We start from the raw sequence: 56,823 nt of genomic DNA, 5'->3' as shown, positions 1-56,823 counted from the left end.
TGATGCTGCTGGACGAGCCCTTCTCCGCCCTCGACGCCGGCCTGCGCGAAGCCATGCGCGACATGGTCGGCGACGTGCTCAGCACCGCCGGCATCACCACCATCCTCGTTACCCATGACCAGGCCGAGGCGCTGTCCTTCGCCGATCACCTCGCCGTCCTGCGCGACGGCGTCGTGGTCCAGGCCGGTCCGCCCCAGGATCTTTACCTGCGACCCAAGGACGCACAGACCGCTCGCTTCCTCGGCGATGCCATCATCCTGCAGGCCCGTCTCGAGGACGGTTTCGCCCACACCATTCTGGGCAGCGTCCCCACCGACACGCCTAGCCGTCGCGGCAACGCCACCATCATGCTGCGACCCGAGCAGCTGGAGCTGACCTCGGCCGGCCAGACCGACCCTTCATCCACCACCAGCCTGGGCCGCATCGTTGGCCGCACCTTCCGCGGCTCGACCTGGCGGCTGCTGATCGAGCATCTGCCCGCCAGCAGCGCGGGCCTGCGCTTGCCCAGCCTGGCGCTGGAAACCTCGAGCATTTTCACCATCGAGACCCCCAGCCTCGCCCCGCTGGAGATCGGCGCGACCGTGGGCATTCAAATCGTTGGCACGGCTCATATTCTGGCCTGATCACGCAGTTGTCGTCTGCGCACCCTAACGTTACCGCAAATTAAATGTTCAGCGCCCGGCACTTGAGGCATGATTGCGTCGTGGGCCTCCCTCCGGCGCCGCAACACTCATCGGTACAAGGATTTCCCTGCGTTGATACGTCAATTGCTGATCTGTCTGGTTATCCTGGTGCTGGCCGTTGCCGGGTGGGTGCTGTTCGTCCCCGGCGCCGAGCAGACGCTCGCCAGCATGGGCATCACCCTGCCGATTTCGGCACCGGCGCAGGGCGCCGAGACGCAGGTCGCCAGCATTGCGCCGCAGGGTGCCACGCCGCCGGGTGCTCCGGGCCAGCAACCGGGCGCGCAGCCCGGTGCCCGTCCGGGCGGGCAGGGCGGTGGTCGCGGCGGATTTGGCGGCCGTGCCCGCACCTCCTCGGTGGTCACCAGCCCCGTCGTGATGGCCACCATCAATGACAGCCTCTCGGCCATCGGGCAGGGCAATGCCGTGCGCTCGGTCACCGTGACTGCGCCTGCCGGCGGCACGCTGGAAGACCTTTTGGTCGCCCCGGGCGATCACGTCACCGCCGGCCAGATCATCGGCCGCCTCGATGCCGCCAGCGAGCAGATTGCCTTCGACAAGGCCACGCTGGCCAACACCGATGCCCAGTCGACCTTGACCCGCAATCTGGGACTGGCCCAATCCAACCTCGTCGCCAGCTCCGCTCTCGCCACCGTACAACTCGCGGCCGACAACGCGCGTCTCGAACTGCGCGATGCCGAAGTCGCCCTGCAAAAACGCACCATCACCAGCCCCATCGCCGGCACTGCCGGCCTGATGCAGGTGACGCCCGGCAATTACCTCTCGGCGCAAACCGCCGTCACCACCATCGAGGATTCGTCCTCAATCCTGATCACCTTCTGGGTGCCCGAGCGCTATGCCACCACCGTCGATGTCGGCATGCCGGTGACCGCCTCGGCCATCGCCCTGCCGGGCCGCTCGTTCGCCGGCGTGGTCAGCGCCGTCGATAACCGCATCGATCCCGAAAGCCGCACCCTGCAGATCCAGGCCCGCATTCCCAACGAGGACAATGCCGTGCGCCCTGGCATGTCCTTCACCGTCGCGCTGCAATTTGCCGGCGAACAATTCCCCGCCGTCAATCCGCTGTCGATCCAGTGGTCGGCCGATGGCTCCTATGTGTGGGCCTATGTGGATGGCAAGGCCCACAAGGTCATGGCGGAAATCGTGCAGCGCAACAGCGATGGCGTGCTAGTGCGCGCCGATATCAAGCCCGGCGATGCCATCATTTCCGAGGGCGTGCTGCAATTGAGCGAGGGCACTGCCGTCACCCTGCTCGACGGGCCCGGGAAAGAGGCGCCGGTTGAGGCCGCCGCCGCTCCCGCCAAGCCCAACAGTTAGGCCGCGCTCATGTCCATCCAGCAGCAGAACCAACGCGGCGGCATGCTGGCGGCGCTGTTCGTGCGCCGTCCGGTCCTGGCTTTGGTCATCAATGCCCTGATCATGGTGGGTGGCCTCGCCGCCATTCTGGGCGTCGAGATCCGCGAATTGCCCAGCGTCGAGCAGCCGGTGCTGTCGATCAACACCACCTTTACCGGCGCTGCCGCTGAAACCGTCGATCGCGAAATCACCGCTGTCGTCGAGGGTGCCGTCGCCCGCGTCCAGGGCGTGGCGGGGATTTCCTCGACCTCGTCCACCGGCCAGAGCCGCGTCACGCTGGCCTTCAACGACGGCACCAACCTCGATGCCGCGACCTCCGACGTGCGCGACGCCCTCAGCCGCATCTCCCGCGACCTGCCCGACAGCGTGGACGATCCCACCATCGTCAAGGCCGACAGCAACGCCCAGGCCTCCATCCAGCTGGCCGTCACCTCCGACACCATGAGCATCGCCGACCTGAGCAAACTGGTCGAAAACGACATCTCCGAGCGCCTCGCCGCGGTCCCCGGTGTCGCCGATGTGCAGGTCAACGGCACGCGCGATACCGTCTTCGAAATCGATGTCGACCAGGACAAGCTGGCCAGCCTGGGCCTGACTGTTGCCGATATCCGCACAGCGCTTGCCACCATCGCCTTCGATTCCCCAGCCGGCTCGATCAACGGCGCCAACCAGAATATCTCGGTGCGCGCCGTCGCCGACGTCAACACGCCCGCCGAGTTCGAAAACCTCATCATCAAGGGCAAGACCCGCCTGGGCGACGTTGCGACCGTGGTGTTCGACGCTGCCGCCAGCACGTCGGGCTTGCGCTCGGATGGCAAGCCCGGCATTGGCCTGGGCATTGTGCGGCAGGCGCAGTCCAATTCGATCGAGATTTCCAACGGCATAAAGGCCGCCGTCGCCACGTTGAACGAAATCCTGCCACCGGGCGTCGATATCAAGATTTCCAGCGACGAATCCGTGTTCATCGAAGGCGCCTTGCATGAGGTCGAGGTCGCGCTCGGCGTCGCGCTGATCGTGGTGACCGGCATCATCTACCTGTTCCTGCTCGATTGGCGCGCCACGCTTATCCCCGCGCTCTCGATGCCGATTGCCCTGCTGGGCGCTGTCGCTGGCATCTATCTCGCGGGTTTTTCGCTCAACATCCTGACCCTGCTCGCCTTGGTGCTGGCCACCGGCCTTGTGGTGGACGACGCTATCGTTGTGCTCGAAAACATCGTCCGACGACGTGGCATGGGCGCCGGCAACCGCGCCGCCGCTGTGCTGGGCACCCAGGAGGTGTTCTTCGCGGTCATCGCCACCACGCTGACCCTGGTCGCGGTCTTCGTGCCGCTGTCGTTTCTCCAGGGCCAGACCGGGCGGCTGTTCCGCGAATTCGGCTTCACGCTGGCCATCGCGGTCCTGGCGTCCTCCGTCGTCGCTCTAACGCTGGGGCCGATGCTGGCCTCGCGCCTGCTCAAGTCGGGGGAAGACACCAGGCATCACACCGGCGGCCCGCTCGGCTGGATCGGCCGCAAGCTTGGCGGTCTCTACCGCCGCACGCTGCATCTGGCGCTGAACAGTCCCATGGTGATCCTGCTGATTGCCGCGATTTTTGCCGCTGCCTCCTATGGCATATTCACCCAACTGCGCCAGGAGATCACGCCCAACGAGGATCGCGCCCAGATCAACCTGCGTATTTCCGCTCCCTCCACGGTCAGCCTCGATTTCGTCCGCTCGCAGATGCAGCGTCTCGAGGGCCTGCTGCAGCCCTTCGTCAAAAGCGGCGAGGTCAATTCCATCTTCGTGCTGTCCGGCTTCGGCAATGGCGGCTTCATCAGCCTGCGCCTCGCGCCCTGGGATCAGCGCGCTCGCAGCCAGGCCGAGATCGTTACCGACATCAACAAGATCCTGCCCCTCGTGCCGGGCATTCGCGCTTCGGTGCAGCAGGGCAATAGCCTTGGCATTCGCGGTGGCGGCAACGGCCTGCAATTCGCGGTTGTCGGCGACAACTACGCCGATCTGGCCACCACGGCCCAAACCGTAGCCGACAAGCTGGAGGAAAATCCGGCCTTTGGCGACGTTTCGGTCAATTACGACACCACCCAGCCCCAACTTACCCTGACCATTGATCGCGAGCGCGCCGGCGCGCTGGGCATCGACATCAATGGGCTCGCCACCACGCTGCAGGCGATGATCGACGGTGCCGATGTGGGCAACGTCTTCATCAATGACTCCAGCTATGACGTGCGCATGGTCTCGACCAAAAGCCCGATCAACGACCCCCATGATCTGGAAAGCATCTTCATCAAGACCGCCGATGGCCGCTACGTGCCGATGTCCACCATCGCCACCATCGTTGAAGCCCCGATTTCCCCAAATCTGGGCCGCGAAGGCCAGCGGCGTGCCGTCACCGTCACGGCAAGCCTCGATGGGCTGGCGCTGGGCGATGCCTATACCCAGGCCGTGCAACTCGCCAAACCGCTGCTGCCCGAAGGCACCGCGATCATTCCGCTGGCCGAGGCCAAGACCATCGGCGAAGCCAACAATGGCCTGCTGATCACCTTCGGCTTTGCCATCGTCATCATCTTCCTGGTGCTCGCGGCGCAGTTCGAAAGCGTCTGGAGCGGCATTATCGTCATGGTCACCGTGCCGTTCGGCATCGCGGCCTCGATCTACGCCCTGTTCCTCACCGCGGGGAGTCTCAATATCTACAGCGAGATCGGCCTGGTGCTGGTTGTCGGCATCATGGCCAAGAACGGTATCCTGATCGTCGAATTCGCCAACCAATTGCGCGATCGGGGCTTCAGCGTGCGTGAAGCGATCGAGGAAGCCGCCAATATCCGACTGCGACCGGTGCTGATGACCATGATCGCCACCATTCTGGGCGGCGTGCCGCTGGTGCTGGCCAGCGGGGCAGGGGCCGAGGCTCGCCAGGCTTTGGGCTGGGTCATCGTCGGCGGCCTCTCCATCGCCGCCATCTCGACGCTTTATCTGACGCCCGTCGCCTACCTATTGATGGCCCGGTTCTCCAAGGCCCATATCGAGGAACAGCAGCGCATCACCCGCGAGCTGGATGCCGCAGGCCAGTTGGAAGCACCAGCTGCGGCGGCGGAGTAGTCTTCCTTCACCTCTCCCCCAAGGGAGAGGTGAAGAAAACCCACCCTCCGTTAGAACGTCCTTCCAACATCTCCCCCCATTACGCACAAACATAACTCGACTGGATCGATAGAGTAATGGAAACTTAATGAATGCAGGGCGGTCCCCGTCTGGCTGGAACGATCAATGTGGAGGAACTCGCAGTGATTCACTTTTTCGGAATTCTTGAGCTTGGCAACCGCCGCCGCGTGACCGATGCCGAAGCCCCCAACAAGACCAGCCTGTTCAGCTTCGGCGATGAACTGCCCACGCGCGACGAGCTGCTGACGCCAGCCGAGCAGGATGCCCTGATCCTGACCGGGAAGCAGCCTGAAGACTCCGCCGAAGAGCGCCGGTTCACGTATTCACTGGCGTTCCACTCGCATTGAAATCATTGAGTGGGGCACCATGAGCGCCTCCCAGCATGGCCGTCCATCGGTCACCATTATCGGCGGTGGCGCCAGCGGTGTGCTGCTGGCTGCGCACCTGCTGCGTGATCCGGATACCGATATCCGAGTCACGCTGATCGAGCGGCGCGGCCAGTTCGGGCAGGGGGTCGCCTATTCGGCCCGCTCGCGCGATCATCTGGTCAACGTCCCCGCCAGCGGCATGAGCGCCTTCGCCGATGATCCCGAGCATTTCTGGCGCTGGCTGCAAACCAAGGGCTATCCCCAATCACAGGGCCCGTGGGTCTTCGCCCCCCGCCGCCTCTATGGCGCTTATCTGGGCGACGTCCTCGCCGCTGCCGGCCAATCCTATCCCGGCCGACTGATCGTCCTCACCGAGGAAGTCCTGTCGGTGCAGCAGACCAAGTCCGGCGTCGAAACCGTGCTCGCCAACGGCACCAGCGTCATTAGCCATCACGCCGTCCTCGCCGTCGGCCACGAAACCCAGCCCGCCCGCGGCCGTGGGCTCGCCGTCACCGTCGGCTCCGATCGCGATACGCCGATCGACCGCGACGCCGAGGTGATGATTCTCGGCTCGGGCCTCTCCATGGTTGACGCCTGGCTGACCCTGGCCCAAGCCGAGCATCGCGGCCCCATCCTGGTGGTCTCGCGCAACGGCTTCCTGCCCAAGGGCCACAAGAACACCACCCCGCTCAGCATCGACGCCGCCGACGTGCCCTTCGGCACCAATATCAATTATCTGCTGGCCTGGTTCCGCGACCTCGTCGCCACCACCATTGCCGACGGCGGCGACTGGCGCCAGGTCGTCGACGGCCTGCGGCCCTACAACCAGCGCCTCTGGCAAAGCTGGTCTCTGCACTCCAAGCGCCAGTTCCTGCGCCATCTGCGCCCTTGGTGGAACATCCACCGCCACCGCCTGCCGCCCGATCTGCATCAGCGCATGACCCGCGCCGTCGCCACCGGCCAGGTGCAGTTGATCGCCGGCAATTTCACCGGCATCGAGCGCCACGGCTCTGGCGTCCGCGCCACCATCCGCCGCCGTGGCACCAGCGAACTGCATACCCTGGACGTGGCCCGCGTCTATGATTGCGGTGGCGTCAGCGTCGATGTCGCGGCCAGCTCCAATCCGGTGATCCGCGACCTCGTCGCCACCGGCCACGCTCGGCCAGATACGCTGCATATCGGGCTGGATGTTTCGGACGATTGCGCCGTCATCGACGCCGACGGCAAAACCTCGCCACGCCTGCTGGTCGCCGGGCCGCTGACGCGCGGCAAATTCTTTGAAATCGAAGCCATCCCCGACATCCGCCTGCAATGCGCACGGATTGCGAAGCGATTGCTGGAAGCTAAATTGCAGGACTTGGGGTAGGTGCAAAGCCCCCTCATCCGCCCTTCGGGCCCCTTCTCCCACGAGGGGAGAAGGGGGGCACTGTGGCTAAAACAGGCTCGGAGCCATCCCTCGCCCCTTGTGGGAGAGGGACAGATTATTCTGCGTTCAGCAGAATAATCAGGGTGAGGGGACCTTAGCGCGGGCTGCCTCGCGCTCTACAGCAACGTCATCATCATCGCGCCGGCCACAGCCACGATGCCGAACGCCGTCAGCCCCGCAACCAGCACCATCATTTGCGCGCGCTGCACATGCCCCGCCACGCGCGCCTTGCTGCGAACCGCCTGAACGCCGTCGTCTATATCTGCCATCGGATTGTCCCCTCGGAACCGGCACGCGATGTGCGGTCATTCGAATGGGGTAGCCGCCTTGAAAGGCTGTTTCTCACCCTGCCCAGGCAACGTAGTCCCGCCCGAGGAGGTGCGGATAACTTCCCGGCAACGCAGTTAATTTACATAAAATGCCACAGGTTTAAATCTTGTATGGTAGTTGTTGATCTGCCCGCCGGATCGTGGCAAAACCTGGCCATGACCTTCCCAGCCCATCTGCATCCCGATCGCTTGTTCCCCGCCGCCGAGCCCGCCCGCTCCATCGCGCGCGAGCTTTATCCCGCAGTCAAGGACCTGCCGCTGATCAGCCCGCATGGCCATACCGATCCGGCTTGGTTCGCCAACAACCAGCGCTTTTCCGATGCCGCCAGCATGTTCCTCACGCCCGATCACTACGTGTTGCGCCTGCTGCGTAGCCGGGGCCTGAGCTATGACGATCTCGGCGTGCCCCGCAAGGATGGCAAAGCCGTTGCCGATGGTCGCGCCGCCTGGCGCCTGTTCGCCGCCAATTATCACCTGTTCGCCGCGACGCCGTCTAAGCTCTGGATCGATCATTCGCTGCAATTCGCCTTCGGCATCGATACCGAATTGACGCCTGACACAGCCGACGCCATCTTCGACACCATCGGCGCCCGCCTCGCCGATCCGGACCTCTTGCCGCGCGCCATTTTGGACCGCGCCAATGTCGAGGTCATCGCCACCACCGAATTTGCCCTCGATCCGCTCAAGCATCACCAGTCCATGCTGGCCGATGGCTATATCGGCCGCGTCCGCACCACCTATCGCCCCGATGACGTGACCGACCCCAGTCGCGCCGCCATCGTGGAAAACCTGCAGCGCTTCGGCGAGATCACCGGCGAAAATATCGCCACCTGGTCCGGCCTGATCGACGCCCACCGCAACCGCCGCGAATATTTCCGCCGCTTCGGCGCCGTCGCTACCGACCACGGTGTGCCGACGGCCATGACCGCCGACCTACCGCTGGTGGAAAAGCAGGCGCTGCTCGACAAGGTGCTGTCAGGCCGCCACGACGCCGCCGATGCTGAACTGTTCCGCGCCCAGATGATGACCGAAATGGCGCTGCTGTCGGTAGAGGATGGCATGGTCATGCAGATGCATGCCGGCTCGCGCCGCAATACCGATCCGCTGTTGATGAGTGAACGCGGCACCGATCTCGGCGCCGATATCCCCGGCACTACCGACTACGTCAACGGCCTTCGCGCGCTGCTCGGTCGCGCCGGCAATGAGCCCAATCTGCGCCTGATCATGTTCGTGCTCGACGAAACCACCTATGCGCGCGAGCTGGCGCCGATGGCTGGTTATTGGCCATCCCTGATGATCGGCCCGCCCTGGTGGTTCCACGATAGCCCGCAGGGCATTCGCCGCTATCTCGATCAGGTCGTGGAAACCGCCGGCTTCTACAATCTCGCCGGCTTCAATGATGACACGCGCGCTCTGCTGTCGATCCCCGCCCGCCACGACGTCTGGCGCCGCGAAATCTGCGGTTTCCTCGCCAACTGGGTTGCGGATCATCGGTTGACGCGGTCATCCGCTGAGGAGATCGCCAAACACCTGAGCTATCAGGCGGCCAAGGACGCCTATCGGATCAAATGAAGGCAGGCTGCCTTTCTCACCTCTCCCTTCGGGGGAGAGGTCGACCCATTTGGGTCGGGTGAGGGGGCCTTTCTAGACTTCGGTGTTTGGGGAAGGCCCCTCACCCGTCGCTACGCGCCGACCTCTCCCCCAAAGGGAGAGGTGAAGAACTCAACGCGCCTTCCACAGCACCACGATCAACACCACAATGCCGATCCCCAGCAGCGCCAGCAGTCCGCCGGCGCTGGTGGCGAGCTGTCGCCCGAACGAGCGGTGCACTTCGTCGGCCGCCACGATGTCCTGGTATCCGCGTTTGGCGCCGTGCTCATCCGCTGTCTGCTGCATCATGATCAGTCCCTCCCTGGGCTCTGTCTTGCGTCAGCACAGGCTAGTCCCATCAGGTTAACCGGCATTTGGCCCGCCTCGGCTTCCTGCCGTTAAGGTTGCCATCGTCCAAAAAGCTATCCTTACCCAAGTGCAAACAGGCCGCAGCCCGATCAAGTTTTGCGTGATATTGTGCGCAAAGGTCGACGGCAGGCGCCATTTTGCTTTAATGGCGCCATGATGAATCAGTCGCCCATCGAAACCGCCCTGAATCGCGCCATGATCCGCTGGTCGCTCACCAAGTCGACCCCGATCGCCGACAGCCAGAGCAGCGCCATCTTCCGCGTAGAGCAGAATGGCCGCAACTTCGCCGTGCTTAAAATCCTCAAGCCCATCGCGGCCGAGGAAGAACGCCGCGGCGCCGCGCTGATGAACTGGTATGGCGGGGAGGGCGCCGCCACCGTTTTCGATATCCACGGCGATACCATTTTCATGGAATGGCTCGATGGCGGCACGCTGGGCGACGCCGTCCGCGCCGGCCACGACGATGAAAGCACCATCGCGCTGGCGACCCTCGTCGCCGGCCTGCACCGTCCCCGCGCCGGCGCGCCCGAACACCTGCTCGAATTGCGCCCACGCTTTCAGGCCCTGTTCGACACCGATGTGCGCCAATGGCCCCACACAGCGCGCGATCTTTATGCCCGCGCCTGCGGCATCGCGCTCAAGCTGTTCGACAAGCCGTTTGCCAGCATTCCCCTGCATGGCGACTTGCACCACGACAATATCATGTCCTCCGATCGCGGCTGGCTCGCCATCGATCCGAAGGGCCTGCTCGGCGACGCCAGCTACGAAGTCGCCAATGTGTTCCGCAATCCCTATGGCGCCAGCAATCTCGTCACCGATCCGCGCCGCATCCAGGCGCTGGCCGATGCCTTCGCGGCCCGCCTCGGCTTCAACCGCAAACGCGTCCTCGGCTGGGCCGCCGCCCATTCGGCCCTCAGTGCCTGCTGGGATCTGGCCGCGGGCAATCCTATTACCGTCGACCTCGCCGTTCTGCCGCTACTGCTTAGTGCCTATGATCAAGCCTAGCCCCCAACCGGATGCTTACATGCTCGACCTGACCCGCCGCAGTTTCCTCGTCCTCGGCGCAGCCACCGCCCTCAGCGCCTGCGCCACCACCATCCCCATGCTGCCGGCGGCCTTGAACGCCTCGCCGGATACGCTCACGCATCAGCAGATCATCGCCGCTATTAATACGGTGCGCGCCGCCAATGGCGCTCCCGCCTGGAGTTACAACGCGCAGCTGGAAGACGCCGCCCGCGCCCAGGTCCGCCTGATGGCCTCGAGAAACACCATGAGCCACAATCTCGGCGTTACCCTGCGCCAGCGCGTCACCACCGCCGGCTATATGGGCGCCGTGGGCGAAAACGTCGGCAAGGGCTATCCCAGCCTGCAGGGCGTGATCGAAGGCTGGTTGAATTCCCCCGCCCACCGCAAGACGCTGTTGTCACCAAAGTTCGTCGAATTCGGTTTGGCGACCACGACAGCATCCAGCGGCAAACGCTACTGGGCCATGATTGCCGGCGGCAGTTTTGATGCTTGGCGGGTGTATCAGTAGTCGACGCTGGCCTTGTGGCTCAAGCAACCGCGACGTCTTCCCGCGAAAGCGGGAACCGACTCTTCCTGCCACGCCCTCGTGGTACGAGGGTCGTAAGAACTCCCGCCTCACCATGAGGACTACTGCCAAATCACGATTTCCCAGTAGCCCTCATGGTGAGGTGCGAGCCCTTCGCGAGCCTCGAACCACGAGGGCGTGGCAAAATCTAAGGAAGCACTACTGCAACAACGTCCTTCGCACCGCCAAATCCCACCCCTTCACCTTCCGCTTCCGCTCCGCCGCCTCCATCTTCGGCACGAACTGCTCATCCCTTGCCCAACTCGCCGCAAACGCCTTCGCGTCCGGCCACACCCCGGCTCGATACCCCGCCAACCATGCCGCCCCCAGCGCCGTTGTCTCCAAAATCATCGGCCGGTCCACCGGCGCGTCGAGAATGTCCGCCAGAAACTGCATGGTCCAGTCCGACGCCACCATGCCGCCATCCACCCGCAACACCGTCTCGCCGCCAGCCTTCCAGTCCTTGCGCATCGCTTCCAGCAGATCTCGCGTCTGGTAGCAAACTGCCTCCAGCGCCGCCTTGGCGATTTCCGCCGGCCCCGAGTTCCGCGTCAGCCCATATATTGCCCCGCGCGCTTCGGCATCCCACCACGGCGCCCCCAGCCCCACAAAGGCCGGCACCATGTAGACGTTCTGGCTCGGGTCGGCGGTCAGCGCCAGCGGCCCGGTTTCCTTGGCCTCTTTCACCAGCTTCAGCCCATCGCGAATCCACTGCACGGCCGCTCCGGCGATGAAGATCGAGCCTTCCAGCGCATAGGTCGTCTTGCCGTCCAGCCGATAGGCAATCGTGGTCAGCAACCGGTTTTTGCTCCGCACCAGGTCCGCCCCGGTGTTCAGCACCGCGAAACACCCGGTGCCATAGGTGGATTTCATCATCCCCGGCGCAAAGCATGCCTGCCCGATTGTCGCCGCATGCTGGTCGCCCGCCACGCCCAAAATCGGGATCGCCGCGCCAAACAGCGCCTCCTCGGTCACCCCGAAATCGTCGGCACAATCCTTGACCTCGGGCAGCAGCGCCGCCGGCACGTCGAGCAGCTTGAGCAGCGCCTTGTCCCAGCTATTGGTCTCGATATTGAACACCAGCGTCCGGCTTGCATTGGTGGCGTCCGTCGCATGCACTTTGCCGCCGGTCAGCCGCCAGATCAGAAAGCTGTCGACCGTCCCGAACGCTAGCTCGCCGGCCTCGGCCCGTTTGCGCGCGCCCTTCACATTATCCAGTAGCCACTTGACCTTGGTGCCCGAAAAATACGGGTCCAGCAGCAGCCCCGTCTTCTTGCTCACCATCTTTTCGTGGCCCGCCTTGCGCAGTTTCGCGCATAGCCCCGCCGTCCGCCGATCCTGCCACACAATGGCATTATGAATGGCCTTGCCGGTCGCCCGGTCCCAGATCAGCGTGGTTTCGCGCTGGTTGGTAATCCCGATTGCCGCAATATCCGTGGCCTCGAGCTTGGCGTTCGTGAGCGCTGTCTTCACCGCCCAGACCACCGAGTCCCAGATTTCCTCCGGATCATGCTCCACCCAGCCATCCTGCGGAAAATACTGGGTAAATTCCTTCTGACCACTCCCCGCAATGGTCCGGTCCGCCGCAAACACGATCGCCCGGCTCGACGTCGTCCCCTGGTCGATCGCCAGAATATATCCGCTCATAATTCCTCCCACCGCGTCCTACCCTCTCCCCTTGCGGGACTTCGAGCCGCCTTGCCAATCGATCCTGTGGATCGATTGCAGGCAAGAAGGCCGCGAGAGCTATGCTCGAATGGCTAACAGCAATTCTGCGTTCAGCAGAATTGCAGGGTGAGGGGTACTGCACCATCTCATGCTTGGTGCTGTCGAAAGCACCCCCACCCAACCTCCCCTGTGAGGGGGAGGAGCCTCTCCACTCTTAAAACTCAATCGCGCCCATCCACCAGCAGACTCCTCCCCCTTGAGGGGGAGGCAGGGTGGGGGTGCCGTTTAGCCCCGATCTCTCGTGGCCAAATACCCTTCCAGTCGCTCCACATCCTCCGGCCCGACCCTTAGCCCGATCTTCGTCCGCCGCCACAGCACATCCTGCGCCGTCCGCGCCCATTCATTGGCCACCAGGTAATCCACCTCGCGCCCATACAGGTCCGCCCCGAAATGCGGCCCCAACGCCTCCAGTGACCCAGCATCCCCCAGGATCACCCGCGCCCGCGTCCCATACAATCGCGTCAACCGGTACGCCAGCTTCGGCGGCAACCACGCATAGTCCTTGGCCAGCCGCCGCACTTCGGCATCGAACGCCAGTGGCTCGAAATCGCCGCCCGGAAACTTTGCGACCTTCGTCCAGGCCGGGCCCTTCTTGCCCAGCACGTCCTCGATCTTTTCCAGCACAGATTCGGCCAGCCGCCGCGATGTGGTCAGTTTGCCGCCAAACACATTGATCGCCGCGCCGTCGGCCTTGCTGCCATCCACCTTGAGCACATAATCGCGTGTCGCTTCTTGCGCCGCGCTCGCGCCGTCATCGAACAGCGGCCGCACGCCCGAATAGGTCCAGACAATCTCGTCGCGCGTCACCGGCTTGGTGAAATATTCGCTCGCCGCCGCACACAGGTAATCGATCTCGTCATCGCTGATTTTGACGTCCTTGGGATCGTCCTTGTAGTCGAGGTCGGTGGTGCCGATCAGCGTGAAGTCCTGCTCGTAGGGGATGGCAAAGATGATCCGCCCGTCGGCGTTCTGGAAAATATAGCAGCGGTCGTGGTCATAGAGCTTGTTGACGACGATGTGGCTGCCCTTGACCAGCCGCACATTGGGCCCGCCATTCTTGCCCATCACGCCATTGATGACGCCATCCACCCACGGCCCCGCCGCGTTGACGATGAGCGCGGCGCGAACCTTGGTCACCATACCCGCCTCGTCATGCATTTCGATCGCCCATTGTCCCCCATCCCGGCGCACGCTGGTCACCTTGGTGCGCACGCGGATTTCAGCGCCCCGGTCCGCCGCGTCGCGGGCGTTCAGCGCCACGAAGCGCGCATCGTCCACCCAGCAGTCCGAATATTCGAACCCGGTGCGGTAGTCGCCCTTGAGCGGCTTGCCGGTCTCATGCGTGCGCAGGTCCAGCGTCTTGGTCGGCGGCAATAGCCGGCGGCCGCCCATATAGTCATACATGGCCAGCCCGGCGCGCAGCACCACGGCCGGCCGCAGCCCCTTGTGATGCGGCAGCACGAACCGCAGCGGCTTGATGATATGCGGCGCATTGGCCCACAGCACTTCGCGCTCCGCCAGTGCCTCATGCACCAGCCGGAATTCGTAATGCTCGAGATAGCGCAGCCCGCCATGCACCAGCTTGGTCGCTGCCGACGAGGTGCCGGATGCGAGATCGTTCATCTCCGCCAGCATCACCGAATAGCCGCGCCCCACCGCGTCGCGGGCGACGCTGGCCCCATTGATGCCCCCGCCGATGACGAAAATATCGAAAGTCTTGTCACCAGCCATTTGTACCCTGTCTCCGCGCCTTGAAGGTTTCGTTTTATAGGCGAATTGCGCTCAATCCGAAAGATTTTAGTTTCGTTCTCCGACACGCGTCGGGCCTATGCGCTGCCAACAACGCATCTTCCATACTAGTGCCATTGACCCAATTGTCAGAGGGGGTTAGGGCAGGGCGTCTTTCGGCCCCGGGTCCCGGCCATGCTCAGCATACTCAGCGTTATTGCCCCAATTTTCGCGCTGATGGCGTTTGGCTTTGGCGCCGTGCGCTTCAAGCTGTTCCCAGCCGAGGGCATCAAAAGCCTAATCGCTTTCGTGAACAACTTTGCGACGCCCTGCCTGCTGTTCCACTCCATTCTCACCAGCGATTTCCGCTCGGCCTTCAACCCGTCCATCATCGGCCCGTTCTATATCGGCGCGCTGATCTGCTTCGCCGTCGGCATAGTCATCGCCATCAAGCTGTTCGGCAATCGCCCGGGAGAAGGTGTTTCGGTCGGCTTTTCGGGCACCTTCACCAATACGGTGCTGGTCGGCCTGCCGATCATCCAGCGCGCCTATGGCACCGACGCGCTTCCGGTAACGCTCTCCATCATCGGCCTGCACGGCGCCATCCTGCTAACCGTGGGCATGGTCACCATGGAACTGGTGCGCCGCGATGGCCAGCCGCTCGGCAAGACGCTGATCGTCGCTGCCCGCCGCGTGCTCTCCAATCCCCTGATTTGGGGCATCGCCGCCGGCTTCCTCGCCTCCGCCATCAACCTGCAACTGATCGAGCCGGCCGAAGCCTTCCTCACCATGATGAGCCAGGCCGTCGTCCCCGCCGCCCTGTTCGGCATCGGCGGCGCGCTCAACGAATACCGCCTGTCGGAGAACTGGAAACAAGCTCTGGTCGCCTCCCTGATCAAGCTGATCCTGCATCCGGCGCTGGCCTATATCCTGATGATCTGGGTGTTGCACGTCCCCATGGACATCGCCCGCTACGGCATCCTGCTGTCCGCGATGCCCGCCGGCGTCAACGTCTACGTCTTCGCCACCTACTACCAGCGCGGCGAAAGCGTCGCCGCCAACACCATCCTCATTGCCACCGTGGCCTCGGCGGCGACGATCACCGCGTGGTTGTATGTCCTGAGTTTATGAGGCAGCTCCCATGCAGGTCTATCGCCGGCGGGAATGGTCGGATGCTGCAGTTCTGTTCTTGCTCGGACCCGGTGGCGCCGGCAAATCGACCTTGGGCAAAGCCCTGTCCGCGCATTTGGGTTGGCCCCTGATCGACCTGGATCTGGCTTTTTGCGAGCAGATCGATATCATCGGCCCCTTCATCGCGCGCCATGGCTACGAGCGTTACCGCGCGCAGAACCTGCAACTAGCGGAGCGGCTGGTTGCCTCCGCGCCGCGACCGGCTGTGTTCGTCACCTCATCGGGTTTTTTGGCTGCCGACCAACAATCGAACGACTATCGCAACGCCAAGGCTCTGATTGCCACCGGCTATACCGTCACCGTGCTGCCGTCGCTGGACGTGGAGCAGGCGACCCAAATTGTCGTCGCCCGACTGCTCGTCCGCGGATTTGGCTTCACCCACGCCACCGAAGAGCCGAAATTCCGCACTCGCTTCGCGATCTACAAGGACGAAGGCGATGCCCAGCTCATTGGCGTCGCCCCGGCGCCTGAAATGGCCGCTATGCTGGCGCGTGAGCTTAACATTCAGACGCCCTAGCTGACCACTTCGACGCTGACGCCGATCTCTTTCGGCCCATCCCCTGCCGGCACCGCCCGCAGCGGTTGCGCAGAGAGCCCGTCCAGCCCCACGGCCAGCCGCACATGCCGATCGGTCGGGCACAAGCCCAGCATGGCGTCGAAACCGACCCAGCCCAGCGCTTCGTCATAGGCCTCGGCCCAGGCATGAAACGCGGCCGGATCGTCCTCGTCGCCCACCAGATAGCCGGTGATATAGCGCGCCGGAATATCCAGCGCCCGCGCCGCGCCGATAAAGGCATGCGCATAATCGGTCGCCGGGGGCCTTGGCAGATCGGGCGGCGCTTCCTCGCCCTCCGCTGCGGTCGGGCCACCCTGCGACTGGCTCTGCGATTGCCCGCTCTGCGTCTGGCTTTGGTTCTGTATTACGGCCGTGGGGCTATGCAGCACCTCGCCCACCCGCGCCATCAGCGCATGCAGCACGTCGATGCGACTGTCCTTGCTGCCGCGGAACCTGCCGTAAAGCGATACCGGCGCCTTGGTCAGCGGCGTCACCCGCTTGAACAAGGCCGGCACCGGCCCGGGTCCAACCCGGCCGAACACGCCATGCCGGTCCACCGTGGTCACCACGCCCTCGACCGTCACTACCAGTTCGCCCTCTGGCGGCCGCTGGTTCACTAGATGCACGCTATTGCCATAGGCGTCGGTGAAGCGGCCGGCATTGCCGATCCCGGCCATTTCCACGCTCCAGCTCTCCACCGTCTGCGTCGGCCCGCTTTGCGGCGTCAGCAGCAAGTGCAGCACCGCATTGGGGCTGCCCGGTAGGGGGGTGGTGCTCAATTGGTGGCGAATGGAAATGCGCATTTGTCTCAATAAAAGTTGTAGCTGGCCGACAGGCTTTCGGAGACCGCATTGTTGCGCGCGATGAATTCGGTCAAAAACTCATGCAGCCCATGGGCGAAGATGGTCTCCATATTGGTCCCCTCCACCATGGCCCGCAACTTCGCCGCCGCCTCCTGGCAGCCCTCGCGCTTGCCGTAGATGTCCGCCAAGCTATCCAGCGTTTCCTCGATATAGCGCGCGCAAAAGATCAGCGAACGCGGCATTTCGGGCCGCAACATCAGGAAGTCGGCGATGTTATGGGCCTTGTAGCGGTCGTGATAAACGTGCCGATAGCTGCGATGCGCCGATGCCGCCCGCAGGATCAGCGTCCATTGCTGGATATCGAGATCGCCGCCCACCATCTTGGCGCGCGGCAGCAGCACGTAATATTTCACATCGAGAATGCGCGCCGTATTGTCCGCCCGCTCGACGAAATTGCCCGCCTGTGAGAAGGCGAACCCGTCATCGCGCAGGATCGTCCCCAGCAGCGCGCCACGGAACTCGTGGCTCAATTGCTTGACCCAACTGAGCAGCCCCAAAAGCTTCGCTCCCCGCACGTCGCGCGGCTTGATCTGGGCAAATTCCAGCCACCCGGCATTGAGGCTTTCCCACATGTCGATGGTGATCGCCGTGCGCACCGACCGCGCATTCGTCCGCGCCGCCAGCAGGCAGGAATACACCGATGACGGGTTTTCCGGGTCGAACATCATGTAATGTGCGACCGTATCGAGGTCCGCCTGTCGGCCGGTGGCTTCGAACGCCTCGTCCACCTCCGCCGCCCGCATCATCGAGACCAGATGCTCGCTCGCTCCGCCCTCGCGCCGCGAAGTCAGGCTCATGCGATAGCCCACCTCGAGCAGGCGAGCCATGTTCTCGGCCCGCTCCACATAGCGCGATAGCCAGAACAAATTTTGTGCCGTCCGTCCGAGCATGCTCAATCTTCCAGCACCCACGTATCTTTCGTGCCGCCACCCTGGCTTGAATTGACCACCAGCGAGCCCTTCTTCAGCGCCACGCGGGTCAGTCCGCCAGGCGTGATCCGCACTTCCTCGCCCATCAGCACATAGGGCCGCAAATCCACGTGCCGTGGCGCGATGCCCGCGTTGACGTACGTGGGGCACGTGCTGAGTGCCAAAGTCGGCTGCACGATGTAATTGTCCGGCCGCGCCTCGATCTTGCGCTTGAATTCGGCATGCTGCGCCTTGGTCGAAGTCGGCCCCACCATCATGCCGTAGCCGCCCGAGCCGTGTACTTCCTTGACTACCAGGTCGCCGATATTGGCCAGCACCCAGTTGCGCTCTTCTTCATCCACGCAATTATAGGTCGGCACATTGTTCAACAGCGCCTTTTCGCCGAGATAGAACTCGATGATCTCTGGCACATATGTGTAAACCGCCTTGTCGTCGGCGATTCCGGTGCCCGGCGCATTGACCAGCGTCACATTCCCCGCCCGGTAGGCATCGAACAGGCCCGGCACGCCCAGCATGGAATCCGGCCGGAAGGTCAGTGGATCGATATAGTCGTCATCGATCCGGCGATAGATCACGTCGACCCGCTCCGGCCCGGTCGTCGTGCGCATGTAAACCTTGCCGCCATCGACAAACAGGTCCGGCCCTTCGCACAGTTGCGCGCCCATCTGGTCGGCCAGGAACGAATGCTCGAAATAGGCTGAGTTATAAATTCCCGGCGTTAGCACTGCGATCGTGGGCGCCCCGCTCACATTGGCCGGTGCTACGCTTTCCAGCGTCCGCCGCAGGTTTTCGGGATAATTGTCGACCGGCGCCACCTTGATGCGCGAAAACAGGTCCGGCGCCAGTTGCATCATCGCCTCGCGGTCCTCCAGCATATAGCTGACCCCGGACGGCGTGCGCAGATTGTCTTCCAGCACGTAGAATTCGTCCGGTCCCACCCGCACGATATCGGTGCCGATAATGTGGGCATAGACCCCGCGCGCCGGCTCCAGCCCCATCATTTCGGGGCAAAACGCCGAATTCTGCAGGATCAGCTTTTCCGGAATCCGCCCCGCCTTCAGAATTTCCTGGCGGTGGTAGATGTCATAGAGGAACGCATTGAGTGCCCGCACCCGCTGTTCGATCCCCTTGGAAAGCTTGCGCCATTCCATGGCCGAAATGATCCGCGGGATCACATCGAACGGGATGACTTTTTCGGTGCCTTCCTCCGAGCCATAGACCGCGAAGGTGATGCCCAGCTTGCGGAAAATCGCTTCGGCATCCGATTGCATCAGCGTCAGCGCCTTGTCGGGCTGCTCGTCGAGCCATTGGGCCAGCGCCCGATAGGGTTCACGGACCGAACCGTCCGCATTGTGCATTTCGTCAAACGGCGTTGTATCGCCCATTATGCTCCGAAGGTAATACGGCTCATCCATCGCCTTCACATTGCTACACATTTGTAGAGCGGCGTCCAGCCGGTTACTTGAACAGAACCTCTGCTCTGCCCATCTGCAACGTGAGTGCCGAGCGGCGCCCTTGAGTTTTGCGGTCTTTGGTCTTTCCGGTTTTGGGTGTTCGGCGCTCTCCCGACTTTCAGTAAATGGAGAGACTAATGACTGAATACGTAACCTTTGCCGTGCACGAACCAAAGTGCCCCGCTTGCAACAATCCCCACCTATCAGCCCGCCGGCCATTCCCCGGCGAAAGCGATGCAAAAGTACGCTGCGATTACTGCGGCGCGACGAGCCCGTCCGAGCTGTGGTTTGACTATACAGTGGACAATGACGGCATCGAGGATATGCCAGAACGCTAACCCAAGAGCGAGCTGGCGGCGTGACTGCGTGCAGTCAGCTCGCGCGTCTCGAATAACGGTTGCCTACTCGCTCTTCACGCCTATGGTGTCTGCCATACAAGTTTCTGCGAGTCCCCAATGCCCATCGATATCCTGCAGACCGGAAAACTTCACGCCAGCTGCGAAGCCGCTTTGGCCCAGCGCTACACCGTCCACAAGCTGCATGAGGCGGCCGACAAGGACGCATTCCTGGCCGAAATCGCCCCCCGCATTCGCGCCCATGCCGGCAGCGGTGTGCAGGCCGATCTCATCGCCAAACTGCCCAAGCTCGAAATCATCGCCAGCTTCGGTGTCGGCACCGACAATATCGACCTCAAGGCGGCCAAGGCCGCCGGCGTGCGGGTCACCAATACGCCGGACGTGCTCAATGACGCCGTGGCCGAACTCACCATCGGCCTGATGATTTCCCTGGCCCGCCGCATTCCCCAGGGCGACCGCTTCGTGCGCGACGGCAAGTGGCTCAAGGGCAATATGGGCCTGTTCTCCGAACTCACCGGCAAGACCGTGGGCATTCTGGGCCTCGGCCGCATCGGCAAGGAGATCGCCACCCGCGCCCAGGCCATGAAGATGCGCGTCGTCTATCACGGCCGCAATCGCCAGGAAAACGTGCCCTATATCTACTACGACAAGCTCATCGACATGGCCCGCGATGTCGACTGGCTGGTGCTGATCGCCCCCGGCGGCAAAAGCACCGACCGCATCGTTTCCCGCGAAGTGCTCGAAGCGCTCGGCCCCCAGGGCATGCTGGTCAATATAGCCCGGGGCACCTTGGTGGATGAGCCCGTGATGGTGGACCTCCTCGTCAACGGCGGCCTCGGCGGCGCCGCGCTCGACGTTTTCGAGAAGGAACCCCAGGTGCCCGAGGCCCTGTTCGCCCTCGACAACGTCGTCCTCGCGCCCCACCAGGGCAGCGCCACGCACCAAACCCGCGACGCCATGGGGGCGACCCTCGTCGCCAATCTCGACGCCCATTTCGCCGGCAACCCGCTGATCAGCCCGGTGGTCTGAATGGCTACCGACCAGCGCGTCGTCCGGATAGCCGAGCTGGAAATCGTTCCGAGCCAAGTCGCCGAATACACGGCTCTGCTCGCCGAGGAAATTGCCGCCTCGATCGAGCGTGAACCCGGCGTCCTGATGCTGCATGCCGTCTCGCACAAGTCCGAGCCGCACCAGGTTCGCCTCCTCGAGGTCTATGCGTCCCAGGCGGCCTATGAGGCCCACATCCAGACGCCTCATTTCCTGAAATACAAGACCGCCACCGCCACCATGGTCGTCTCGCTGCGCCTTATCGATGTCCATCCAATAATGCTCGCGGCTAAATAATCTCCAGCCTCGCCGAACCGCCGCCTGAGCATTGCGCCTCGCCATCACCCCCTCCCAGCCTCCCCTATTAAGGGGAGGAGCCGGCCGGTGGGTTGAACTGCATCGTGCCCCAAGAGTGGCGCGTCCTCCTCCCCCTGCAGGGGGAGGCAGGGTGGGGGTATGGTTAGCCTGAAACTATCGGCTCCCCCACCGCACCGCCTCGTCTCGGGCATAAAGCCGCCCCACCCACGGTGTCACCCCGGCGCAGGCCGGGGCCTAGCCCGAGATGCAGCCACGGCCGCAAGGTCGTCGCGAAAGCCACCCATCCTGCCACGTCCTCGTGGTTCGAGGGTCGTAAGAACTCCCACCTCACCATGAGGACTACTGGGACACCTGGCCATTCCCTCAGTAGCCCTCATGGTGAGGTGCGAGCCCTTCGCGAGCCTCGAACCACGAGGGCATGTCCCAATCTATCCATCTTCTCCCCACCCCCAATTCCTCCCGCATAATTCACCCCGATATCTCCACAATGGCTGCGGGTTCGCGACGAACGGCCGTGGAGAGTTTGGTGGGAGGGGGCGCGGTCGCGCGATCCCTGGGCCAGCACGACGTTCGTCTCCTGAAACAATGGAGGCCACGTTCGAGCGGCCAGAAACCCCATCGCATGCGGCGAGACGCTGTCTCGCGTACTAAAAATTACCATGAGGCACGTCTCGCCGCATGCCGCAGTCTTCCTCAACCGTCGGTGCGAGCCGCACGGCGCTTCGTCACACCTAAAACTTGCATTTGCCTTATTCCCACCCGCCCGCCACTCTACCCATGGGCAAATCAGTGCAGGAGCAGACGATGCGGGAATGGTGGCGTGGCGCGGTAATTTATCAGGTCTATCCGCGCTCGTTTCAGGACAGCAACGGCGACGGTATCGGCGATCTGGCGGGCATCATGCAGCGGCTCGATCATATCGCCGGCCTCGGCGTCGATTGCATCTGGCTCTCGCCCATCACCCAGAGCCCGCAGGCAGACATGGGCTATGACGTCTCCGATTATACCGAGGTCGATCGCATCTTCGGCTCGCTCAATGACTTCGATAGCCTGATCGCCCAGGCCCATGCGCGCGGCATCAAGGTCATCATGGACCAGGTGATCAGCCATTCCTCCGACCAGCACCCCTGGTTCCAGGAATCGCGTCTCAGCCGCACCAATCGCCGCGCCGACTGGTATGTCTGGGCCGATCCGCTGCCGGATGGCTCGCCCCCAAATAACTGGCCCGCCGTTTTCGGCGGCCGCGCCTGGGAGTGGAACCCGACGCGCGGCCAGTATTATCTGCACAATTTTCTGGCCAGCCAGCCGGATATGAACTTCCACAGCGTCGAAGTGCAGGACCAGATGCTCGACATCATGCGCTTCTGGCTGGAGCGCGGCATCGACGGCTTCCGCCTCGACACCGTCAACTACTACTTCCACGACAAGAAGCTGCGCTCCAATCCGCCCAATCGTAAGCGCGACGAGCATCTGCCCTATGCGGTCAATCCCTATGACATGCAGGAGCACAAATTCTCCAAGAGCCAACCTGAAAACGTCGATTTCCTCAAACGCGTCCGCGCGCTGCTCGACACATTCCCCGGCACCACGACGGTCGGCGAGGTCGGCGATAGCCACAAATCCGTGCCGTTGATGGCCGAATACACCTCCGGCGGCGACAAGCTGCACATGTGCTATTCGTTCGATTTCCTCGGCCACGAATTCACCGCCGCCCACTTTCGCAGCCGGATTGAACAGTTCTTCAAGGCCGGTCCCGATGGCTGGCCGTGCTGGAGCTTTTCCAACCACGATGTGCCGCGCCATATCACCCGCTGGGCGCCGCACAGCCTCAATGCCGCCGATCTCGGCCGCCAGGCCGCGGCGCTGGTGCTCAGCCTCAAAGGCTCGGTCTGCCTCTATCAGGGCGAGGAATTAGGCCTGCCCGAAACCGACCTGCGGTTCGACGAGCTCACCGACCCGCGCGGCATCCGCTTCTGGCCCGAGGACAAGGGCCGCGACGGCTGCCGCACGCCCATTCCGTGGGACCAGGGCGATGCCTCGAACGGCTTCACCACCGGCAAGCCCTGGCTGCCGGTCAAGCCGGCCCAATCCGCCCTCAATGTCGCGTCGCAGAACGCCGATCCCGATTCCACGCTGGCGTTTTATCGCCGCATTCTCGCCTGGCGCCGCACCCACGACGTGCTCTACGACGGTGATATCGAATTCTTCCGCGTCGCCGAACCCGTCCTGGCCTTCCGCCGCTTCAGCGCGGCGGGCACCATGACCTGCGTGTTCAATTTGTCAGCCGATAGCCAGACGGTGGCGCTCACCGGCATTCCCAACGACGCACCCTTGGACCCGATCTCCCAGAACGCGACCTTGACCCGCAGAACCCTGAACCTCGGCGCCAACGGCTTTGCCTTCCTGGCATTGCCGTCCGACGCTCCAGTTATCAGGGTCAAAAATAGCGCGAGCTAGAAATAGGTGGCGCTAGGAGGCTTCAGGTTGATTTATCCCACCGCTTCCTTCCCGCGGGCTCGACCCGCGGGCCTCCCTCAGCATGGCACAAGCGGCCAATGGCCCGCGGGTCAAGCCCGCGGGAAGGATAGAGAGCAGGGCGAATAAGTTGCGCGCCGGATGACCAGACTTATTGCAACCGGCGCAACGTAGCCGGGTCGTAGAACTCCATGCTCTGCCCGCCATTGCCATTATCGACGAAGGCGCGGATGCAACCGTTCCAACGCTCCACCGAGTTGGCATATACGCCAATGTCCCTCAGCCGGGCGATATCGAACTGCTCCTGAAAGTCAGAATCGTCGATCCGGAAGCCGCCGCCAACGGTGAATTCATAGTCGATGCCTGCGCTCGGGCCTTCATCGGTGCAGAACAGCGCAAACGCCGGTGTGCTGGTCAGTCCGACGACGACCAGCGTCCCCAAAATCGGTAGCAGTTTCATGGCAAAATCTCCTTTTGTGGCAGTATTGCGCCCGATTGTGGCGGGCTTAAGCGCTCGCGCCGCCGGATCATCACCACCACCATGGGAATGGCAAAAGTCAGCAGCAGCAGGCGGATAACGTGGTGGGCGGCGATAAAGGCGGTGTCATAACCCAGCGCCACGCCGAGCGCCCCCATGCCCTCCAGCGCCCCCGGCGACAGCCCCAGCCATATTTGCCCAAACGGCATGTCGACGAGCAAGCTGACCCCATAGGCGATCACCGTGACGATCGCCACGGTCATGCCCGTCGCGATCAGGCCGCCCACCGCAGCGCTGACCAGTTCTCGGCGCGTAATCCCGGCAAACCGCGATCCGATCACCGCCCCGGTCAACACGAAGGTGATGACCGTCAGTGGCGGCGGCATCGACGCGGTATAGAGCCCGCCCAGCTTGGCCGCCGTGGCCAGTGCCATCGCGCCCAGCACGAACCCTGCGGGAACCTTCAGCTTGATGAACACCAGCCCCAGCGCCACGCAGCCAGCGGCAAGCGCCAGCAATTCCCAGACATTGAGCGTATTGAGCGGCGCCACCGGCGCGAAATGATCGATCGGCAGGAATAGCGCCCCCACCGGAACGCAAATCGTCAGCAACATCACCCGGATTACCTGGATGATGATGATCTGCCGCGGATTGCCCACGCCCGCCATGGCCATGCTCATGATGAACGACAAATGCCCGGGGAACGAACTCAGATAGGCCGTGCCGGCATCCAGCTTGAACAGCTTGCTCAGCATCCAGCCGGTGGTCGCGATGATCAGCGCCAGCTCGATCGCCAGACCCGCAAGGCTCACCGGCCAACTGGGAATCAACGCCAGACTGTCGCTCGCCACGCTGGCGCCCATCGACATGCCAACCAGCAAAAACGACAGGTCGCGCACCGGGTCCGGCAGATGCACCTTCATGCCGGCAATCGCCGCCACGGCCACCGCCAGCGCGCCGCCCATCAGCCACCCGGCGGGCAGGCCCAAGGCGTTGGCCACAAAGCCGCCAGCCGTCGACACCAGCAATGTGGCGATCGTCAGCAGCGTTCTGCGTTGCCAGCTTGGCTTGGCTACAGGGGCAGGGCCCGTTCCGCCAGTCTTACCCAATAGCTTGTCCCGAGCGGTATAGCGTCGTCATTGAAATCGTAATTGTCCGTATGCAGTTCAGAACTGTCGCCATTGCCGAGGAAAATATACGCCCCCGGTCTCTGCTCCAGCATGAAGGAAAAATCCTCGCCGCCCATCGATGGCGCGACGTCGGTGTCGACCCGATCCACGCCGGCGATTTCGCCCGCAATCATGGCGGCAAATTGCGTCTCGCGCGGCGTGTTCACGGTCACCGGATAGCCGCGCAGATAGTTCACCCTGGCCTTGCCGCCGAACGCCGCGGCGAACTCGGGCACGAAGGTGTTGAGCCTGTTTTCGATAAAGTCCTGCACGTCGCTGTCCAGCGTGCGCACCGTCCCCTTGAGCCGCGCGGTTCGGGCAATCACATTGTCCGCCTCGCCGGCCTCCATCACCGTCACCGATACCACGGCGCTTTTGAGCGGATCGACATTGCGCGACACGATGGTCTGCAACGCGCCGATCAACTGCGCGGCGATCATCACCGGATCGATCGTCGAATGCGGGCGTGCCGCATGGCCGCCCAGGCCCTCGATATCAATGCTGAACCGGTCCGTGGCGGCCATGATGCCGCCCTCGCGAATGCCAAACTGTCCCACCGGCATGCCCGGCCAATTGTGCATCCCATAAACTTCGTTGATGCCGAACCGGTCCAGCAGCCCGTCGGCCACCATTTCGCGGCCGCCGCCACCGCCCTCTTCGGCCGGCTGGAAGATCACCGCGATCTGCCCGTCGAAATTGCGCGTTTCTGCCAGATATTTCGCCGCGCCCAGCAGCATCGCCGTGTGCCCGTCATGGCCGCAGGCGTGCATCTTGCCCGCCGTTTGGCTGGCATAAGGAGCGCCGGTCTTTTCGGTGATCGGCAGCGCGTCCATATCCGCCCGCAGCCCGATCGTGCGCCCGCTCGTGTTGGTACGGCCCTTGATGATTCCCACCACGCCGGTCCGGCCCATGCCCGTGACGATTTCATCGCAGCCGAATTCAGCCAGCAGCGCTTCCACTTTGCCCGCCGTGCGCTGCACGTCGAACAGGATTTCGGGATGCGTGTGGAAGTCGTGTCGCCACCCGGCGATTTCGGCTTGGAATTCGGCAATACGGTTTAAAACAGGCATAAATCACTCGAACTGGACGGTGCTGGGTCAGTCTCGCTGCCCCAATGGCTTCCGTCAACCATAGCACATCCGGTTGGTCATTGCCGTGACGATCAGATTGCGGCGAAAGGCCGATGGACTTTCCTTGCCGCCCGCCTATAAAGGCGGCGATTTCCGTCCCGCTCCCAACTGCGTAAGTCCATCCATGTTCGATACCCTGACCAAGGCTCCCGGCGACAAGATCCTGGCCCTCATGGGCGAATACGCCGCCGATTCCCGCACCGACAAGATCGACCTTGGTGTCGGCGTCTACAAAGACGAGCAGGGCATTACGCCCATCATGACCTCAGTCAAAAAGGCTGAGCAGAGGATCTTTGCGGCGGCCAAGACCAAAACTTATCTCGGTATCGCCGGCAACAAGGGCTATGGCGCAGCCGTGCTCGATCTGGCCCTCGGTGATAGCGTCGACCGTTCACGCGTCCGCGTCGCCCAGGCCCCCGGCGGCACCGGCTCGCTCTGGGTGCTGATGCAATTGATCCATCGCGCTAAGCCCGGCGCCACCGTATGGGTGTCCGATCCGACCTGGCCCAACCATAACCCGATCGCCGAAAACTCCGGCCTCCAGGTCAAGACCTACCCCTATTTCGACGCGGAAACCCGTGGTGTGAAGTTCGAACAGATGCTCGCCACGCTGGATGGCTTGGGCAAGGACGACGTGGTCCTGCTGCACGGCTGCTGTCACAATCCGACTGGGGCCAACCTGAGCGATGCCCAGTGGGACCAGGTTGCCGCCAGTCTGGCGCGCACGGGCGCGTTGCCGTTTATCGACCTCGCCTATCTCGGCTTCGGTGATGGCCTGCTCGAAGATGCCTACGGCACCCGCAAAGTGGTCTCCTCGGTTCCCGAAGCGCTCGTCGCGTTCTCGGGATCAAAGAATTTCCAGCTCTATCGGGAACGCGTCGGTGCGGCGATCCTGATCGCCAAGAATGCGGCGCAAGCCGATGTGGCGCAGTCCCAATTGCTCAACATCATCCGGGGCGCCTATTCGCAGCCACCTGATCACGGCGCCGAAATCATCCGCGTCATCCTTGAGGACCCCGAGCTGCGCGCCGAGTGGGAGACCGAGCTCAACGCCATGCGCGCCCGCATGATCGGCCTGCGCCAGAAGCTCAGCGATGCCATCCGGCAGCGCTCGAACTCCAAGGATTTCGACTTCATCGCCGCCCATCGCGGCATGTTTTCGCTGCTGGGACTGCCCAATAGCGTGGTCGAGCATTTAAAAGCCACCAATGGTGTCTATATGATTGGTGATAGCCGCATCAATGTCGCGGGCATCCCCGAAGAACGCGTTGGCGATCTGGCCGACGCCTTGCTTGCAGCCATCAAATAACGTTCGCCCGACGGGTTGCGGCGCGGGAACCTCGTGCTACATCTTTGGTCTAACGAGCAGCACATACGCATTCTAGGAGGGAACCATGAAGTTCTTCGTCGATACCGCAGAAATCAAGGACATCAAGGAACTCTATGAGACGGGGCTCCTCGATGGCGTCACCACCAATCCGTCGCTGATCGCCAAATCCGGCCGTGACTTCAAGGAAGTCGTGCGGGAAATCTGCTCGATCGTTCCCGGCCCGGTGTCGGCCGAAGTCGCCTCGCTTGAATATGACGGCATGATCGCCGAGGGCGAAGTTTTGGCCGCCCTGGCCCCAAACGTCGTGGTCAAGCTGCCGCTGACGCTGGCGGGCCTCAAGGCTACCAAGACTTTCTTCGAGCGCGGCATCAAGACCAACGTCACGCTGTGCTTTTCGGCCAACCAGGCGCTGCTCGCCGCCAAAGTCGGCGCGACCTATATCTCGCCCTTCCTTGGTCGTCTCGATGACATCAATCTCGACGGTGTCGAGCTGATCGAGAATATTCGCCAGATCTACGACAACTACGGCTTTGAGACCCAGATCCTGGCTGCCTCGATCCGTTCGCCCAACCACGTGACCCAGGTCGCGCTGGCAGGTGCCGACGTCTCGACCATTCCGCCCGACGTGATCCGCAAGCTGGCCAACCACCCGCTGACCAATTCGGGCATCGAAGGCTTCCTGAAGGACTGGAAAGCAACCGGTCAGAGCATTCTCTAAGCATCTAGTGCCTCAACAAATGCGGTGTCCCCCCGGCGCAGGCCGGGGCCCATCCTGAGATATCAAGATGGATCCCGGCCTGCGCCGGGACGACACCGTGGATGCGGCAATGCCCGAGCCAACAGGGGCAAACAAAATGGCCGATCCCGACCTTTCCGCCGCCATCAAAGCCGCCCTCGCCGCCGTTGAAATTCCCGGCGGTGGCGATCTGGCGGGCTATGGCGGCCTTTCGGAAATCATCGTCACGCCCGGCGCCGTCGCCTTTGCCATCGCCGTCGCCCCGGGCATGGAGGCCGCCTTCGGCCCCGCACGCGAGGAGGCCATCGCCGCTACACAAAAGGTCGCCGGCGCCCGCAAGATCCTGGTCTCGCTGACCGGCGGCAAGCCGCCCGCCGGCCCCACCTTCTCCCACGGCAAGCCGCCCGCCGGCCCCACCTTCTCCCACGGCAAGCCGGTCCCGGCCGGCAAGACCGCCGTCCCCGGCATCAAGCGCATCATCGCGGTCGGCTCCGGCAAGGGCGGCGTCGGCAAATCTACCGTCGCCGTCAACCTCGCCCTCGCGCTCCACGCCGAGGGCCTGCGCGTCGGCATGCTCGACGCCGACCTCTATGGCCCGTCCTTGCCGAAGCTGCTCGGTCTCGAAGGCCGGCCCGCCATCCGCGAAGATGGCATCTTCACCCCGCACGAGGCGTTCGGCATCAAGGCTATGTCGATCGGCTCCATGCTCACCCCCGATCAGGCCGTGGTCTGGCGCGGCCCTATGGCCACTTCGGCCCTCCGCCAACTGCTCCGCGAAACTGATTGGGGCGGCCTCGATATCCTCGTCGTCGACCTGCCCCCCGGCACCGGCGACATCCACATTTCCCTGTTCCAGCAGGCCGAAGTCGATGGCGTCGTCATCGTCTCCACCCCGCAGGAGCTGGCGCTGATCGATGCCAAGAAGGCCATCGACATGCTGCGCCGCCTCAACGTGCCACTGCTCGGTCTGGTCGAAAACATGAGCTACTTCATCGCTCCCGATACCGGCGCTCGCTACGACATCTTCGGCACCGGCGGCGCCGAATCCGCCGCCAAAAAACTCGGCATGCCCTTCCTCGGCGCCGTCCCCCTGGTCATGTCGATTCGCGAAACCTCCGACGCCGGCCGGCCGGTGGTTGCCTCCGACGTCTCCGGTCCCGAAGCAGAGGCGTTCAAGGCGATTGCGGGACGCATTCTTGCCGCTACGCCGTCGCTGCGCGGTTAGTTGTCACCTCTGCAATCGATTGCATAACCCGCAATCCTGCGCTACCTCCTCTCCGCCACTCGAGGAGGAGCGTCCATGTTTTCCATTTCCCGTTCGGATTTCGGTCCCGATTTCACCTTCGGCGCCGCGACTGCCGCCTATCAGATCGAGGGTGGCCAGACCGATGGTCGAGGCCCCTCGATCTGGGACAGTTTTTCCGCCACCCCGGGCAATGTCCAGAATGGCGATACCGGCCGAGATGCCTGCGACCATTACAATCGCTGGCCCGCCGACCTCGACCTGATCCGCGACGGCGGCTTTGATGCCTATCGCTTCTCCTTCGCCTGGCCCCGCCTGATTCCCGAAGGCACCGGCGCCATCAACCAGGCAGGCCTCGATTTCTACGATCGCCTGATCGACGGCATGCTGGCCCGCGGCATCAAGCCCTATGCTACCCTCTACCACTGGGATTTGCCCTCCGCCCTGCAGGACAAGGGCGGCTGGATGAACCGCGATATCGCCGGCTGGTTCGGTGATTACGCCTCGCTGATCGGCCAAAAGTTCGGCGATCGCCTCCACGCCACCGCCACCATCAACGAGCCGTGGTGCGTTGCCTTCCTCAGCCATTTCCTCGGCATTCACGCTCCCGGCTATCGCGATATCCGCGCCGCTGCCCGCGCCATGCACCACGTCCTCTTCGCCCACGGCACCGCCATCGATGCCCTGCGCGCCGAGGGCGTCAAGAACCTCGGCATCGTCCTCAATCTCGAAAAGTCCGAGCCGGCCACCCAAAGCCCCGAGGACGTCGCCGCCACCGATATCGGTGACGCGCTGTTCAACCGCTGGTATCTCGATGGCGTCCTCAAGGGCAAATACCCCGACGCACTGACCGGCAATGACTTCTTTGCCCGCCACCTGCCCGCCGGCTACGAAAAGGACATGGAGGTCGTCTCCCGTCCGCTCGATTGGCTGGGCATCAACTACTACACGCGCGGCCTCTATAAATCGGCGCCCGAGCAACTCGGCTTCCCCATCGCCCAGGCCAAAGGCGACCTCGAAACCACCGAAATGGGCTGGGAAATCTACCCCCAGGGCCTCTCCGACCTGCTGGTCCGCGTCTCCAACGACTACACCAAGATCCCGCTCTACGTCACCGAGAACGGCATGGCCGAAGTCGAGGGCGACAGTGATCCGCGCCGCGTCGATTACTACGAGGCCCACCTCAAGGCCGTGCTCAATGCCCGCGAGCAGGGCGCCGATGTGCGCGGCTATTTCGCCTGGTCGCTGCTCGATAATTACGAGTGGGCCGAGGGCTACAACAAGCGCTTCGGCCTGGTTCACGTCGATTACGCCACTCAGCAGCGTACCCCCAAGGCCAGCTTCCGCGCCTTCCAGGGCCTGCTGCACAACACCAAGTAGGCATTCGCGCGATCCGGCATCGAATTGGCTTTGGCGGCGTTTGAGCCTGATGCTATTCAGGCACAAACAACTTCCGGAGCGCGCCGATGTCGATGACCATGACCGAGCCCAAGACCGAAATTGAGCCCACGGTCGATGCGGATTGGTGGCGCGGCGCGGTGATCTACCAGATCTATCCGCGCTCCTTTCAGGATCAGAATGGCGACGGCGTCGGCGATCTCGTCGGCGTCACCAGCCGGCTCGATTACGTCAAGGATTTGGGCGTCGATGCCATCTGGTTGTCGCCGGTCTTCACCTCGCCGATGAAGGATTTCGGCTACGACGTCTCCAACTACCGCGACATCGATCCCAGCTTCGGCACCCTCGAGGACTTCGACCACCTGGTGCAGAAGGCCCATTCGCTGGGCCTCAAGGTCATCATCGACCAGGTGATTTCCCACTCGTCCGACAAGCACGCCTGGTTTTCGGAATCGCGCTCCTCGCGCACCAATGCGCGCGCCGATTGGTACGTCTGGGCCGATCCCAACCCCGATGGCACCCCGCCCAATAACTGGCTCTCCATTTTCGGCGGCTCGGCCTGGTCCTGGGACAGTCGACGCATGCAGTATTACCAGCACAATTTCCTGGTTTCGCAGCCCGATTTGAACTTCCACAACCCCGACGTGCAGGATGCCCTGCTGGGCGAAATGCGCTTCTGGCTGGAACGCGGCGTCGATGGCTTCCGCCTCGACACGGTCAATTTCTATTTCTGTTCGCTGGGCTTCGAAAACAACCCCGTGGTCCGCGTCGAGGACTTCAACGCTTCGACCGCCCCGGCAGTAAACCCATACAATTTCCAGGAGCACATCTACGACAAGTCGCGCCCGGAAAACCTTGGCTTCCTCAAGCGCCTGCGCGCCCTGATGGACGAATATCCCGGCAAGACCACGGTTGGTGAAATCGGCGACAGCCAGCACCAACTCGAAATCATGGCCCAATACACTTCGGGCGATGACCACCTGCACATGGCCTATACGTTCGATTATCTCGGCGGCGAGTTCTCGGCAAAGCACTTCCGCGATTCCATCCGCGCCACCGAATCCAAGGCCCCCGATGGCTGGATCTGCCTCGCCTTCTCTAATCACGACGTGGTGCGCCATGTCAGCCGCTGGGCCACCCACGGCCAGGAAGCCGCCTTCACGCGCCTCGCGGTCACGCTGATCTTGTCCATGCGTGGCTCGGTCTGCCTCTATCAGGGCGAGGAATTGGGGTTAAAGGAAGCCGAACTCTCCTTCGCCGACCTGGTCGATCCCTACGGCATCGAATTCTGGCCCGAGTTCAAAGGCCGCGACGGCTGCCGCACGCCCATGGTCTGGCAGACCCACGTCCGCAACGGCGCCTTCTCCACCGCCGAACGCACCTGGCTGCCGGTCCCCGCCGAACACCTGACCCATGCGGTCGACACGCAGGACGGCGTCGAAGGTTCGGTGCTCGAATTCTACCGCGCCATGCTCAAGTTCCGCCAAGCCAATACGGTCCTGGCCAAAGGCGAAATCACCCTGCTCGAGTCGGCCGAGAACGTCCTGGCTTTCACCCGCAATTTTGGCAATGAGCGCGTGCTGTGCGTGTTCAACATGAGCGCCGAGTCCGAAGAGTTCGTCATCCCTGCCGACATGACGCCCCACGGCCTCGACTGCCCCGGCGTCACCGCCGCGCCTATGGATGGCGAAATCGATCTTGAGCCGTTCGGCAGTTACATCGGCCGGCTGGAGTAGACACCACGCCCTCGTGGTTCGAGGCTCGCGAAGAGCTCGCGCCCTCACCATGAGGGCTACTGATAAAACTGAGATTTCCCAGTAGTCCTCATGGTGAGGTGGGAGTTCTTACGACCCTCGAACCACGAGGATGTGCCCCAGCCTCAACCCACCTCCGGCAGCCTCGCCGCCATCAAATCCTGCGTCAACTTATGCTGCGGCCGCGCGAAAATCTCGTGCGGTTTGCCTTCCTCGACGATCCGCCCCGCCTCCATAACCAGCACCCGGTCGGCAATCGCCCGCACCATGTCGAGGTCATGGCTGATCACCAGATAAGTCAGCCCGAAATCCGCCTGCAACCGCGCCAGCAGCGCCAGCACTTCGCCGCGCACCGATACGTCCAGCGCCGAAACCGGCTCATCCAGCACCAGCAGCTTCGGCCGCGTCACCAGCGCCCGTGCAATCGCCAGCCGTTGCCGCTGCCCGCCGGAAAACTCATGCGGATAGCGCCGCAGCATCTCCTGACCCAGCCCCACGGCCTCCACCGCCTCGATCAGCCGGTCCACATGCGTGCTCGCATCCAGCTTTTCCAGCCGCAATGGCTCGCTCAGCGATTGCTCGATGGTCAGCCGTGGATCGAAGCTGCCGAACGGGTCCTGGAACACCAGCGAGATATCGCGCCGCCGCGCCTTGGGCAGGTCACTGCCATGATGCAGCTCGCCAGCAAAACGGATTTCGCCGCGCGTCGCCCGATCCAGCCCTACAATGATCCGGGCCAGCGTGGTCTTGCCGCATCCCGACGGTCCCACGATCGCCACGCATTCCGCCGCGTCCACACTCAGGCTCACATCGTCCACCGCCCGCAGCGCCTTGCCGCCGAACGGCCATGGCCCGCCCTGCTTGTAGTCCCGGCCGATCCCGCGCACCTCCAGCAGCGTCTTGCCGATCGGCGGCCGCGCCAATGGCCGCACATTGAAACGCGATGCGGCCACCAGCTTTTGCGTATAGGCCTGCTTGGGCGAGCCCAGCACGTCCTGCACCAGCCCGGTCTCCACCAGCTTGCCGCGATGCATCACCGCCACCCGGCTGCACAGCCACGCGACAGCCTTCAGATCATGGCTGATGAACAGCAACGCCATGTGCCGTCGCGTGCAGATCTCGGCGATCAGGTCGAGCACCAGCCGCTGCGTGATCAGGTCCAGCGCCGAAGTCGGCTCGTCGGCTATCAAAATATCGGGCTGGCTCGCCAGCGCCATGGCGATCATCACCCGCTGCCGCTGCCCGCCCGATAGCTGATGCGCAAACCGGTCGCCATGCCGCAATTCCAGCCCCACCTCCCTGAGCAGGTTGGGAACCTCGATCGGGGGTGCGCCGGCCGCGGCATTGATCCGGATGGCTTCCTCGATCTGGTCATTGATCCGCATCAGCGGGTTCAGCGCCGTCATCGGCTCTTGGAAAACCATGCCGATGCGCTTGCCTCGCAACCGCGCCATCTCGCGTTCCGAGCGGGGCAGGGGCTCCCCATCGATCTTGATCGAGCCACTCACCTGCGCGCCTTCGGGCAGCAACCCGGTGATCGCCAGCGCCGTCAGCGTCTTGCCCGATCCGCTTTCGCCAACGATACCGAAACGCTCACCGCGCTCTAGTGTTAAGCCCATATTGCTAAGAGCTTCGGTCGCACCGAATTTGACCGTTAGCCCGGAAACCTCAAGCAGCATTCTGCTGCGCCCCCTTGAGCCGCGGATCGATCGCATCGCGCAAACCGTCGCCGGCCAGGTTCAATGCAATCACGATCAACACGATGCAAAGGCCAGGCACCAGCGTCAGCCACGGATGGATCAGGAACAGCCCCTGCGCATCGCGCAACATCAGCCCCAGGCTCGTCGCCGGCGGTTGCGTACCTAGCCCGATATAAGAGAGTCCGGCCTCCGACAGGATGCCCAGCGAGAGCTGGATCGTCCCCTGCACGATGATCAGGCTCAAGATATTGGGAAGCAGATGCCTGTAGGCGATGGCGCCGTTGCCCAGCCCGGCCAGCCGCGCCGCCGCCACGAAATCCAGCGTCTTGATGCTCATCGCCCCGCCGCGAGCCACCCGCGCAAAAATCGGAATGTTGAAAATCCCGATAGCGATGATGGCATTGGTGGCCCCCGGCCCATAGAGCGAGGTGATCAGGATCGCCACGATGATGGCGGGAAACGCGAAGATGAAATCGCTCAGCCGCAGCACCAGCCATTCCAGCGCACCGCCCCATGCCGCTGCCGCCAACCCCAGCGGCACCCCGATGCCCGCGCCGATCAGCACCGATAGCGATGCCACCACAAAGCTGGTCAATGTCCCCGCCATCACCAGTGAGGCCATGTCGCGCCCCAGATTGTCGGTGCCCAGCCAGTGGGCCGCACTCGGCCCCAGAAACCGATCGCCGATTTCGATATTGGCAATCGGGTAGGGCGTCCACACCAGCGAGACCAGCGCCAGCAGGGTGAACACAAGCGTCGCGGCCAGCCCCAGCCACAGGCTGGGATGGGTGAACACAAACCGGCGTGCTGTCGCCGCGCTCATTGCCCGCCCCCCTGCCGCAGCCGCGGATCGACCACCGCATAAAGCAGGTCCACCGCCAGCATCACCGCCGTCACCGCCACAATCAAAACGATCACAGCACCCCGCACTAGGATCAAGTCGCGCTCGGAGATTGCCGTGAAAATTAGCCGCCCCAGGCCGGGCAGGTAGAACACGTTCTCGACGATGATCGTCCCCGCCACCAGAAACGCGAACTGCAGCCCCAGCACCGTCAGCACCGGCAGCAGTGCATTACGCACGCCATGCCGCCACACCGCCTCGCCCATGGTCATGCCCTTGGCCCGCGCGGTGCGGATGAAATCCTGCCCCTGCACGTCGACCAGCGCCGTGCGCATCACCCGCGCCAGGATCGACGCCTGCGGCAGCGCCAGCGCCAGGCTGGGTAGAACCAGCCCGCGCAGCGCCTTCCAGCCATCCTCGTTCCAGGGTGTGAAGCCGCCCGGCGGCAACCAGCGCAGGCTCACCGCGAACAGCAGAGCCAGCAACATGCCGAACCAGAAATTGGGTATCGCAATGCCCATTTGGGCCAGCAGCATGATACCTGTGTCAGGCGCCCGCCCGCGCATCCGCGCCGCGAGAATCCCCAGTGGCAGCCCGACGAGCATCGAAATGATCATGGCAAACACCGCCAGCGGCAGCGTCACCCAGAGCCGCTCGGCGATCAGCTGCGCCACCGGCGCGCTCTGCGTGTATGAAATCCCGAAATCCCCATGCAGCATGCCCCAGATCCAACCAAGGAACCGCTCGAATGCTGGCGCCTCCAGCCCAAGCTGCATGCGCAGCTTGGCCACCGCCTCGGGGCTGGCATTGATCCCCAGGATGAACTGCGCCGAGTCGCCCGGCAGCAGATCAAGCAGATAAAAAATCACCGCCGCCGCGACGAGCAGGGTGACCGCGAAGCCGAGCAGGCGCTTGAGGATGAAGAGGCTCATGCGGCTTGGGCCGCCGGATTCGGGCCAAACATTCCCCCACCCCTAACCCCTCCCCGCAGGGGGGAGGGAGACGATAGGGCCGCCAACTCAGTGCGCGCAGTAGCAAAAGTAGGTTGGGAGGGTCTCCTCCCCCCTTGCGGGGGAGGGACAGGGTGGGGGGGAGCGGTCATCCCCGTCGCGTCATAACGGTCCTCACTCCACCCAATGAATATCGCGCAAGACCAGCCCCTCGATCGGCGAGTTCTTCCACATGCCGGTGAGCTTGGCATTCCAAACCCCGGTCTGCGCCAGTTCGAACAGGTAGCCATTGACCGCGTCATCGGCGATGATCTTCTGCAGCTCGATGGCGAGTTCCTTGCGCTTGGCCTCGTCGGTCGTACCATTCAGCGTCTCGTTCAAGGCCTGGAACTTGGGATTGTCGTAGCCCCAGTAGTAGTTGGGATTGGCGTAATTACCAATATCGAACGGCTCGACATGGCTGATGATGGTCAGGTCGAAATCGTGGTTGGTATAGACATCCTCCAGCCACTGCGCGAATTCGATATTGATCAGTTCCAGCTTGATGCCGACCTTGGCGAACTGAGACGCGATGATCTGTCCGCTCAGCCGGGCATAGCCCACCGGCGGCAGCTTCAGCGTGGCGCTGAACCCGTCGGGATAGCCGGCCTCGGCCAGCAATGCCTTGGCCTTTTCCGGATCGTACGGATAGGTGCTGGTCAGGTCGACATAGTAGGGATTGTGCGGCGCGAAGGCGCTGCCGATCGGGGTGCCGTAGCCGTAGGTCGCCCCGTCGATGATCGCCTTGCGGTCCAGCGCATAGGCCATCGCCTGGCGCACCTTCAGGTTATCGAACGGCGCCTTCTTGTTGTTGGTGCCCAGGATCGTTTCGCCTTCGGTCGTGCCCACCAATACGGTGAAACGCGGGTCCGCCTTGAACACGTCGAGCGCTTCGGGCGCGAAATTATTGGTGCCGTCGACATCCTCGGCCAGCAGCGCATTGGTCAGCGTCGCGGTGTCGCTGATGAACACAAAGCTGGCCTTGGTCAGCGCCACCGGCTTGCCCCAGTAGGGGTCATACCGCTCCAGCACCACGCGGCTGCCCTTGTCCCACTGCACGAAACTGAACGGCCCGGTGCCGATCGGGTTAGTGGCGTTGGTGGCGGCGCTTTCCGGCGCCACGATCACTGCATCGCCCCGCCCGATATCGAACAGGAAGCGGCCGACCGGGTTCTTGAGCTTGAACTCGACCGTCAGCGGATCGATCACCGTCACGCTCTGGATGACCGAATAGAATTCCTTGTGCGCGTTGAGGCTGTCCGGCGCCGCGATGCGGTCGAAGCTGAACTTGACGTCATTGGCGTCAAAGCTGGTGCCGTCGTGGAAGGTCACGCCATCGGCCAGCTTGAACGTATAGGTCAGGTTGTCGTCCGAGATGGTCCACGAGGTCGCGAGGCCCGGCTGGACCGCCCCGTTCTCATCGATGCGCGTCAGGCCCTCGAACACGTTCTGGTAGACCACAATATCGATAGCCTCGGCGGCGCCCGCCGTCGGATCGAGGGTTGGTGGCTCCAGCGCCACGCCGATGCGGATTTCGGTCGGCGCGGCCAATGCCGCCCCGGTCAGCGCCGTCACCAGCGCCAGGGCCAGGCCCAAGCCGCGAATCAATTTGCCCATAGGTCGCTCCCAAACGTTGCGGTGGCGCTGCCAACCAGCCGGCGTGTCATGCCGCTCATGGGCAGATGGTATAGGGGATCGCCACTAACATGGCAGCAGGCACAGCAGTTATACTTTCCTACCGCCGGCGCCTTGCGGAGTAAGAACCTTCGTCACGGCCGCCAGATCAGGATTGCTCGACCAGATCGGCCGGGATCAGCAGCGAAAACAGCAGGCCTTGCGAGCCCGCCGGATCGACCGATAACGAGAACGCATTGACCGCCAGCAGCGAGCGCGTCAGCGCCAGTCCGACGCTGGAGCGCACCGGCGCCAGCACTTGCCCATCACGCCCGGTGCCGTCGCGGAACACCACGAAGCGCTCCGCCAGGTCCACCGCATTGGTAGAACTGTCGCGCACATGGATGGAGATGCCGCCGTCGTCCTCGTGCTGCGCCGAAATCACCACAGCCCCGCCGGTCGGCGTCTGGTCGATGGCGCTGGCCAGCAGGTTCAGCACCGCCTGCGCCAGCGACGCACGGTCCGCCGTCACCTTGGGCAAGGTTTCGGAAATGGCATTGCGCACGATCACCCGCGAATTGCTGGCCTGGCTGCGAATGCGCACCACGCAGCTCTCGAGCAGACCCGTCAGGTCGATACTGGCCCGCTGCGGCAGGTAGCGCCCGTCGCGCAGCCGGGTGAAATCGTCCAGCTCATCCACCAGCGCGGCGATTTCGTGCCCCGCCTTGGCGATGTCCTCGGCATAGCCCTCGTAACGCTCGTTACCCATGGCGCCGAACGCTTCGGACCGGATCAGGTCGGAAAATCCGATGATGGTATTGAGCGGCCGCCGCACCCCTCGGCTGATCCGCGCCAGCAGCGCCGGATCGACCTCGGCTGGCCCCGAAATCTGGATCGGCGCCTGCCGCTCGCGCGGATGCACAAAGCCGAAATAGCCGGTGACGGTGCCCGCCTGACCCTGGGCGAACACCAGTATCTCGGCGCCATTGCTCGTGCCGCGCACACTGACGCAGGGCCGTGCCGTCTCGGCAAACCGCGCCGGGCGTTCCAGAAATTCCTGCAGCGCCGCCAGGTCCTGCGGTGCGATCACCGCGCTCAGCGCCTTGCCCATCAGGCTCGGTGCGTCCTGTCCCAGCAGCAGCGCCGCCTTGCCATTAACGGCGGCAATCACCCCGGCCCGGTTGGTTTCGAAAAACCCGTCGCCCCGCGTATCGGCAAAGCTCTCGGCAAACGCCCGCACCGCCGCCTCGTGCCCGGTGCGCACTTCGGTGGCGCTGGCCGATAGCATCAGGGCAGGGCGCCCCTGCCAGGAAATCGACTGCAGCCGCGCCGTCACCGGCACCAAAGTGCCATCGCGCTGTACCAGATGGTTCACCGGACCGGCCTGCTGCCCCTCGGGACCGGCGGCCGGAAACACCGAGGCCAGCCCGGCATTGCGCAGGTTTTCGACCGAGCCATAGCCCACCATTTCGGTGATCGCCCGGTTGGCGAATAGGATCTGCTGATCGCGGAACACCAGGATGCCCAGCGGCAGCCGGTTCAGCACCAGCGTTTCCCCGCCCAGATTGACCAACGCGCCCGTAGACGTTGGCGTCTCGACTGGCGCCAGGCTGCTCGGCTGCGGTGCCGTCTCTCCGACGCGGTCGTTCAAGATGCGCGACAGCTCATCGAAATTATAGCGCGAGACCCGCTCGACCGTTTCAGTGTCGGGTGGCGCCGCCGGGCCAAGCGCGGCCAATGCTTCCTGCACCGCCGCCAGCTCGACCGCGTTGGGCGCAGTTTCACGGGTCTCTAGTTCCTCAGGGACCTCGTCCTCGGGCGTAAACGCCTCGTCCAGCCGCTCCAGATCGCCGAGATCGGCCTCCGCGTCGGTCTGCTCCGGCTCGGCTTCCACCGGTGCAATCGGCGTAAAGCCGCGCCCCGTAATTGTGAACAATTGCGGCGCGGCCTGCTCCGGCTCGGGTTCTGCCTGTACCTCAGCCTCAGCCAGCACCACATCGTCCGCGTCAGTCAGCGGCGTGTACAAATGCTCATCCGCCGCCAACCGATCGACAAGGCTCGACAGCCGGCTCAGGCCCCGCACCACCGGTTGCTCGTCTTCGGAAGTCTCTGGTTCGGCCGCCGGTTCCACAGCCGCTTCAGCCGCCACCGGAGCCTCCGGCCCAACCTGGGCCTCGTCCTGCCACTCGCCAATATCTTCGGGCGTAACCTCGGGAGCCGCTTCGACAGGCGTAACCTCTGCCGCCGCGGTCTCCGCAACCACATCCGGCTCATAAGCCTGGTCCTGGTCCGCCGCGCGCCAGCTTTCCAGCTCCCGCTCATAGGCATGATTGTCCGCCGCGATAAGCGTCCCGATCGGGTCACCAGCCTCCGCCTGCGGCTCATCCGCAACAGCGGGAACATGCGCTGCGTTCAACGCCTCGGCATCGCCATCATCGCGCGCCACTTCCGCCGCGGCCAAAATTTCGGGATCGATCGGATCGACACCGACGATCAGCAGGACCGGCTGCTCGTCTTCCCACACCAGGGGCGTCGTCGCGCAAGTGCTCGATGTAGGCTTTTCGCCAGCCAGGAACTGGATGCGCGCCAGGCTCGTCCGCCCGGTCGATCCCAGGCGGATATTGCGCGCGATCTGGCCCTTGATCGGGATCGCCGGCGGCGCCAGTTTCAAGCCATGCTTTTTCATCTTGGCCAGGAACAGCTCTGCGGCGGCGTTCTGCCAGATCAGCGTCTGCCCGTCCTGCGACCACAGCCATGCCGGGCGCGGGTCCGCGTCGTGCTGCAGCACGCGGCGGGCGCTCGGCGATGTGGTCCAGTCAGCATTCATAAAGTCAAAAACCCGATTCGGCGTATCGCGTTACCTTGGCAGCGCAATTGTGTGCCAGCGTGGCACAACTCCTCACAAAACTTCACGTTTTCTCAATATAGTGTGCCCACTGGCCGGTCCATAGCCGCGGGGGCCTCCCAGGCAGCCAAACATTGGGATGGTTAAACGCCAAACCTTACCAATCGTCATTGCGACCGCGTTTCGGACCAGCCTGTGGACGCGCTGAAATCGGTGCTTGTCATCTCAGGAAACTCGACCTATGTTCCGGCCGTTTTCGGGGGCTTGTCAAAGCCGCCGCCGAAAAGTCGTGCCGCCTTAGCTCAGTTGGTTAGAGCGCTAGATTGTGGATCTAGAGGTCCTCGGTTCGATCCCGAGAGGTGGTACCATTCCACCCCGTTGAAATTGCTGGCCGTCTTTGTCTTGCTCGGCAGCGCTGTGCGCGATGGGAGGACATGAGTGGACGCCGTCGATGGCCCCCATCTAGCGCAGCCATCCTTGTACAAATTATTACCACGTCACGAGCCGTCTCCTGCCTTCGCATCGCCAAGCCGGGCAACCTCATCCAGCAATTGCGCGCTCTCAAGGACTTAACCCATGCCCGCCAGCTTCCGCCGTCATGACAGCACCGCGCAGAATATTTCGCCCGCCGATCGCCAGGCCTATGCCCGCCTGAAGGCCGAGCTGCTGGCCTCCAATATCGGTCAGGAAGAGGTCGATACGCGCCTCAACCGCTTCTTCTGGCAGTGTTTTGAGGATGACGACGAGGACGAAGGCGAGCCCGAGCAGGAATAAAATGCCCCAGCCTCGTGCGGGAGGCCGGGGCTTGCGATGGTCACGTCCACTGCCAAGGCGAGCGGTCAATGTGACAGAATCCTAAAGGTTCCGTCCGCAGCCGAATTATTTCGCCACTCCCGGACGGTCCCTAGCTGCCCTTGATCAGTTCGGACCGCAGCGGACTGGGCGATGCCGGCTCCACCCGCGCATGACCGCTCCGCTTTCGACGCCGGTCGGTGCTCTTGCAGGTCTTGATGATGGCGCGGACGCTCTTGATGACCCCCACGCCGAGCCCCGGCAGCTTGAGCAGTTCCGGGCCGGTCATCGGGTCTATCTCGCCCAGCGTCTTGAGCCCGGCCGTTTGCAGGCGCTTGCCGGTGCCATCCAGCGTCCGCAGGTCGATGACGGAAATGTCCTGCCATTTCCCGTCGCCGCGCAGCCATGCTCGATATGTATCAGCCATGCCCGATACATACCCGTGGGCAGGCAAGCTGCCTAGCATTTTCGCCACGCATGCGCCCTACTGCGTGATGCGCAGATAAGCCAGATTCTTGCCGATATCGGCGAATACGTCCGACAGTCCTTCGCCGGTCGTGGCCTCATAGGCCATCGATGGCTCGGTGGCGCAGTTCGCCATGAGATCGCGCGCGCTCTGCGAGTCCACCACATCGAAGCCAACCGTGTAGACCCGGATATTCTTCGCCTTCATCGCTTTGCACAGCTCTTCGGTCTGGTGATACGAGCTGCCGTTAGGGGCGTCGCAGTTAATCTGGTTATTGGTGTCGCCGCTGCCGCTGGTGGACGACTGGCTGATCACGCCATTGCAGTACGAGCTGTTGAATTCGCCGTCGGTCATCAACACCACGGCCTTAAGCACGTTTGGGGTGGCCGCCGCTGCCGGTTGGCTCGCGGGGGGCCAGGGGCCGTTGAAGTTCGGCGATACCATGTACCATGCCCAGGCGACACCAGTGTGCCCGGCAGTGGAGCCGCCTGCAACCAGGGCTTCGGCAGTAGCGTGCAGCGTGGTTTTCACGCTCGTTAGCGGCACCACGGTGTTGGTCAGGCAGGGATTGGGGGCGGTCGGGTAATTGCGGCCCAGCGGCGTCGTCGCGGCTGACGCGTCGGTAAAGGCGTTGGTGGTGCGCTCCGTCACGCAGGTGCTGATCTGCTGGCGGCGCCAGCTGCTACTGTTGCTGTTGTGGTTTTGGTACAGGTAATATTCGCAACCGGCCGTCACGCAGGCGACGGTACCGCCCGACGAATAGGTGCCAAAATCCTTCGTTGCGCGCGACGTACCAGGCAGAACGAACGTGTTTGGTGCCACTGCCCCGATCTTCCAGACCAGAAATCGATAATCGCCTTCGCCGTTCGTATTGTTGTTGACCCAGTTGTAGCTGGCGTTATCGAAAGCAGGATTGTTGTCGAAGCGTATGTAATCCGAGGGCCAACTTGGCGCGCTGTATGTCTTCATGGAACTCGAATTGGTTCCGACGACGCCGGAGATGTAGGCATTCGCGCCGGCCGCCAAACCATGGCCCGCCGATGTCACCACCAGTTCGCACGCCGCCACCAGGCACTTGGTGACCCGGCCGGCATTGCCGCTATAGCTACCGTAAGAAGTCCCGTTGATACCCTGCAACTGAAACTTGTTCGTCGTCGCGCCGGCCACCGTATATATTTGGTTATTGAGCTGTGCCATGCCTGTGGCGCTGTTGATGAAGACCCTGTCGCCATCTATGAACCCGTGGCTGTTAGCCGTGATCACCACCGGATTGGCCGTGGTGGCCCCCGTTATAGTTTTTGCCGTGCTCGCTGCCCAGGTGACATTGGTGATTGCCGTGGGTGCAGTAACGGCGCCGCGAATGCTTGGGGCATAGGTGCTGCCCACATTCACCGCCATCGAATAGGGCACGATTGCCATCTTCGAGTAGGTCGGCGTTTGGGCGTCCTTCACCACGATGTCGATCAATTCTCCCAACGCAATCTTGAGGGCGGCCACCTTGCTTTGCTGCGCACTGCCATCAGAAACCGGGATCATTTGGGCCATCGACCCGGTTATATCGACGGCCACCGCGACTTCGATATTCATCGAGCCTCGGGTCGCCTCCGAAGCGACATTGGCCTCCATCTGGTTCACCCCCACCAGCGTGACGAACATCGTCGGCACTGTCAGATGGGCCGACAGGTAGAGTGAGCCAGTAGTCAGGTTGATGACGGGTGCATTCAGCGTCGCCGTGATTCGAGCGTCGCCAATCTGGGTAGTGACCAGCGCCTGCGCCTTGCTCTGGATCGCTGCCGCATTCAGCGGTGTCAGGAAAATGTCTTTCTGCAGCGCCAGTGTGGCCGCATCGAGCGCCACCTGGGCACGATTGCGCGCCTGTTCCACACTGACAAAATCGACCACCGCGCCGCTCAGCGCGATCAGCACCACCGCCAGGAGCGCAAAGATAATGCCGAACACGCCGCGTTCATCGCCGCGGAATTGCTTGAGCAGGTTGAGGAGGCGACCCATGACGCTGGCATCCAAAGGCATTTGGCCCCGGACCAGGGCGGTCTTCAATGTGCTGGAAAATCCTTAGGAAAGCACAACCACCTTTGTGTAAAGTTTGACCCGATCGTAAAGATCGATCACATCCGCGTTAGTCATGCGGATACAGCCCGACGACACGTCCTGGCCGATGCTCCACGGCTCCGTTGTGCCGTGGATGCGATAGAGGGTCGAACCAATATACATGGCCCGCGCGCCCAGCGGATTATCGACGCCGCCCGCCATATGGCGCGGCAACTCCGGCCGGCGCTGCAGCATTTCGGCCGGCGGCGTCCAGTCGGGCCATTCGCGTTTATTGGTGATCTGGTGCGTGCCGCGCCATTCGAAGCCCGATTTGGCGACCCCGATGCCATAGCGCAGGGCCCGTCCGCCCCCCAGCACGAAATAGAGGAAATGCTCGCGCGTATCGACCACCAGCGTGCCGCTGCGCTCGTTGGTCTGGTAGCGCACCACCTGCCGCAGATAGATCGGGTTGACCTGCGTATTGGCCTGCATCATCAGCGCATGGCGCGGCGCCCCGTTGCCGATGGTGATGCCCGGCGGTGGCGGATAGAGCCATGCCCGCTGCTCGGCAAAACCCGGCGCAACCAGTGGCGCCGACAGCAGCAATACCAGCAGGCTCTTGGCGGCGACACGCAGCAGCGACATGGCATTTCATCCCATTCGACGATTGCCCCAATGTCGCCCAAATTGGCCAATTTGCCGTGAAGCCGCATGGTTAAGGGTGTGCGGATCGGCTTGGTTAGCGAAGCGTCAACGCCGTTGCTGCCATGGACTGTCAGCAGGCCCACGGTCTAACATCGCGTGTACAATACGCCGGAGCCTGCCTTGATCGAATCCCCAGAACTCGACCCGACGCTGCCGCGCTGCCCCTGGGGCGCCGGCGACGATCTGCTCTATCGCCGCTACCACGACCGCGAATGGGGCCGCCCGGTCACGTCGGACGAGCGCCTGTTCGAAAAGATCTGCCTCGAAGGGTTTCAGTCCGGCCTCGCCTGGATCACCATCCTGCGCAAGCGCGACCGCTTCCGCGAGGTGTTCCACGGCTTCAACATCGCCAAGGTCGCCGCCATGACCGAGGTCGATATCGAAGTCCTGCTGCAGGATGCCGGCATCATCCGCCATCGCGGCAAGATAGCCGCCACCATCAACAACGCCAAGCGCGCCCTTGAAGTCCAACGGGAATTCGGCTCGCTCGCCGCCTATTTCTGGCGTTTTGAGACTAGGCCCGAGCATCGTCCCACCGAGATGACCCTCGACGCCCTGCGCCTCCTCGCCCAGACAGACGCCTCCCGCGCCCTCTCCAAGGACCTGCGCAAGCGCGGCTTCAACTTCGTCGGCCCCACCACGTGCTACGCCTTCATGCAAGCCATGGGCCTGGTCAACGACCACCTCGAAACCTGCTTTTGTCGCAGCGAAGTCGAAGCCGAACGCAACGCCCTGAAACGCCCGACATAGGCCGCCTCCACCGGGTCATTCCCGCGCAGGCGGGAACCTCCGTTTCACTATGGTGCGACCCAAGGGGAGGGTCCCGCCTGATCAACCGGCCCCCTAACCCCTGTGCCTTTCCCGCAACACAACACCCCCGCCTGCGTCACCCCGCCACACCCGCTCTTGCCAACTCACGCCACCGTGAGCTACCAGCACATTGTCCACAAACGCCAACCTGAGGGAGGCACCGCATGAAATCCATGTTTATTCTCCGCCAGGGGCCAAACCATCTGCATTGCACCCGAGGTTAATCCTCGCTGCCAATGCCACCGGTCGTTCCGACCTGTGGACACCCCAACGTCCAAAACCGTGATGCGTTGAAACCGGGTCTTTTCGACTCCGATTCCCGCCCATCCACCCACACTCAACAGAGGCCGGCCCGCGTTCATTCGCGTCCGGAAATCCCATGACCTATGATGCGCTCGATCCGCACAGCGTTACGCTGCGCCTTGAATTCTCCATCGCTGATGCCGTTGTGCAGCGCGGGCTCGTGCCCGTTCTGATCGAGGCATTCCGCGCTTGGTGGAAACGCCCCCGTCTCCCGCCGAACCTGCCCGCCTATCTGCGGGTCGATGTCGGCCTGCCGGCGGAAGACAACGTCGTCTATTGGATGGATATCCCCATCCATCCCCACAGCGTCGTCACTCCGGACCCGCTCCGCAGGCCCGGTATGTGAGGGCAGGGGGCCGGTGCACTGCATCGGCCCCTGTTGTCACCCCATCCCCGATCCGCTACGAACACGCCGACCGAGCAGGACTCCTGATATGACCGAGAAAACCAAGCTGATCACGCCGCGCCTGCCGCGCGGATTCGAGGATCGCACCCCCGGCGAAATCGCCGCTGTCGGCGCGATGATCGACAAGATCAAGGGCGTCTACGAACGCTATGGCTTCGATCCGGTCGAAACCCCACTCTTCGAATATACCGAAACCCTCGGCAAATTCCTGCCCGATACCGACCGCCCCAATGCCGGCGTCTTCTCCTTGCAGGACGATGACGAACAGTGGATGAGCCTGCGCTACGATCTCACGGCGCCGCTCGCCCGCCACTTCGCCGAGAATTTCGAGACCCTGCCAAAACCCTACCGCTCATATCGCCAGGGCTACGTCTTCCGCAACGAGCGCCCGGGCCCGGGCCGCTTCCGCCAATTCATGCAGTTCGATGCCGATACTGTCGGCGCCGGCGGCCCCGAAGCCGATGCCGAAATGGCCATGATGATGGCCGACGTCATGGACGAACTCGGCCTCGGCGGCAAATACGTCGTGCGCGTCAACAACCGCAAAGTCCTCGACGGCGTCCTTGCCACGGCCGGCGTCGCCACCGACGAGCAAAAGCTCATCGTCCTCCGCGCCATCGATAAGCTCGACAAGTTCGGCACTGCTGGCGTCAAGCTCCTCCTCGGCGCCGGCCGCAAGGACGATAGCGGCGACTTCACCAAGGGCGCCGGCCTCAACGCCAATCAGATCGACACTATCGTCGCCTATATCGAAAGCGGTGCACCCGCTGAAGGCGTCGAAAAGGGCAGCAATACCCACGTCATCGCCGTCATCAACACCCTGGCCGGCCTCGTCGGCGGCTCCGAAACCGGCCTGGCCGGCGTGCAGGAACTGGCCAGCATTTTCGGCCTTGTCAGCGCCGCCGGCTTCGGCGGCCGCGTCATCCTCGATCCCTCCGTCGTCCGTGGCCTTGAATATTACACCGGCCCGGTCTTTGAGATCGAACTGACCTTCCAGGTCACCAACGAAAAAGGCCAGCCGGTCGTGTTCGGCTCCGTCGGCGGCGGTGGCCGTTACGATGGCCTCGTCTCCCGCTTCCGCCGCGAGCCCGTCCCCGCCACCGGCTTCTCCATCGGCGTCTCGCGCCTGTTCAATGCGCTCAAGCTGACCGGCAACGTTACCACCGCCGAGCCAACCGGCCCCGTCGTCGTCCTCGTCATGGATAAGGACCAACTGGCCGGCTACCAGGCCATGGCCTCGGAACTCCGCAAGGCCGGCATCCGCGCCGAAATGTTCCTCGGTAACTCCAAGAATTTCGGCAAGCAGGTCGCCTATGCCGACAAGCGCAACGCCCCTGCCGTCATCATCGAAGGCTCCCAGGAGCGCGAACAGGGCATCGTGCAGATCAAAGACCTCGTCGCCGGCAAACAAGCCGCCGCCGCCATCACCGACAACGCCGAATGGAAAGCCGCAAGGCCGGGTCAGTTCGAGGTGAAGCGCGAGGATTTGGTGTCCGCGATCCAGAAGCTGTTGGCCGAGCAATGACCGCCGCTGCCGCCCTGCGCCGCACGGCGCTCGAAGACCTTGTCGAAGCCCAGGGCGCCACCCGCGCCACGCCGCCTCTATTGCTCCCGGCCGATCCATACTTCGACCTCGCCGGCGAGGAATTCGGCCGCCGCCTGCTGCTAACCACAGCGGCGACCGGCGCGGAATACTGCCTGCGCCCCGATTTCACCCTGCCTATCGTCGCCGACTACATCGCCAACGGCGTCGGCGAACCCGCCGCCTTCTCCTATCTCGGCCCCATCTTCCGCCAGCGCGAAACTGGTCCCGCCGAGTTCGACCAGGCCGGCATCGAACTGCTCGCCCAGCCCGATGGCGATGTCGCGCTCGATCAGGTGTTGACCTTCGCCCGCGCCGCGCTCGACCTCTTCGGCGTCAGCCCCAGCATTCACCTCGGCGGCGTCGGCCTCTTCGAGTCCCTCCTCGCGCAAGCCGATATGCCCGCCCCCTGGCGTCCGCGCATCCGTCACCGCTTCGGCCACACCGAAGCGCTCGATCGCCTGCTGACCCGCCTCGAATCCGCGCCCGAATTGCCGCGCGCCGAGCAGCCCTCTCGCGATGCCATGGTCGAAGACATCACCGAACAGATGGTCGCCGCCGGCCTCAGCCTCTCCGATGGCCGCACCCCCGCCGAAATCGCCGACCGTTACCTCGAACAGCAAGCCCTCGACGCCGCGCAAATCCCCCCCGCGACGCTCAAGCTGCTGCGCGATTACCTCGCCATTTCCGGCCCCGCTTTGCAGTCCTTGACCCGTATCGAGTCCCTGGCCCGCGCCGCCCGCATTGATCTGGCCCCAGCCCTCAAATCCATCCGCCACCACCTCGATAACCTCGGCGAAGCCAGCGTCACCTTTGACGCCAGCTTCTCGCCGCGGCTCGATTATTACACCGGCATCGTCTTTGAAATGACCGGCCCGCGCTGCGAAGTCCTCGCCTCCGGCGGCCAGTATGATCGCCTGCTCGAACGCCTCGGCGCCGTAGCCCCCATCGCCGCCTCAGGCTGCTCCGTCTGGGTCGATCGCCTCGAAGCGGAGGCCGCATAATGGCCGGTATCACGCTCGCCGTCCCCAGCAAGGGGCGCCTCGAAGAACTCACCCGCGAGTGGTTCGCCGATAACGGCCTAACCATCACCCGCCCCGGCGGCGCCCGCTCCTATCTGGGCGCCATCGAGGGCCTGCCCGATGTCACCGTGCGCTTCTTCCCCGCGTCCGAAATCGCCCGCGAACTCATCCGCGGCACCATCGATTTCGGCGTCACCGGCCGTGACCTGATCCACGAAACCTCCGAGTCTGGCCCCGCCTCGGTCGCCTTCGCCAAGCCCCTCGGCTTCGGCGCTGCCGACGTTGTCGTCGCCGTGCCCGATGCCTGGATCGACGTCACCCACATGCACGACCTGGCCGACGTCGCCTCCGATTTCCGCTCGCGCCACGGTCGCTGGCTGCGCATCGCCACGAAATACATCACCATCACCCGCCAGCATTTCGCCAAGGCCGGCATCGCCGAATACCGGATCGTGGAAAGCCTCGGCGCCACCGAAGCCGCCCCGGCCTCGGGCGTGGCCGATATCATCGTCGACATCACCACCACCGGCTCTACGTTGACCGCCAATGCCCTGCGCGTCCTCGAAGACGGCACGCTGCTGCAGAGCGAAGCGTGCCTGCTGGTCTCGCGCACCGCCGGCTGGACCCCCGAGCGCCGCGCGCTGCTCGATGCCGTCCTCTCCCGCCTCGACGCGGCGATCGATTTCTGATCGCCACCTGATGGGAGATCTTTGGGACCTCTGGTTTCTGCTGATCCCCGCCGCCCTCGTGGCTTTCGTCGTTTTTGTCATCCTCAATTCGATCTTCAACATCAAGACGCCCACCGACGGCCGGCCGATCCATCGGGCTCCGGCGGGCTCCAGTGACAGCACCGACAGCGGCTTTTGGTCCTCCAATACCGACACTAGCAATCATCCCGGCAACGACAGCAGCCCTCATTCGAGCTCCAGCGACAACAGTCACAGCTCTGGCGATAGCGGCCACTCATCCGGCAGCGACAGTGGCTCCTCAGGCGGCGGAGATGGCGGTGGTGGCGGCGGCGGCGACTGATCGCCATCGGCCATTGCCACCCACACCGATTCACGGCACAAGCCCTTCCCAGCGCACAAAACCGGGGAGGGCGCCCATGAGCGACGCGCTCGAACTGACTATTCTGATGCCGTGCCTCAACGAGGCCGAAACCCTGGCCACGTGCATCGCCAAGGCACAGTCCTTCCTGACGCGCACCGGCATTGCGGGCGAAATCGTCATCGCCGATAACGGCTCCACCGACGGCTCCCAGGTCATCGCCGCCGCCAATGGTGCGCGCCTCGTCGCCGTTCCCGAAAAAGGCTATGGCGCGGCCCTCGCGGGCGGCATCGAGGCCGCCAAAGGCCCCTTCGTCATCATGGCCGATGCCGATGACAGCTACGATTTCGCTAATCTGGACCTGTTCGTCGCTGCGTTGCGCGACGGGGCCGATCTGGTCATGGGCAACCGCTTCGCCGGCGGCGTCGGCGCCAATGCGATGCCCTGGCATCACCGCTATATCGGCAACCCGGTGCTGTCCTTCCTGGGCCGGCTGTTCTTCCATACCCCGGTACGCGATTTCCATTGCGGCCTGCGCGGCTTTTCCCGCGATGCTATAATGCGGCTCAACCTGCGCACCATCGGCATGGAATTCGCCTCCGAGATGGTGGTTAAATCCACGCTGTCCAATCTCGACGTGCGCGAAGTTCCCACCACGCTCAAGAAAGATGGCCGCTCGCGACCGCCCCATTTGCGCTCGTTCCGCGATGGCTGGCGCCATCTGCGCTTCCTGCTGCTATTCTCGCCGCGCTGGCTGTTCCTGTATCCCGGCATCATGCTGCTGGTGGTGGGGCTACTGGGCGGCGCCGCGCTCATCCGCGGTCCTGTCCGCTTCGGCAGTGTCGTGTTCGACCTGCATACCTTCCTCGTCGCGGCGCTCTGCGTCATTGTCGGCGTGCAGTCCATCGCCTTTGCGATCATCGGCCGCCGCTTTGCCTCGCGTTATGGCTTCATCCCCCGCTCCGGCAATTACAACCGCATCCTCGAATCGCTGACCCTCGAGCGCATCTTGCTCGTCGCCGTGGTGCTGATGCTGTTCGGGTTCGCGGCGCTGATCTGGGGCGTCGGCAAATGGGCCGATCGCGGCTTCGGCGAGCTCAACCCCGCCACCACCATGCGCGCCCTCATTCTGGCGCTGACGGCGCTGGTCACCGGCTTCCAGTTGATGATGAGCGGCTTCATGTCCTCGATGATCAACATCCCGCTCTATGAGCGTCGCGTCACCGATACGCCCCCGCCGGACGATCCAATGCAGCGCCGCCGGACCTGACCATGCTCGATCCCCTTATTCTTCTGTCGCTCACGGGCGTCGGCCTGCTCGCCGGCTTCGTTGATGCCGTCGCCGGCGGTGGCGGCCTGATAGGCATTCCGGCCCTGCTGTTCGCCGGCCTACCGCCCGTTGCGGCGCTCGCGACCAATAAAGTGCAGGGCGCCTGCGGCACCGCCATGGCCGTCGTCACCTATTGGCGCCGCGGCTTTGTTGATATCCGCGCTTTGGCGCTCTCCGCCCTGTTCACCCTCTGCGGCAGCGTCATCGGCGCACTGGTGGTCAAGCGGCTCGATGTGTCGATCCTCATCACGCTGGTGCCGATCGCCCTGATTGCCATCGCGCTCTATTTCCTGTTCGCGCCGAACCTGTCCGATACCGATAAGCACGCCCGGCTGCCATTCGCGCGCTTCGTGCCATTGATGGGCTTCTGCCTGGGTTTCTACGACGGCATTTTCGGCCCAGGCACTGGCTCGTTCATGACCATCGGCTTCGTCACCCTGTTCGGCCTTGGCCTCACGCGCGCCACCGGCCATACCAAGCTCTTGAACCTGACATCCAATATCGCGGCGCTTCTGGTGTTCATCCCGTCCGGCGATGTGCTGTGGCCCGCTGCCATCGCCATGGCAATCGGCCAGCTCGCCGGCGGCTATATTGGCGCCCGCACCGGCATTCGTTACGGCGCCAAGCTGATCCGGCCCCTCGTGGTCGTGGTCTCCATCGCCCTGGCGCTGAAGCTGCTGTTCTTCCCATAAAAAAGCGGCGGGTCGCCCCGCCGCTCAATCTTACGCTGCGCTGTCGAAGATCGCCTTCAACTGGTTCAGTAGGTCGGTGCCCTTGCCAGTGCTCGAATAGGCATTCTGCGCCAGGCTCATCAGGTCGAACGGCTTGTCTTCGTCATCGTCTTCGCCGTCATCGCTGAGCGCCTGTGCCAGCGACATACCATTGGGTATCCCGCCCGTAGCATCATCCGTATTCCCGCCGCCGCTGGCGATATCCATCACCGCCGACTTCACCGAATCCAGAAAGTCCGAGCTTTCGGTCTTGCTGATCGCGCCGTCCCCGTCGGCGTCGATCATGGCGAACAGCTTCTGCAATCCATCGCTGCCGATGGCCTTGGCGCCTGCGTCATCGCCCAGTTCGGCCAGGCTCACCGAGCCATTGCCATCCGTGTCGGTCTGGTCGAACAGCGTGTTGTTGTCGATCGGTTGCTGGCCACCGGCCATCATCTGCGTCATGAACTGCATCGATTGCCGCTGGGCGGCCATCTTGGTGTCGAAACTGTCTTTTTCCGTGCTGGTGACGGAGCCGTCACCATCCTGGTCCATCGCCTTGAACAGCGCTTCTGCGCGTTTGCTGGCTTTGGCATCCGTTGCGCCCCCGGGCGCGCCGGCGATAAGTTCGTCCAGCGTTACCTTGCCGTCCGCATTCTGGTCTAGCGTGTTGAACGACGGTGGCTTCATCGCTGGGCGCATCATCTGCGCGGCGTTCGACCCTCCGATAGTGCTTGTCGACATCGTGCTCTCTATTGACCCGCGCGGGAGTTCCGCGCCCGAGCAGCAAGAACCGACATGGTTAACCGCCCGTTAACGCCGGGCCGTGGACAGCCGGAACGCCAGATTTAATCATTTGGTAATGTTGGCTACAGCGCCGAGCCGAACGCCTTGTCCAGTGCTGCTGTTGTGGACGTGCCAAAATCCCCGTCGATCGCGCCGCTGTAAAAGCCATCGCGCTTGAGCAATTGCTGCACTTCGCGCCGATAGCCCGGCGTAGTGTCGGCATTCTCGATGGCCTTGAATTCGTCCAGCGCTACCTGCACGCCATGCGTCAGCGCCATGTAGGCCAGTTGCGCCGATTGCAGCTCATCCTTGCCAACGCCGTCGCCATAAAGGTAGCGCAGCGACAGCGCCCAATAGGCGTTGGGCTCCTCGGCATCCACCGCCTTCTGATACCAGGCGACCGCCTCCTTGTGGTTCTCAGTCACGCCTTCGCCGGCCAGATACATGTCGCCCAGCACATACATCGAATAGCCGTAGCCGCCGTCCGCGGCCTTCTGATACCAGCGCAACGCCTCGCGATAATCCTGCGCCACGCTGTCGCCGGCCTGGTACATATTGGCGACATTGTTCATCGCCGCCGCCAGCCCCAGATCTGACGCCTGCTTATAGGCGGCAAAGGCCTTGTCGAAATCCTGCGTGACGAATTCGCCCCGATCGTACATTAGCCCGACGCGGTTGATCGAATAGGCATCATTGGCCTCGGCGGCGAGGCTGTACATCTTGAAGGCGTATTCGTAGTCGGGCGTCTTGCCCTCATCCACGAAATAGGCGGCATCCGCCTGAGTGATGATCTCTTCCAGATCGTCCGGATCGCTGGGATCAAGATCACTGACGGGAGCCGTCGTGCTCTGCTGTGTCGGCGGCGGACCCTTGGTCTTGGTTTTCTGCGCCCAGGCGCTATCGGCTCCGCCCGCGCTCAGCGCCAGCACGGCCGCAACGACCATCAATCCCCGGATCCACATCGTCCCATCCCCCAATGCCAGCGTACAGGGCAAAATGAAACGCCGGCGCGTCACTGTCAAATAGCCGGATGGTCTAGATGAAGCTTGATCGTCCCTACGCCTCCAACCCTGCCGCCGCCCGCAATGCCGCGTTGATCCGCTCCTGCCAGCCCGGCCCGTCCTCCTGGAAATGCTCCAGTACGTCCCGGTCTAGCCGCAGCGACACCATCTCCTTGCCGGCGGGTGGCGTCGCTGGCTTGGGCGCAGCTTCGGGCTTGGCGGTAACTGCCTTGAAAACCGCCTCCGCGCGATCGATTGCACTGGTTGGTCGGCGCGTCGTCGGTGTTTTCATGATGAGGTCACGCAATGGGGAAGGGCAGGGGTGATTGTCTATGATTCCGGGCGCCACCGGCGGATTTGCGGCACTCAGAATTCAGTCGATGAGTTCCCTTCTCGCTGCCGAAGCGATAAACGCGGACCGTGTCTGGCCTCTGGAGCGCGCTTCATCATCAATGGCTTTGAGCAGGCCTAGATCGAGCGAAACATTGATGCGGGTGGTCGAGCCGAGGTCGCGGACGAGAGGGACCAGAGCCAAGCTTGCGCCCTCAAGGTCTTCCGCGAATTCGGCGTTGTTGATGACTTCCTCAAGCGAATGAGGCTCTGGAATGATATCGCCATCCGATTCCATACCGCGGACATGAAAGCTCAGGGCCTTGGTGCCACTGGCAATCACATCATCCATCGTGTCGCCAGCCGAGATACAGCCAGGAAAGTCTGGAAAACTGATCCCATAGGCGCTGTCCGGGTCTTTATGGACGAATGCTACGTAACGCATGTTACCTCTTCAGCCAGCCTGCTTGCCGATAAATCGACCGGACCGTTCCAATAGGAATGTCCCTATTCGGATGCGTAACCGTTACCCTGCCGGGCCGCTCGGCATGTTTGAATTGATGGTGGTCACCATCGACATCCACGCGATACCAGCCGTCGTGCGTGAGAAGTCCGATTAGCTTTCGGCTGTTTCGCTCGAAGTGCACGTTTATCTCCCGTGTAACATAATACACACGGATGGATCGTGCAAGGCAATGGTTGGCATCAAAAATGCGGCAATAAAAAAGGCGCGGTGTTTCCACCGCGCCTTCTGCAAAGTCCGTGACTGGGAAGTTACGAGACCTTGTAGCTCTTTGAGGGAAGCGTGGACTAGAAGTCCATGCCACCCATGCCGCCCATGCCGCCGCCACCGCCGCCCATCTGGGGCGCAGCGTCCTTCGGCAGTTCAGCAATCATGGCTTCCGTGGTGATCAGCAGCGATGCCACCGAAGCGGCGTCCTGCAGGGCGGTGCGAACCACCTTCACGGGATCGACGATACCCATCTGGATCATGTCGCCATATTCGCCGGTTGCGGCATTGTAGCCGAACGTCAGCGATGCGTTTTCCAGGATCTTGCCGACAACCACGGAGCCTTCGTCGCCCGCATTGTTGGAGATCTGGCGCACTGGCTCCTGCAGGGCACGGCGAACGATGTTGATGCCGGCCTGCTGGTCGGAGTTTGCACCCTTGGCCTTGAGGTCGGACGAAGCGCGGAGGAGGGCAGTGCCGCCGCCGGGGACGATGCCTTCTTCAACGGCAGCGCGGGTAGCATTGAGCGCGTCGTCGACGCGGTCCTTGCGTTCCTTGACTTCAACTTCGGTCGAACCGCCGACCTTGATCACCGCAACGCCACCGGCGAGCTTTGCCAGGCGTTCCTGCAGCTTTTCCTTGTCGTAGTCCGAAGTGGTTTCTTCGATCTGCGCCTTGATCTGGCCAACGCGGCCCTGGATGTCGTCCTTGGTGCCTGCACCGTCGACGATAGTGGTGTTTTCCTTGGTGATTTCGACCTTCTTGGCAGTGCCAAGCATGTCGAGGGTCACGTTCTCGAGCTTGATGCCGAGGTCTTCGGAAATCACCTGGCCACCGGTCAGGATGGCGATGTCTTCGAGCATTGCCTTGCGGCGATCGCCGAAGCCAGGGGCCTTGACGGCAGCAACCTTGAGGCCGCCACGCAGACGGTTGACGACGAGGGTCGCGAGAGCCTCACCTTCGATGTCTTCGGCAATGATCAGCAGTGGGCGCTGCGACTGAACGACAGCTTCCAGGATCGGCAGGATCGCCTGCAGGTTGGAGAGCTTCTTCTCGTGCAACAGGATCAGGGGCTCTTCGAGCACTGCCGTCATCTTCTCGGCATTGGTCACGAAGTAGGGGCTCAGGTAGCCGCGGTCGAACTGCATGCCTTCAACGACATCGAGTTCAGTTTCAGCGGTCTTGGCTTCTTCGACAGTGATGACACCCTCGTTGCCGACCTTCTGCATCGCTTCGGCGATCATGTCGCCGATCGAGGATTCGCCATTGGCCGAAATGGTGCCGACCTGGGCAACTTCGGACGACGAGGTGATCTTGGTAGCGCGCGACTTCAGGTTGGCGACAACTTCGATCACGGCCAGATCGATACCGCGCTTCAGGTCCATCGGGTTCATGCCGGCAGCGACGGCCTTAACGCCCTCGTTGACGATGGCCTGGGCAAGCACTGTAGCGGTGGTGGTGCCGTCGCCGGCAGTGTCGTTGGTCTTGGAGGCGACCGAACGGAGCAACTGGGCGCCCATGTTCTCGAACTTGTCTTCAAGTTCGATTTCCTTGGCGACGGTGACGCCGTCCTTGGTGATGCGCGGTGCGCCGAACGACTTTTCGATAACGACGTTACGACCCTTTGGGCCGAGGGTCACCTTGACCGCATTGGCAAGGATGTTGACGCCGCGCAGCATCTTGTCGCGGGCGTCGGAGGCGAAATAAACGGTCTTGGCGGCCATGGTCAGCTGCTCTCTCTGTGAATTGACTGGTTAGGACTAGCGACGGGTCGCTCAGGCGGCCTTGGCCTTGGCTTCGCTCTTGTCGAGCACGCCCAGGATGTCGCTTTCCTTCATGATGATCAGGTCGTCGCCTTCGACCTTGACCTCGGTGCCGGACCATTTGCCGAACAGGATGCGGTCGCCGACCTTCACGTCGGGCTCGATACGCTTGCCGCTGTCGTCGCGGGCGCCGGGGCCGACGGCGATGACTTCGCCCTCTTGGGGCTTTTCCT

At 63.2% G+C, this 56,823-nt stretch carries 53 protein-coding genes and 1 tRNA gene (1 of these 54 only partly in view); 29 read left to right on the top strand and 25 right to left on the bottom strand.

The window, feature by feature from the left end:
* The 5 genes from JWR51_RS05240 to JWR51_RS05220 form a co-directional block, all read left to right on the top strand.
* Positions 1-623, top strand: the 3' portion of a protein-coding gene (locus tag JWR51_RS05240; RefSeq protein WP_299744629.1) for an ABC transporter ATP-binding protein. It extends 466 nt beyond the left edge of the window; only the last 623 of its 1,089 coding nucleotides appear in the window; the start codon falls outside the window, past its left edge; its stop codon occupies positions 621-623.
* Between the two features lie 144 nt (positions 624-767).
* Positions 768-2,018 carry an efflux RND transporter periplasmic adaptor subunit gene (locus JWR51_RS05235; protein ID WP_299744626.1) on the top strand — a complete coding sequence of 417 codons (1,251 nt, stop codon included), beginning with the start codon at positions 768-770 and terminating at the stop codon, positions 2,016-2,018.
* A gap of 9 nt (positions 2,019-2,027) precedes the next feature.
* A complete protein-coding gene (locus JWR51_RS05230; protein ID WP_299744623.1) occupies positions 2,028-5,153 on the top strand; it encodes an efflux RND transporter permease subunit in 3,126 nt (1,041 codons plus the stop codon).
* 131 nt (positions 5,154-5,284) lie between these two features.
* Positions 5,285-5,560: a hypothetical protein gene (locus JWR51_RS05225; RefSeq protein ID WP_299744621.1), complete on the top strand. Its 276-nt coding sequence runs from the start codon at positions 5,285-5,287 to the stop codon at positions 5,558-5,560.
* A gap of 19 nt (positions 5,561-5,579) precedes the next feature.
* A complete protein-coding gene (locus tag JWR51_RS05220) occupies positions 5,580-6,947 on the top strand; it encodes an FAD/NAD(P)-binding protein (RefSeq protein ID WP_299744618.1) in 1,368 nt (455 codons plus the stop codon).
* A 176-nt stretch (positions 6,948-7,123) separates the two neighbouring features.
* On the opposite strand, the gene JWR51_RS05215 is transcribed toward JWR51_RS05220, so the two are convergent.
* A complete protein-coding gene (locus JWR51_RS05215; RefSeq protein WP_299744616.1) occupies positions 7,124-7,276 on the bottom strand; it encodes a hypothetical protein in 153 nt (50 codons plus the stop codon).
* Positions 7,277-7,492: 216 nt separating this feature from the next.
* On the opposite strand from JWR51_RS05215, the gene uxaC reads away from it, so the two are divergent.
* Entirely contained in the window at positions 7,493-8,908 is a 1,416-nt protein-coding gene (gene uxaC / locus JWR51_RS05210; RefSeq protein ID WP_299744678.1) for a glucuronate isomerase, read from the top strand.
* A gap of 150 nt (positions 8,909-9,058) precedes the next feature.
* Here the strand turns inward: uxaC and JWR51_RS05205 are convergent, their stop codons facing one another.
* Positions 9,059-9,235: a hypothetical protein gene (locus tag JWR51_RS05205; RefSeq protein ID WP_299744613.1), complete on the bottom strand. Its 177-nt coding sequence runs from the start codon at positions 9,233-9,235 to the stop codon at positions 9,059-9,061.
* Between the two features lie 216 nt (positions 9,236-9,451).
* Between JWR51_RS05205 and JWR51_RS05200 the strand changes: the two genes are divergently transcribed.
* Both JWR51_RS05200 and JWR51_RS05195 read left to right on the top strand, forming a co-directional pair.
* Positions 9,452-10,300: an aminoglycoside phosphotransferase family protein gene (locus tag JWR51_RS05200; protein ID WP_299744611.1), complete on the top strand. Its 849-nt coding sequence runs from the start codon at positions 9,452-9,454 to the stop codon at positions 10,298-10,300.
* A gap of 19 nt (positions 10,301-10,319) precedes the next feature.
* On the top strand, positions 10,320-10,829 hold the full coding sequence (locus tag JWR51_RS05195; RefSeq protein WP_299744608.1) for a CAP domain-containing protein: 510 nt from the start codon (positions 10,320-10,322) through the stop codon (positions 10,827-10,829).
* 216 nt (positions 10,830-11,045) lie between these two features.
* Here the strand turns inward: JWR51_RS05195 and glpK are convergent, their stop codons facing one another.
* The gene (gene glpK / locus JWR51_RS05190) at positions 11,046-12,533 is read right to left on the bottom strand and encodes a glycerol kinase GlpK (RefSeq protein ID WP_299744606.1); all 1,488 of its coding nucleotides are present in this window, start codon (positions 12,531-12,533) and stop codon (positions 11,046-11,048) included.
* Positions 12,534-12,839: 306 nt separating this feature from the next.
* Positions 12,840-14,345, bottom strand: a complete 1,506-nt coding sequence (gene glpD / locus JWR51_RS05185) for a glycerol-3-phosphate dehydrogenase (RefSeq protein WP_299744604.1) — start codon at positions 14,343-14,345, stop codon at positions 12,840-12,842.
* Positions 14,346-14,537: 192 nt separating this feature from the next.
* Between glpD and JWR51_RS05180 the strand changes: the two genes are divergently transcribed.
* Both JWR51_RS05180 and JWR51_RS05175 read left to right on the top strand, forming a co-directional pair.
* Complete coding sequence (locus JWR51_RS05180) at positions 14,538-15,473, top strand: AEC family transporter (protein WP_299744602.1); 936 nt, start codon at positions 14,538-14,540, stop codon at positions 15,471-15,473.
* A 10-nt stretch (positions 15,474-15,483) separates the two neighbouring features.
* Positions 15,484-16,050, top strand: coding sequence for a shikimate kinase (locus JWR51_RS05175; RefSeq protein ID WP_299744599.1), 567 nt, complete (start codon positions 15,484-15,486; stop codon positions 16,048-16,050).
* Here JWR51_RS05175 and JWR51_RS05170 read toward each other — a convergent pair.
* Genes JWR51_RS05170 through JWR51_RS05160 form a run of 3 tightly spaced genes read right to left on the bottom strand, consistent with a single transcriptional unit; the run spans position 16,047 to position 19,266 of the window.
* On the bottom strand, positions 16,047-16,892 hold the full coding sequence (locus JWR51_RS05170) for a transglutaminase domain-containing protein (RefSeq protein ID WP_299744596.1): 846 nt from the start codon (positions 16,890-16,892) through the stop codon (positions 16,047-16,049). The two genes, JWR51_RS05175 and JWR51_RS05170, sit on opposite strands and share 4 nt — an antisense overlap.
* A gap of 5 nt (positions 16,893-16,897) precedes the next feature.
* Entirely contained in the window at positions 16,898-17,842 is a 945-nt protein-coding gene (locus tag JWR51_RS05165) for an alpha-E domain-containing protein (protein ID WP_299744593.1), read from the bottom strand.
* 2 nt (positions 17,843-17,844) lie between these two features.
* Positions 17,845-19,266 (bottom strand): circularly permuted type 2 ATP-grasp protein, encoded by a 1,422-nt coding sequence (locus JWR51_RS05160; protein WP_299744590.1) that lies wholly within the window; start codon positions 19,264-19,266, stop codon positions 17,845-17,847.
* Positions 19,267-19,472: 206 nt separating this feature from the next.
* Between JWR51_RS05160 and JWR51_RS05155 the strand changes: the two genes are divergently transcribed.
* The 4 genes from JWR51_RS05155 to JWR51_RS05140 all read left to right on the top strand — a co-directional run bounded on the left by JWR51_RS05155 (position 19,473) and on the right by JWR51_RS05140 (position 23,513).
* Positions 19,473-19,673, top strand: coding sequence for a hypothetical protein (locus JWR51_RS05155; RefSeq protein ID WP_299744587.1), 201 nt, complete (start codon positions 19,473-19,475; stop codon positions 19,671-19,673).
* Positions 19,674-19,790: 117 nt separating this feature from the next.
* The gene (locus JWR51_RS05150) at positions 19,791-20,720 is read left to right on the top strand and encodes a 2-hydroxyacid dehydrogenase (RefSeq protein ID WP_299744584.1); all 930 of its coding nucleotides are present in this window, start codon (positions 19,791-19,793) and stop codon (positions 20,718-20,720) included.
* The gene (locus JWR51_RS05145; RefSeq protein ID WP_299744583.1) at positions 20,721-21,035 is read left to right on the top strand and encodes a putative quinol monooxygenase; all 315 of its coding nucleotides are present in this window, start codon (positions 20,721-20,723) and stop codon (positions 21,033-21,035) included.
* Between the two features lie 825 nt (positions 21,036-21,860).
* Positions 21,861-23,513, top strand: coding sequence for an alpha-glucosidase (locus tag JWR51_RS05140; protein ID WP_299744579.1), 1,653 nt, complete (start codon positions 21,861-21,863; stop codon positions 23,511-23,513).
* A 169-nt stretch (positions 23,514-23,682) separates the two neighbouring features.
* On the opposite strand, the gene JWR51_RS05135 is transcribed toward JWR51_RS05140, so the two are convergent.
* The 3 genes from JWR51_RS05135 to JWR51_RS05125 are packed head-to-tail and all read right to left on the bottom strand — an operon-like array spanning position 23,683 to position 26,248.
* Entirely contained in the window at positions 23,683-23,991 is a 309-nt protein-coding gene (locus JWR51_RS05135) for a hypothetical protein (RefSeq protein WP_299744576.1), read from the bottom strand.
* On the bottom strand, positions 23,988-25,118 hold the full coding sequence (locus JWR51_RS05130; RefSeq protein ID WP_299744573.1) for an AbrB family transcriptional regulator: 1,131 nt from the start codon (positions 25,116-25,118) through the stop codon (positions 23,988-23,990). The genes JWR51_RS05135 and JWR51_RS05130 overlap by 4 nt, the downstream gene beginning before the upstream one ends.
* Complete coding sequence (locus tag JWR51_RS05125; protein WP_299744570.1) at positions 25,082-26,248, bottom strand: M20 aminoacylase family protein; 1,167 nt, start codon at positions 26,246-26,248, stop codon at positions 25,082-25,084. Before JWR51_RS05125 ends, JWR51_RS05130 begins: the two co-directional genes overlap by 37 nt.
* A 184-nt stretch (positions 26,249-26,432) precedes the next feature.
* On the opposite strand from JWR51_RS05125, the gene JWR51_RS05120 reads away from it, so the two are divergent.
* The 5 genes from JWR51_RS05120 (at position 26,433) to JWR51_RS05100 (ending at position 32,751) form a co-directional block, all read left to right on the top strand.
* On the top strand, positions 26,433-27,617 hold the full coding sequence (locus tag JWR51_RS05120; RefSeq protein ID WP_299744567.1) for an amino acid aminotransferase: 1,185 nt from the start codon (positions 26,433-26,435) through the stop codon (positions 27,615-27,617).
* Between the two features lie 85 nt (positions 27,618-27,702).
* Positions 27,703-28,356, top strand: a complete 654-nt coding sequence (gene fsa, locus JWR51_RS05115) for a fructose-6-phosphate aldolase (protein WP_299744565.1) — start codon at positions 27,703-27,705, stop codon at positions 28,354-28,356.
* Positions 28,357-28,492: 136 nt separating this feature from the next.
* Positions 28,493-29,599: an Mrp/NBP35 family ATP-binding protein gene (locus tag JWR51_RS05110; protein WP_299744563.1), complete on the top strand. Its 1,107-nt coding sequence runs from the start codon at positions 28,493-28,495 to the stop codon at positions 29,597-29,599.
* A gap of 75 nt (positions 29,600-29,674) precedes the next feature.
* Entirely contained in the window at positions 29,675-30,997 is a 1,323-nt protein-coding gene (locus tag JWR51_RS05105) for a GH1 family beta-glucosidase (protein ID WP_299744560.1), read from the top strand.
* A gap of 86 nt (positions 30,998-31,083) precedes the next feature.
* The gene (locus JWR51_RS05100) at positions 31,084-32,751 is read left to right on the top strand and encodes an alpha-glucosidase family protein (RefSeq protein WP_299744557.1); all 1,668 of its coding nucleotides are present in this window, start codon (positions 31,084-31,086) and stop codon (positions 32,749-32,751) included.
* 143 nt (positions 32,752-32,894) lie between these two features.
* Here JWR51_RS05100 and JWR51_RS05095 read toward each other — a convergent pair whose 3' ends face one another.
* The 5 genes from JWR51_RS05095 to JWR51_RS05075 all read right to left on the bottom strand — a co-directional run bounded on the left by JWR51_RS05095 (position 32,895) and on the right by JWR51_RS05075 (position 40,740).
* Positions 32,895-34,448: an ABC transporter ATP-binding protein gene (locus tag JWR51_RS05095; RefSeq protein ID WP_299744554.1), complete on the bottom strand. Its 1,554-nt coding sequence runs from the start codon at positions 34,446-34,448 to the stop codon at positions 32,895-32,897.
* The gene (locus JWR51_RS05090; protein ID WP_299744551.1) at positions 34,438-35,292 is read right to left on the bottom strand and encodes an ABC transporter permease; all 855 of its coding nucleotides are present in this window, start codon (positions 35,290-35,292) and stop codon (positions 34,438-34,440) included. The genes JWR51_RS05095 and JWR51_RS05090 overlap by 11 nt, the downstream gene beginning before the upstream one ends.
* The gene (locus JWR51_RS05085; protein ID WP_299744548.1) at positions 35,289-36,242 is read right to left on the bottom strand and encodes an ABC transporter permease; all 954 of its coding nucleotides are present in this window, start codon (positions 36,240-36,242) and stop codon (positions 35,289-35,291) included. Before JWR51_RS05085 ends, JWR51_RS05090 begins: the two co-directional genes overlap by 4 nt.
* Before the next feature lie 192 nt (positions 36,243-36,434).
* Positions 36,435-37,916, bottom strand: a complete 1,482-nt coding sequence (locus JWR51_RS05080) for an ABC transporter substrate-binding protein (RefSeq protein ID WP_299744545.1) — start codon at positions 37,914-37,916, stop codon at positions 36,435-36,437.
* Positions 37,917-38,082: 166 nt separating this feature from the next.
* The gene (locus tag JWR51_RS05075; RefSeq protein WP_299744542.1) at positions 38,083-40,740 is read right to left on the bottom strand and encodes a histidine kinase dimerization/phospho-acceptor domain-containing protein; all 2,658 of its coding nucleotides are present in this window, start codon (positions 40,738-40,740) and stop codon (positions 38,083-38,085) included.
* Positions 40,741-41,049: 309 nt separating this feature from the next.
* Between JWR51_RS05075 and JWR51_RS05070 the strand changes: the two genes are divergently transcribed.
* Positions 41,050-41,126 (top strand) — tRNA-His (locus tag JWR51_RS05070).
* Positions 41,127-41,334: 208 nt separating this feature from the next.
* Positions 41,335-41,532 carry a hypothetical protein gene (locus JWR51_RS05065; protein WP_299744540.1) on the top strand — a complete coding sequence of 66 codons (198 nt, stop codon included), beginning with the start codon at positions 41,335-41,337 and terminating at the stop codon, positions 41,530-41,532.
* Positions 41,533-41,662: 130 nt separating this feature from the next.
* Here the strand turns inward: JWR51_RS05065 and JWR51_RS05060 are convergent, their stop codons facing one another.
* Genes JWR51_RS05060 through JWR51_RS05050 form a run of 3 tightly spaced genes read right to left on the bottom strand, consistent with a single transcriptional unit; the run spans position 41,663 to position 44,710 of the window.
* Entirely contained in the window at positions 41,663-41,977 is a 315-nt protein-coding gene (locus JWR51_RS05060; RefSeq protein WP_299744537.1) for a hypothetical protein, read from the bottom strand.
* A gap of 57 nt (positions 41,978-42,034) precedes the next feature.
* Positions 42,035-44,074, bottom strand: a complete 2,040-nt coding sequence (locus tag JWR51_RS05055) for a pilus assembly protein (protein WP_299744535.1) — start codon at positions 44,072-44,074, stop codon at positions 42,035-42,037.
* 15 nt (positions 44,075-44,089) lie between these two features.
* On the bottom strand, positions 44,090-44,710 hold the full coding sequence (locus JWR51_RS05050; RefSeq protein ID WP_299744532.1) for a L,D-transpeptidase: 621 nt from the start codon (positions 44,708-44,710) through the stop codon (positions 44,090-44,092).
* Positions 44,711-44,920: 210 nt separating this feature from the next.
* On the opposite strand from JWR51_RS05050, the gene JWR51_RS05045 reads away from it, so the two are divergent.
* The 8 genes from JWR51_RS05045 to JWR51_RS05010 all read left to right on the top strand — a co-directional run bounded on the left by JWR51_RS05045 (position 44,921) and on the right by JWR51_RS05010 (position 51,962).
* Complete coding sequence (locus tag JWR51_RS05045) at positions 44,921-45,520, top strand: DNA-3-methyladenine glycosylase I (protein WP_299744675.1); 600 nt, start codon at positions 44,921-44,923, stop codon at positions 45,518-45,520.
* 439 nt (positions 45,521-45,959) lie between these two features.
* Positions 45,960-46,229, top strand: a complete 270-nt coding sequence (locus JWR51_RS05040) for a hypothetical protein (RefSeq protein WP_299744529.1) — start codon at positions 45,960-45,962, stop codon at positions 46,227-46,229.
* Between the two features lie 88 nt (positions 46,230-46,317).
* Complete coding sequence (gene hisS / locus JWR51_RS05035) at positions 46,318-47,814, top strand: histidine--tRNA ligase (RefSeq protein WP_299744526.1); 1,497 nt, start codon at positions 46,318-46,320, stop codon at positions 47,812-47,814.
* Positions 47,811-48,875, top strand: coding sequence for an ATP phosphoribosyltransferase regulatory subunit (locus JWR51_RS05030; protein WP_299744523.1), 1,065 nt, complete (start codon positions 47,811-47,813; stop codon positions 48,873-48,875). The genes hisS and JWR51_RS05030 overlap by 4 nt, the downstream gene beginning before the upstream one ends.
* Positions 48,875-49,582 (top strand): ATP phosphoribosyltransferase, encoded by a 708-nt coding sequence (gene hisG / locus JWR51_RS05025; protein WP_299744520.1) that lies wholly within the window; start codon positions 48,875-48,877, stop codon positions 49,580-49,582. Before JWR51_RS05030 ends, hisG begins: the two co-directional genes overlap by 1 nt.
* Before the next feature lie 10 nt (positions 49,583-49,592).
* The gene (locus JWR51_RS05020; RefSeq protein WP_299744517.1) at positions 49,593-49,922 is read left to right on the top strand and encodes a hypothetical protein; all 330 of its coding nucleotides are present in this window, start codon (positions 49,593-49,595) and stop codon (positions 49,920-49,922) included.
* 76 nt (positions 49,923-49,998) lie between these two features.
* Entirely contained in the window at positions 49,999-51,210 is a 1,212-nt protein-coding gene (locus tag JWR51_RS05015) for a glycosyltransferase family 2 protein (RefSeq protein ID WP_299744514.1), read from the top strand.
* A gap of 2 nt (positions 51,211-51,212) precedes the next feature.
* On the top strand, positions 51,213-51,962 hold the full coding sequence (locus tag JWR51_RS05010; protein ID WP_299744510.1) for a TSUP family transporter: 750 nt from the start codon (positions 51,213-51,215) through the stop codon (positions 51,960-51,962).
* A 30-nt stretch (positions 51,963-51,992) separates the two neighbouring features.
* Here JWR51_RS05010 and JWR51_RS05005 read toward each other — a convergent pair whose 3' ends face one another.
* The 7 genes from JWR51_RS05005 to JWR51_RS04975 all read right to left on the bottom strand — a co-directional run.
* Positions 51,993-52,724 carry an EF-hand domain-containing protein gene (locus tag JWR51_RS05005; protein ID WP_299744507.1) on the bottom strand — a complete coding sequence of 244 codons (732 nt, stop codon included), beginning with the start codon at positions 52,722-52,724 and terminating at the stop codon, positions 51,993-51,995.
* A gap of 125 nt (positions 52,725-52,849) precedes the next feature.
* Entirely contained in the window at positions 52,850-53,710 is an 861-nt protein-coding gene (locus JWR51_RS05000; protein WP_299744672.1) for an SEL1-like repeat protein, read from the bottom strand.
* Between the two features lie 112 nt (positions 53,711-53,822).
* On the bottom strand, positions 53,823-54,059 hold the full coding sequence (locus JWR51_RS04995) for a BrnA antitoxin family protein (protein WP_299744504.1): 237 nt from the start codon (positions 54,057-54,059) through the stop codon (positions 53,823-53,825).
* Positions 54,060-54,140: 81 nt separating this feature from the next.
* Entirely contained in the window at positions 54,141-54,542 is a 402-nt protein-coding gene (locus tag JWR51_RS04990) for a type II toxin-antitoxin system HicB family antitoxin (protein ID WP_299744501.1), read from the bottom strand.
* A gap of 1 nt (position 54,543) precedes the next feature.
* Positions 54,544-54,714, bottom strand: a complete 171-nt coding sequence (locus tag JWR51_RS04985) for a type II toxin-antitoxin system HicA family toxin (protein ID WP_299744669.1) — start codon at positions 54,712-54,714, stop codon at positions 54,544-54,546.
* Positions 54,715-54,907: 193 nt separating this feature from the next.
* On the bottom strand, positions 54,908-56,551 hold the full coding sequence (gene groL, locus JWR51_RS04980; RefSeq protein ID WP_299744498.1) for a chaperonin GroEL: 1,644 nt from the start codon (positions 56,549-56,551) through the stop codon (positions 54,908-54,910).
* A gap of 51 nt (positions 56,552-56,602) precedes the next feature.
* The coding region (locus tag JWR51_RS04975; protein WP_299744495.1) for a co-chaperone GroES at positions 56,603-56,823 on the bottom strand (221 nt) is incomplete at its 5' end.

It is taken from the genome of Devosia sp. (assembly GCF_028290625.1).
Lineage (GTDB): Bacteria > Pseudomonadota > Alphaproteobacteria > Rhizobiales > Devosiaceae > Devosia.
This window is presented reverse-complemented; position numbering and strand designations above follow the sequence as displayed.

Excerpts from the sequence above, each read along its gene's own strand:
- JWR51_RS05015 (WP_299744514.1), top strand. The coding sequence starts at position 49,999 with ATGAGCGACGCGCTCGAACTGACTATTCTGATGCCGTGCCTCAACGAG.
- JWR51_RS05220 (WP_299744618.1), top strand. The coding sequence starts at position 5,580 with ATGAGCGCCTCCCAGCATGGCCGTCCATCGGTCACCATTATCGGCGGT.
- JWR51_RS05080 (WP_299744545.1), bottom strand. The coding sequence starts at position 37,916 with ATGGGCAAATTGATTCGCGGCTTGGGCCTGGCCCTGGCGCTGGTGACG.
- JWR51_RS05120 (WP_299744567.1), top strand. The coding sequence starts at position 26,433 with ATGTTCGATACCCTGACCAAGGCTCCCGGCGACAAGATCCTGGCCCTC.
- JWR51_RS05095 (WP_299744554.1), bottom strand. The coding sequence starts at position 34,448 with ATGCTGCTTGAGGTTTCCGGGCTAACGGTCAAATTCGGTGCGACCGAA.
- JWR51_RS05135 (WP_299744576.1), bottom strand. The coding sequence starts at position 23,991 with ATGAAACTGCTACCGATTTTGGGGACGCTGGTCGTCGTCGGACTGACC.
- hisG (WP_299744520.1), top strand. The coding sequence starts at position 48,875 with ATGGCCGGTATCACGCTCGCCGTCCCCAGCAAGGGGCGCCTCGAAGAA.
- glpK (WP_299744606.1), bottom strand. The coding sequence starts at position 12,533 with ATGAGCGGATATATTCTGGCGATCGACCAGGGGACGACGTCGAGCCGG.
- uxaC (WP_299744678.1), top strand. The coding sequence starts at position 7,493 with ATGACCTTCCCAGCCCATCTGCATCCCGATCGCTTGTTCCCCGCCGCC.
- JWR51_RS05225 (WP_299744621.1), top strand. The coding sequence starts at position 5,285 with ATGCAGGGCGGTCCCCGTCTGGCTGGAACGATCAATGTGGAGGAACTC.
- JWR51_RS05145 (WP_299744583.1), top strand. The coding sequence starts at position 20,721 with ATGGCTACCGACCAGCGCGTCGTCCGGATAGCCGAGCTGGAAATCGTT.
- JWR51_RS05205 (WP_299744613.1), bottom strand. The coding sequence starts at position 9,235 with ATGATGCAGCAGACAGCGGATGAGCACGGCGCCAAACGCGGATACCAG.
- JWR51_RS05005 (WP_299744507.1), bottom strand. The coding sequence starts at position 52,724 with ATGTCGACAAGCACTATCGGAGGGTCGAACGCCGCGCAGATGATGCGC.
- JWR51_RS05030 (WP_299744523.1), top strand. The coding sequence starts at position 47,811 with ATGACCGCCGCTGCCGCCCTGCGCCGCACGGCGCTCGAAGACCTTGTC.
- JWR51_RS05085 (WP_299744548.1), bottom strand. The coding sequence starts at position 36,242 with ATGAGCCTCTTCATCCTCAAGCGCCTGCTCGGCTTCGCGGTCACCCTG.
- JWR51_RS04995 (WP_299744504.1), bottom strand. The coding sequence starts at position 54,059 with ATGAAAACACCGACGACGCGCCGACCAACCAGTGCAATCGATCGCGCG.
- JWR51_RS05020 (WP_299744517.1), top strand. The coding sequence starts at position 49,593 with ATGGGAGATCTTTGGGACCTCTGGTTTCTGCTGATCCCCGCCGCCCTC.
- JWR51_RS04990 (WP_299744501.1), bottom strand. The coding sequence starts at position 54,542 with ATGCGTTACGTAGCATTCGTCCATAAAGACCCGGACAGCGCCTATGGG.
- JWR51_RS05175 (WP_299744599.1), top strand. The coding sequence starts at position 15,484 with ATGCAGGTCTATCGCCGGCGGGAATGGTCGGATGCTGCAGTTCTGTTC.
- JWR51_RS05125 (WP_299744570.1), bottom strand. The coding sequence starts at position 26,248 with ATGCCTGTTTTAAACCGTATTGCCGAATTCCAAGCCGAAATCGCCGGG.
- JWR51_RS05110 (WP_299744563.1), top strand. The coding sequence starts at position 28,493 with ATGGCCGATCCCGACCTTTCCGCCGCCATCAAAGCCGCCCTCGCCGCC.
- JWR51_RS05150 (WP_299744584.1), top strand. The coding sequence starts at position 19,791 with ATGCCCATCGATATCCTGCAGACCGGAAAACTTCACGCCAGCTGCGAA.
- hisS (WP_299744526.1), top strand. The coding sequence starts at position 46,318 with ATGACCGAGAAAACCAAGCTGATCACGCCGCGCCTGCCGCGCGGATTC.
- JWR51_RS05230 (WP_299744623.1), top strand. The coding sequence starts at position 2,028 with ATGTCCATCCAGCAGCAGAACCAACGCGGCGGCATGCTGGCGGCGCTG.
- JWR51_RS05075 (WP_299744542.1), bottom strand. The coding sequence starts at position 40,740 with ATGAATGCTGACTGGACCACATCGCCGAGCGCCCGCCGCGTGCTGCAG.
- JWR51_RS05215 (WP_299744616.1), bottom strand. The coding sequence starts at position 7,276 with ATGGCAGATATAGACGACGGCGTTCAGGCGGTTCGCAGCAAGGCGCGC.
- JWR51_RS05065 (WP_299744540.1), top strand. The coding sequence starts at position 41,335 with ATGCCCGCCAGCTTCCGCCGTCATGACAGCACCGCGCAGAATATTTCG.
- JWR51_RS05165 (WP_299744593.1), bottom strand. The coding sequence starts at position 17,842 with ATGCTCGGACGGACGGCACAAAATTTGTTCTGGCTATCGCGCTATGTG.
- groL (WP_299744498.1), bottom strand. The coding sequence starts at position 56,551 with ATGGCCGCCAAGACCGTTTATTTCGCCTCCGACGCCCGCGACAAGATG.
- JWR51_RS05200 (WP_299744611.1), top strand. The coding sequence starts at position 9,452 with ATGAATCAGTCGCCCATCGAAACCGCCCTGAATCGCGCCATGATCCGC.
- JWR51_RS05160 (WP_299744590.1), bottom strand. The coding sequence starts at position 19,266 with ATGGGCGATACAACGCCGTTTGACGAAATGCACAATGCGGACGGTTCG.
- JWR51_RS05170 (WP_299744596.1), bottom strand. The coding sequence starts at position 16,892 with ATGCGCATTTCCATTCGCCACCAATTGAGCACCACCCCCCTACCGGGC.
- JWR51_RS05090 (WP_299744551.1), bottom strand. The coding sequence starts at position 35,292 with ATGAGCGCGGCGACAGCACGCCGGTTTGTGTTCACCCATCCCAGCCTG.
- JWR51_RS05040 (WP_299744529.1), top strand. The coding sequence starts at position 45,960 with ATGACCTATGATGCGCTCGATCCGCACAGCGTTACGCTGCGCCTTGAA.
- JWR51_RS05105 (WP_299744560.1), top strand. The coding sequence starts at position 29,675 with ATGTTTTCCATTTCCCGTTCGGATTTCGGTCCCGATTTCACCTTCGGC.
- JWR51_RS05060 (WP_299744537.1), bottom strand. The coding sequence starts at position 41,977 with ATGGCTGATACATATCGAGCATGGCTGCGCGGCGACGGGAAATGGCAG.
- JWR51_RS05195 (WP_299744608.1), top strand. The coding sequence starts at position 10,320 with ATGCTCGACCTGACCCGCCGCAGTTTCCTCGTCCTCGGCGCAGCCACC.
- JWR51_RS05180 (WP_299744602.1), top strand. The coding sequence starts at position 14,538 with ATGCTCAGCATACTCAGCGTTATTGCCCCAATTTTCGCGCTGATGGCG.
- JWR51_RS05000 (WP_299744672.1), bottom strand. The coding sequence starts at position 53,710 with ATGGTCGTTGCGGCCGTGCTGGCGCTGAGCGCGGGCGGAGCCGATAGC.
- JWR51_RS05010 (WP_299744510.1), top strand. The coding sequence starts at position 51,213 with ATGCTCGATCCCCTTATTCTTCTGTCGCTCACGGGCGTCGGCCTGCTC.
- JWR51_RS05100 (WP_299744557.1), top strand. The coding sequence starts at position 31,084 with ATGTCGATGACCATGACCGAGCCCAAGACCGAAATTGAGCCCACGGTC.
- JWR51_RS05155 (WP_299744587.1), top strand. The coding sequence starts at position 19,473 with ATGACTGAATACGTAACCTTTGCCGTGCACGAACCAAAGTGCCCCGCT.
- glpD (WP_299744604.1), bottom strand. The coding sequence starts at position 14,345 with ATGGCTGGTGACAAGACTTTCGATATTTTCGTCATCGGCGGGGGCATC.
- fsa (WP_299744565.1), top strand. The coding sequence starts at position 27,703 with ATGAAGTTCTTCGTCGATACCGCAGAAATCAAGGACATCAAGGAACTC.
- JWR51_RS05050 (WP_299744532.1), bottom strand. The coding sequence starts at position 44,710 with ATGTCGCTGCTGCGTGTCGCCGCCAAGAGCCTGCTGGTATTGCTGCTG.
- JWR51_RS05140 (WP_299744579.1), top strand. The coding sequence starts at position 21,861 with ATGCGGGAATGGTGGCGTGGCGCGGTAATTTATCAGGTCTATCCGCGC.